We start from the raw sequence: 46,782 nt of genomic DNA on the forward strand, positions 1-46,782 counted from the left end.
TGGTTGCGGGGGCAGGATTTGAACCTGCGACCTTCAGGTTATGAGCCAAGCGAAAAGCCATTCCCGGCACACTCCGCCAACACTTCCCAACAATCAGTGCATTGAAATAACACGATTTTTACGTTGAGCCCTTCAGGCTCTTGTTGAGAGTTTTTGGTTTTCAGTGTGCCAAAAATGTGCCAAAGACGGTTTGGCACATTGCCCATTTCCCCGGCTCTCGAGGCTCACATGGCAACCATCCAGAAGCGCGAAGGCAAGAAAGGCCCGTCCTATCGGGTCATGGTCCGGATGAAAGGCTTTCCGATGCAGGTGAAGACCTTCAAGCGCCTGACGGACGCCAAGCAGTGGGCGCAGGACACGGAAAGCGGCATCCGCAAGGGAGAGGTCAAGAACGTCGTCCGCACAGCGGCGACCAAAACACTTCAGGACGTGATCGACCGCTTCCGCAAGGAAGTGTTCATCCACCGGGCAGAGAGCACCAAGCGGGCGGAAGGCTCCTTCCTGGCCTATTGGGAGAAGGCGTTGGGGAACTACGCCCTCGCCTACATCACCGCCGATATGGTGAGCGAGAAGATGGCGGAGCTGGCCGCCGCCGGCGACGGCCGCCGCAAGGCGGACGAGGATGCAGAGGCGGATAAGCCGAAGGCAGCGCCCAAGCCAAAGAGCCGCAAAACCCTGAAGCACTACCGCGACACGCTGGCTGTGCTGTTCAAATACGCGATCCAATGGGGCTGGACGGCCTCAAGCCCGCTGGACGGCGTGAACCGCATCACCAAGATCAGGAACGAACGCACCCGTTACCTGAGCGACGAGGAACGCAAGCGACTGCTCGAAGCCTGCAAGGCCAGCGACAACGAGCACCTCTACCCCGTGGTGGTGTTTGCGCTCTCGACCGGAGCGCGGAAGAGCGAAATCCTCGGTCTGACGCTCGATGATCTGGACCTCACCCGCGATACGGCCATCCTGCGCGACACCAAGAACGGGGACACGCGGGCGGTGCCCGTCGTCCACCACCTGCGCGACCTGCTGGAAGGACAGGTCGAGACGGTCAACAGGTTCTATGACGAGTTGGAGCCCCCGGCCGACACGCGATGGCTGTTCCCGCGCCGGGACGGTCGGGAGCCGATCGACATCCGCAAGGCATGGGAGAACGCCCGCGACGCGGCCAAGATCAAGGACTTCCGCTTCCACGACCTGCGGCATTCGACGGCCAGCTACCTAGCCATGAACGGGGCGAGCCTCGTCGAGATTGCCGAAATCCTGGGCCACAGGACGCTCCAGATGGTCCGGCGGTATGCCCACCTGTCTGAGAGCCACGTCAAGGGCGTGGTCAAGGAATTGAACGAAAAGATGTTCTGAGGCATATAGAGGGTTCCTGCTTCTTTTCTGGCCCCTCGAACCATGAGGTTGTCATGGTTGACTATCGGGACCTGGCGACCGTGAAGCAGGTAGCGGCGGAAGCGCCGTTCATCACGGAAGCCACGCTGCGCTGGTGGATATTCCATGCGGAGACGAATGGACTGAAACCCGCGCTGCTGAAGATCGGTGGCCGGGTCTATATCGACCGCGCCGAGTTCAACAAGTGGCTGGAGAGCCAGCGCATGGCTCCCAAGCCGTTGAAGCCCGCGGCCTGACCGGCCCCTTTCCTCGACCGAAGCCCCGCCGCAAGGCGGGGCTTCTTCTGTTTGTAGGGGCTGGCGGCAATGATTTACGGTCTCCGCGAGTACGACTTGAACTCCGGGATCGGTTCTATCCTATCGCCATGCCTATCGATCAATCCAAGGCGCCGAAGTCTAGCCTTGATACCCCCAACTTGTCTTTCCATAGCCTCCGCAATGTCATGCAAATCCGCGTCGGAAACGAAAAGGTCATACAGATATCGCTCCTCTTGCATGGTCCATGGCTTTCCATGATTTTGTGGCGGAGCATCGCTCCCAACAGAAGATTCGATTTCATCGAGAGGAACGCCGATTATCTCTTCAAGCTCAGCGCCGGCATCCAGGTCCTCGTTTTGGAGGACTGCCGTCGCGAGCTTAAACCACATCTGCTCGAATTCTCCCTTTGTTATTGGGTTAACATAGCCGTCACGCTCCCTCACCGGAATAACGGACTGGATGTATTGGCGTATTCCGGACTCAATTGCTGAATAGTCGATAATTCCGTCAAATCCATGAATTACATTCCGCTCAAATTGTAGAATGGCATCTGGAATAGCGAGAAGGTTATAAAAGGGAATGTCCCCACGCCTGCCGTCGAAGCGAACATCATTAAACAGTCGTGTTGAAATAGCTTTTTGGAAATTGATCTGACGATCTATTTCTGTATCTGCGCAATCGCCGTTTCGACGCCACACAGATCCGCCCCTCACAAGAGCGCCGCCTTTAAGTTCGATGAATATAACGCCCCGCGCTTCATCCACAATAACGAAGTCGATATCTCTTCTCTCGTTTCTTTCTGAAAACACAGGAGAGTAGAAAACTTGTGCAGTATCTACTTCAATATACTCTTTAGACAACTCGTTGTAGAAATCTAATTCCGATTTGTATTTTTTGTTATTTAAGCGCTTTGCCGGAAATGACGATGGAAATATTTTCATAGTAATGGCAGTATTTATTATTGTTTTCTGCATATAATATCACAAGCCATCCCATAGAACGCTACAAAAAATCCGAAAATGCAGCGCCGGTGCGCCTGTTCCGACACTTGTTATATTCAGACACTTTGTGGGGCTACTTCTGCAATCAAGCCGCCTTGCTTACGATATCCATCAGCTTGGCGTAGTCGGTGACAACGTCGTATTTCACACGGTCCTCGGCGACACGCTTGCTGATTTCGTCAAAGAACTTCCGGGCGCATTCAATCTTCGTCCGCTCTATCTCTCGGAGCTTCATGGATGACATGGAGCCCTTCGTTTCGGCGACGAAGTAGATGTGCTTGACGCTGCCTTCCTTGAAGGAAATAGCCCAATCCGGGTTGTAATCGCCGACTGGCGTCGGAATCAGGAAGCCGCGCGGCAGCTTGGCGTAGACGACAATCTCGCTGCTGGTGTCCAGCTCCCTGGCAAAGCGCGTCTCCACATCGGAGTCGGTGACCACATAGTCGTAGACATGGTTTTTCATGCGCATCGCGCGGGAGAAATCCTGCCCAGTCTGGTTCGCCGTGAAGATGTCCACACCGTAGCGCTCGGCGACAGCGTCATAGTCCAGACGCTCGATTATCATGGTCGCCTTCTGTTCGGCGATGATACGGGAAGCCTCTGCAATGAAGTGCTCGGGGTTCTTCTTGAACTGGTCGAACACGTTCGGCTCCATTCCGGTCAGGATTGCCGCTGTCGTGCCGCGCGTGAGTTGGGCGTTCTCGGCAATTTTGCCAAGCAGGTCATATTTGACGAGCGAATGGACGGAACCACCCTGCTCCGTCGTCGTGCTGGTCACCTGAAAGCCATCGCCGGCCTTCAGTTGGTCATCGGTAAGGCCGTCCTGTTGAAGGCCGACCTGCACGGTGTACTGCAACGGCGTCACGCGAAGCTGGCTATCGAGGGCGCTGATACACTTCCGCACCAGCTCGTCCGAGTCGAACTCAACCCGGTAGACGGCCTTCTGGTTGATCCGCGCCCATAGCTCCTGGAACTCCTTCTTCTCGAAGTTGGCGTTCAGCGGATTGGTTTTGGGCTTGCGGCCGTCTTCCACCTTCGGAAGTTGGGCCTCACTGAACACGCTGTCGATGAGCTGGAAAATCTGCGCCGCGTGAGGCTTCAGGTCATCAGGTAGGTCGGCCAACGTTCCGGCCGCCTTGGCGTCGTGATAGGCCGTGGCGATCTGGTCGGCGTCATCGGTGTAGTCGTTCTTGACCAGATAGCGGTAGATCTGTTTTGCCATCGCGGGCGTGATCTCGACGGTGCCGGTTTCGGTGACGATGGTCTTGCCTGTGAAATAGGCTTCGGTCGCCTGCCGCGGCCGGGACGAAAGCGTGTCCGAAATCTCTTTCTGCAAGCCGCTGACGAAATCCCGATAGCTCTCGCTCGCCACCACGGTCAGGACGTTGATGTCGTGAACGACGGCTGGATTGTCCATGCGATCGCCATGCCTATCGACGGATAGCCGAAGCCCGCGGCCCACCTCCTGCCGGCGCGAAATGGTGTTGTCGCTGTGCTTCAGCATGCACATGACGAAGACGTTCGGATTGTCCCAGCCTTCTCGAAGCGCCGAATGCGAGAAGATGAACCGGGTCGGTTCCTCGAACGACAACAGGCGCTCCTTGTCCTTCAGGATCAGGTCGTAGGCGTCCACGTCGTCGGAATCGACCGCCCGCGCGCCGACGGCCGGGTCCTTCAGGCGGTTCGTTTTCTTGTCGATGGAAAAGTACCCGTTGTGGGTCTTGTTCACGTCGATGCCGGCGAGATGCTTCCGATAGGCTTCGTTGTCGATCGCCAGCTCGGAGAGGTATTCCGCCTTCAGTAGCTCGTACTCTTCCTCGAAGACTCGCGCATATTCGCCTTTCTCATCGGCCTGGCCGTAGTCCCGGTATTTGACCACCTCGTCGATGAAGAAAAGCGAGAGAACCTTGATGCCCTGGGAAAAGAGCTGCTTCTCCTTGTCCAGGTGCGCCTTGATCGTCTCGCGTATCTGGATGCGCCGGATATCCCGCTCGGACACATCCCCCGTGGCCTCGCCGGCCTTGAGCACGATGCCGTTGGTGAACTCCACGGTGTCGTGGTTGTAGTCGATCTGCGAGATGGTGAAGCCGTCGCGGTATTGGTCAAGCTCTCCGGACTCCACGAAGAGGTCATCGCGGAACTCCAGCCGCCGGAGCTGTCGCTTGATCTCTCCGGACTTCAGCTTCACCTCCAGCTCGATCCGCGCCACGGGCGCCTTTTTCGAGATGTCGATGCCTTCGAGGTAAAGATAGGCGTTCGTCCCGGCCAGGCCGCGCGTATGAATACCCCGCACGGCGATCTTCTTCACCAGCTTCTGATTATAGGCGTCGAGCGCATCGAGCCGGTGGACCTTGTTGTGCTGCGTCTTATGGGTCGCCGAGTAGCGCAAGATCATCAGCGGCTTGAACTTCGGCAGGGCCTCCATCGTGGCCTTGCCTTCCATCTTCTGCGGCTCGTCCAGAATGAGGATGGGCCGGTTGCTGGCGATCACGTCGATGGGGCGGCGGGACTGGAAATCGTCCAGCTCGTCGTAGATTCGGCGATTGTCGGCGCCACGGGCGTTGAACGCCTGGATGTTGATGACCATGACGTTGATGCCGGCGTCCGACGAGAAGCTTTCCAGCTCATGCAGGCGCTTGGAATTGTAGATGAAGAAACGCGCCTTCTTGCCATAGCTCTCGGCGAAATGGTCGGCCGTGATCTGGAGCGATTTGTACACGCCTTCGCGAATGGCAATGCTGGGCACCATCACGATGAACTTCGACCAGCCGTACCGCTTGTTCATCTCGAACATGGTCTTGATGTAGCAGTAGGTCTTGCCGGTACCCGTCTCCATCTCGACATCGAGGTTGAACTTGCATCCAGCGCTGGAGACAAGCGTATCCGACATGGGCAGGTTCTGGCGGCGCTGCACGTCCTTGATGTTTGTCAGAACCTGAAAGTCCGGAAGCATGATATCGGCGTTCTTGAAGCCCTCATATTCGGCCTCCGGCCGGTAGTGTTCACCTTTCTTCACCTGCCCGGGATCGATGCGGTAGGTGATGCCCCCCACGTTCGGCTGACCGGCGAAGCAGTCCACGACGGAATCGACGGTGTTGGTCTGATAGGGCTGGACTTTGAACTTCAGCTTCATGCCCGCGCCCTCAGATCGACTTGACTTCGGTGGTGGGCGAAAGCTGGCGGAAAATCTGCTCAACGTTAATTTTCACAGCATCCGACACGAAGCCGTTGTCGCGGAAGACGACACGCAGCGGCTCGTGGCCCGCAAGCTCCTTCACCAGATCCTCGGTGATGCCGCGGTCGAAGCAGGCGACAAGGGCGTTGTCGTCGACGAAGAACACGGTCTTGCCCTGCACCGTCTCGCGGCGGATGGGCAGCGTCAGGTCCACGCCCCAATCGACCAGCACCTGGAACAGCAGATCCTCGGCCGTGCGGCCCTCCTTCACATTGTCCACCATGTCGAGCAGGTCGGACTGCTTCAGCTCGTCCGGGCGGTAGTAGACGTCCTTCATGTTCGAGGTGTCGACCTTCAGCACCCGGAAGCCAAGATTTTTTCCAACGAAGCTCTCATCGGATTTGGAACCAAGCTCCTTTATTACATTCGTTATTCTGGATCGCGCCAGATCAGCGATTGTCTTCACTTTTTCCTCGGGAGCCGGGAGCTGCTCGGGGATCTGCACAAGAATGAATTTCCGAGTCCCTCCATCCTCCGCATTGAGGCGCATCACTGCTTGCGCAGTTGGGCCGCTCCCGGCAAAGAAATCCATTACGATGTCGTCTGTGTCGCTTTTGGTTCCAATTCTGATCGCGTGCATCAGAAGCCGACTTGGCTTTACAGAGTTCAGAATGTTCTCAGAATTCTCAAATTCAACATACTTTATCAGCTCTTCTTTTGCTTCTTGTGTATGTCCAACGACTTCATATTTCCAAAGGGTCTGGGGAACTACTCCGTCTTTCACCTCGGACAGAAAGCGCTTCAAGCGGGGTACACCATCTCCAGCATCGCCCCACCAGATGCGGTTGTCTTTATCCAGCTCGTCAAAGCGTTCCTTTGAAAAACGCCAGTATGTACCCTTTGGGTTCGAAAGCTTCCTTCCAGAAGGGCTGACTACTTCATACGATCCTTTGCTGTAATAATTACGCGCCTGAATCGCACCGGATAGCCATGGGCCACGGGGATCGTTATCAGGATTTTTGTAACGAGCTACCGATTCATCCGAGCGTGGCAGCAATGTCGGCTGCCAGGAGTTCTTGTCCTTCGCGTACACCACTATGTAATCGTGGTCCTCGGAGAAGTATGACGCTGTGTTTTTCGGCGAGAAAACTTTCTGCCAAATTACAGTAGCGACGAAATTTGTCGATCCGAAAACCTCATCGCATACCTTTCGGAGATTGTCATATTCATTGTCATCAATTGAAATGAATACTGCGCCATCATCTCTGAGAAGGTTTCTGGCAAGTTTCAGGCGTGGGTAAATCATGGAGAGCCAGTCAGAGTGAAAGCGGCCGTTCGCTGAGGTATTTGCGACTAACTTGTTTCCCAATTCGTCCGACTGCTCGGTTCGCGCAAGATATTCGTCAATCGTTTCAGAAAAATCATCGTCATAGATGAAATCATTTCCCGTATTATAGGGCGGGTCAATATAGATCATTTTGACAGAACCAAGATAGGCTTCCTGAAGAAGTTTTAGCGCCTCCAAATTGTCGCCTTCGATGAACAAATTAGGGGTCGCATCAAATTCGATGCTGCTGTCGCGGCAGGGGCGCAGCGTCTTGGCGATGGGCGCGTTCGCCAGCGCTAACGCCTCGCGCTTCCCCGGCCAGTCCAGCCGATACCGCTCCTGCGGACCTTCCACGATGTGATCGCTCAACTCCTGACGCAGCTGATCGAAGTCCACCGCCAGACGCACCGCCCCCGTCGCCTCGTCCTGCGCTTCCGTCACGCAGCCAGGGAACAGCTCCCGGATTTTTGCGATGTTCTCCTGGCTCAGATCAGGGCTATGCATCTTCAGTTTTTCCATGGGCGTCCTCTCACTCATTCGTCACGGCACCGACGGATTTGGCCACGGTTAGCCGCTCCAGTTCATGTTTTGCCGCACGCAGCTCGGCGTTGATCGCCACGCGCTTGTTGTATTGCTTCTCACGGGTAAGCCGCGCCTTGATCCGCTCAACCTCACGCGTCTTGGCACGGATTGCCTCCAACCTGTCTACCCGAGTCTGGATGTCCTCAGCCGTCTGCGCTGCCTCGGGCATAATCGCGGTGAGCATCCGGTCGTAGAGCGCGCCCAGGTCAAGCGCGACCGGGAACGGCTCGCGCGGCGCATCCTCGGGCACCCAATCCGTGCCGAAATACTCGCTGATGACCCATTTGGCGCCATCCGCCTCGCTCGGCCGCTTGAACGCGGCGACGGCCTTGCGCTTGCCGCGCCAGGTCAGCTCGAAGATCAGCGGGAACGGAATCGCCTTGTCGATCGCGCGGAGGACGGCCTCATCCAGCTTCCCGGTCTTCAGCGATATTCCAAAGACCTGAATCTCCGCTACGGCCGGGGTGGCGCTGAGGTTCGTCGTTTCCGGCGCCAGCTTGAAGCGCCAGACAATCTGGTCAACCTCCCGGACGAACAGATCCTTGAGCGCCGTGTTGGCACCGGCATGCTCGTAAATCTTGGTCTTCGGCACGACACGGCCAAAGGCGGCGCTCTTGGGATAGTCGAAGAAAGCGCTCATGCCTCGCCCCCTTCCACCACCACGAAGGCGATCAGCTCGAAGTCGTTCAGGCCGGCGATGGTATGCACCAGCGCCGTGGTACGGCCCCCGCTGAACAGGCTGTCGATGTCCTTCTCTTCCTTCACCTCGATCATGGAGCGGATGGCGCTGCTCAGTAGCTCGGAATAGCGGTCCATCTTCCGACCGTCCTGGGTCCGCTCGTTGAAAATGCGGCAGACCTCCGGCAGCGGTTCCGCCCGCCCCTTGCAGCTCGTCCGGATCAGGTCGAGCAGGCGCTTCACCTCGGTATGGTCGGCAATGACCTCGCCGTCGTCGCTGATGTAGACGAGGTAATAGGGATGCAACCGGTTCTGCTGGTTGATGTTGACGCTCTCATGGATGTTCTTAAGCGCGAAGATCGCGCCGGGCTGAAGCCCAAGCTCCGGCTGGGCCGGGACGACGGCGTGCATCCCGTTCGGCAGGTGGTCCAGCTCGCCATGCTCCTTGACGTAGTTGAGCAGGTCCATGCGGAAGTCGTTGAGGCCAAGGTCGGTGATGGAGATGCCGGTCTTCACGTCCTCCAACTCGATCACCTCGTCCTGAAGCCGCTTGAGCTGTTCCTTGCGATAGGCAATGTCGCTGCTTTTTGCGGTGAGCACGTTGTCGTCGCCGGTCGCGCTCACGTCGGCGATCACCATGCGGTTCTCGACCCGCTCCTTGAGGTTGATGTACTCGTCGAGCGTGATATCAGGCCAATAATTGACCAACTGGATTCGGCTGTTCGGCGAGCCAATGCGGTCGATCCGGCCGAAGCGCTGGATGATACGCACCGGATTCCAATGGATGTCGTAGTTGATCAGGTAGTCGCAGTCCTGAAGGTTCTGGCCTTCGGAAATGCAGTCGGTCCCGATCAGGATATCCAGCTCGCCCGGCTCGTTTGGTAGAACAATCGCCTTTTCCTTGGAGCGCGGCGAAAAGAGCGTCAGCACCCCCTGGAAGTCATAGCTCTTCTTGAGCGTGGTCTTTGGTGCATCGGAGCCCGTGACTTTGCCCGCCTGCAAGCCCAACTGCTGGGCGAACGGCGCCAGATTGGCGTAGAGGTAGTTCGCCGTGTCGGCGAATGCCGTGAAAATCAGGACCTTGCGGTTGCCCGGATTGAGCGGCTCGCTCACCTTCCGCTGGAGCACCTGCTTGACGTGCTGGAGCTTGGCGTCATCGTCTGGCGTGACCTTCTCCATCGAGGCCACCAACTCTTGAATCAGCGCGAGATCGGCCTCCAGGTCGTGCTTCCATGACGGCAGGTCCATGTCGGCGAGACTGATTTGCACCTTCTTGCCGACGGTGAAATCCCCCAGCCCTTCCAGATCGTCGTCTTCGGCATCGAGCAGCTCCGGGTCGTCCATGAAGTCGGTGATGCTCTGCGCGCTGCCAGAACGCTCGAAGTCATTGATGGCGTCCAGCGCCCGCGTGATGTTTCCGCCGAGCGAGCGCAAGGTGATGCGGAACGCCTCAACCGAGCTCTCCAACCGCTTGAGCAGGTTGGTGGTCATCAGCGCTTGAAGGCTGCGTTCACGGTCGGCCTGACGGAACTTGCTCCGGCCGCCTTCGACCTGGGTGTCGTAAATCTCCTCGTATTTCCGCAAGCGGCTCGGGAGGATGTAGCTGATCGGGGCATACACCGCGAGCTTGAGTATGGAGAGCTGCGTAAAGATGTCATTCAACCCCATCACATCGGTTCGCTGCGTGATCGGGCAATGGAAGGATAGCGGTTTGCATCGCTCCGGGAACCGGCCGATATCCTTGGTGTCGTAGAACGTCTCGATGTGTTTGCGCGACCGGGCGATGGTCACGGCATCGAGTAGCTCAAAAAAGTCGAAGTCGAGTGCCTTCAGGATGGAGGCGGCCGTGCGTTCTTCCGGCGGCAGCGTTGACCAGGCGTTGAACGCCTTCTGGGCGCGCCGGAAGATCTCCTCGACGCTGGTCTCGGTCTTCAGATTGCGGCTGAGAGCCTCCGACTGGCCTTCGTAGGCGAGCGCCAACTGGTTGCGCAGGTCGGTGAAACGGTTGTTCACCGGGGTCGCCGACAGCATCAGAACCTTGGTCTTCACGCCCGCACGGATGACCTTGTTCATCAGCTTCTGGTAGCGGGTCTCCCGATCCTTGAAGACATCGTTGTTGCGGAAGTTATGGGACTCGTCGATGACGACGAGGTCATAGTTGCCCCAGTTCACCCGGTTAAGCGGGATGCCGAAGGATTCGCCCGAGGTACGCGACAGGTCGGTGTGGCACAGCACATCGTAATTGAAGCGGTCCTTGGCGAAGATGTTTGTCGTCAGGTTGGTGTTGTAGTTTCGCCAATTGTCCGCGAGCTTTTTCGGACACAGCACCAACACGGCTCGGTTCCGTAGCTCGTAGTATTTGATGACCGCTAGCGCGGTGAAAGTCTTGCCCAAACCGACGCTGTCGGCGAGGATGCAGCCATTGTAGGTTTCCAGCTTGTTGATGATGCCGGTGGCCGCGTCCCGCTGGTAGTTGAACAGCTTGTTCCAAACCACGCTGTCGCGGTAGCCGGTGAGATCGTTCGGCAGAACGTCTTCGTCAACATCCTCCAGGAAATCCTGAAAGATGTTGTACAGCATCATGAAATAGATGCGCTCCGGCGAGTTCTCCTGATAGACGGACTCGATGTGGTCGCAGATCGCTGCCGTGACATCCTTGAGCTTGTCCGGGTCCGACCAGATTTGGTCGAACAACTGAAGATACATCTGGGTATGGCTCGGGTCGTCGAAGCGCGTGACGAAGTTTGAGACGGCATCGCCCTTCTGGTAGCCGAGATCGACGGCCGTGAAGCCGCTGATAGGCATGTAGGCGATCCCGCCATTCTCCTGTCCGACATGCAGGAACTGCTGCATCGGAGCCTTGGTGGTATTCGACCGGAACCTTGCCTTCTTACGAATCCACTCTGCACATTCGCGCGCGACGGCGCGCTGGGTCAGCTTGTTACGGAGCTGGATCTCGAACTCGGTCCCGTAAAGACCGCTCTCCCGCCGCGCCTTCGGAATGAAGAACTCCCGCCGTTCCTTGCGCATACGGTCCGCAACTTCGTTCGGGACGAAGGTGGGCGCTGTAAAGATGAACTGAAGGCTTTCGACTTTCGACAACTCAGACTTCAGCGCCTCGAAGGCGTAGATCGAGAAGCAGGACGCGGCAATCTTCAACCGCGAACCGCGCTTGATCGTTACCTTGAGGTCGTCGCCAAGAAGCTGCGATGTGTTGTCAATTATCTTCATTGCGATTGCTCGCCTCGCCCCCAGTACTTTGGCGCTTCCGCACCTCAATCCATGCGTCGATGTCTCTCCTCCGAAACCGCCAGGCACCACCAACCTTGAAGCCGGGAAGCGTTCCGTCAGCCGCGAGCCGGTAAGCCGTCTTCTCGGTGAGCTTCAGGTACTCAGCCACCTCCCGGATCGTCATTACGTCGGTGTCCATGCGGGTCCCCGCAGAAATCGTATACTGCCTTGAGAAAATACGGGAAGAATCGGGAATCGCAAAGCACAACTTACTCTGCTCGTGCGTCCTCCCGAACAGCACCCCGCCCTCCGGGCAGCCGTCGGTAGAGGGTGGCCGGCGATACGCCCAAGCGACGAGCGACGTCGGCGACCCCAATGTCCTGGTTACGCAAGAGCGTTTTGGCGATGCGCAGGTCGGCCGTCGACATTTTCGGCGGTCGGCCGCCTTTGCGGCCGCGGGCACGAGCCGCTTCCAGCCCAGCCCCTGTCCGCTCACGAATGATGGCTCGCTCGAACTCGGCCAGGGCACCGAAGATGTGGAACACCAACATGCCGCCGGCGGTCGTGGTGTCGATTGCTTCGGTCAGGGAGCGAAAGCCCATGCCCTTCGACTGGAGAAGCTCCACGGTGTCGATTAGCTGGCGCATGGACCGGGCGAGACGGTCGAGTTTCCAGACAACAAGTGTGTCGCCCGGCCGCATGAAGTCGAGGGCTTGCTCAAGCCCTGGTCTTTCAGATTTGGCACCCGATGCGGTTTCATCGAAGATGCGTTCGCACCCGGCCGCCTTCAGGGCGTCGATTTGGAGGGTCGGTTTCTGTTCATCACTGGAAACTCGGGCATAACCAATATTCACTTTTCTCAAAATCCAATAATTAAAACACACCTAGTATATCAATTTTCGCGATGGGTTTTGAGAAATGATAAAAGGCGGAAACTGGTTCCGCCTTCCTCAAAACGACCATACCCTCAATAACAGTCGTTATTGCGAGGTAGCTCGACCGCCTCCAGCGCTTCCGCTGTTTCTTGGAAACCGCCACGTCGAGCCTCTTCCGCAAGGTAGCGGATGCACCATGCTAAGCGGTCGGCGGCAATTCTGTACTGTCCTTGCCGGCTTCCTGGCGAGGATGCCGGCCATTCTGTATCGAACGTCATGCGGCGACCCTTTCGTGAGGCAACTCGTCAAGGTTGGCGATTACAGGACCAGGAACCCCAGCGCGATCGCGGACACGCGCAAGGAAGGCAAGGGAGACTTCCAACCACTCGGCCGCTGCAGTGTCCGTACCAGTCTCGATGGTCCCGCCAAGCCGCTTCGGATTCCATCCCGCGCGGCGCATAATCGGCTCCATACGAATGTCCGATACCGACACATAAGCGCGGAGCCCTGTGAAGAGGCCGAACTCCAGCATGCCGGCCATGAGTACGGCCGCGATATTGGCCGGAGCCGAGTCCTGATCGGCACAGAAGCGCGTGCTCTCCCAAACGTCTGACGCGCTCGGCGGCGTACCCTCGACCAGATTGGGGAAGACGTCGGCCAGCAGGTAGGGACCCGTCGTCGGCAGAAGCCGGGTGCAGGCGTTCACGCGGCCGTCGGGCGCGTAGTGAACCAGATAGTGGGCGTCCGGCAGATCAAACTGGTCGAGCTCAAGTCCATTGACGACGCTCACATCCCAGCCAAGACGTTCGCTAAATACCCTCCGCCGCAGCTGGTGCATGGATGCCAGGGCATCCCAGTGCCGGTGCGCGTTCTCACGTGAAATAATATGCAGCATAGCTATCCTCCCAAAATTGCTTTGGAAGGATTGAGGCAGAGATTGGCTCCGCTGACATCCTGTCAACCTCCACAGGTTACCGGCGAGTAAAGCGCTTTCAGGGCGAGATGATGCCCTCCATGATCGCCTTCATCACGGCGTGATAGACGTTCACAACGCCCATCTTGGAGCGGACATTCGCCAGGTGGAAATAGACTGTCCTGTAGGAAATCCCGAGTATCTGAGCGGTCTGCCAAGCCGACTTCCCGGCAGCGGTCCAGAGCAGGCATTCGCGCTCGCGCGGGGTCAGGCTGACGGTGGTGCGCCCCATCCGGCCCAAGGCAAGCAACTCGCGGGCATGATTGTGGAAAGCGAGCGACAACAGGTGCACGTCCTGTCCTACGGTGGACATGAGCCGGTCGAGCCCCTCCACGCCATGATCGGAGACCATGGACGCCATCGCGAGCGCACCGCGGGCACCATGGATCGGGATGCCAACGCCTTCACCAACGCCAAACTCGGCCGCCTCTGCGAAAAGGCGTCGTTGTTCCGGCGAGGGATCGACGCCGAAGGACATTGCGCTCCAGGTGAAGGGCGCTACCTGGTTCGGGCCGTTCAGGATGACCGGATCGACGCGGTGATAGCCACTGTCGATATAGTGGTTGTACCAGGCATCGGAAAAGGTCGTGAGGATGAGCGGCTTCTCATCCGGCAGCGCGTCTGTGCGGATGACCTGATAAGCCCATTCACGGAAGCCGAGATCCCAGAGGGCTTTCGAGAAGGCCGCTTCGAGGGACGCCACGTCTTCCACGTGGCGTATCTGATCAAGAAAGGCGATGACAGTTGACCGGATACGCGACCCCTCCTCGCATGATGTCTACAGAATACTTATGAGCCGCGCCGAAAATTCGTGAAATAACGAATTGTATATGTCATTATTTATTGAATTCGTCCTTTCGTTAAAAACAACAACAAGAAAGATCGGACATGACTCTCTTCATTGGAACCGTCTCTCAAAAAGGTGGCGTCGGCAAAAGCACGCTGGCCAGGCTCATCGCACGCGAGTATGCGCTTGCCGGATGGAACGTGAAGATCGCCGACCTCGACATACAACAGGGCACCAGCTTCAGCTGGCAGGCGCGCCGCCTTCAGCGCGGCGTCGATCCGGTGGTCGCGGTAGAGCGCTTCGGCACAGTCGGTCAGGCCATCAAGGCGGCTGCCGGCTACGATCTGATGATCCTCGATGGCCCTCCGCACGCCACGATGGGCACCCTTCAGATTGCTGAAGCCAGCACGCTGGTGGTGTTGCCGACGGGGCTTGCCCTCGACGATCTCGAACCCACGGTCCTGCTCGCGCACGAGCTGACGAAAAAGGGCGTGCCGGCCGGGAGGATCGTCATCGCCTTCTGCCGTGTCGGCGACAGCGAGAGCGAGCTTGCCGAAGCCAGCACCTATGTGCGCCAGGCCGGATACCGGCATCTCGCGAATGTCCTGCCGGAGAAGACCGGCTTCCGACGCGCCAGCGACGAAGGCCGCGCACCCACGGAAACGCGCTTCCCGTCCCTCAACGAACGGGCGGGAGCCATCGCGCACGAGATTGCCGATATCATCCAGGCCAACACCGACAGGGAGGCTGCATAGGATGAGAAAGATTCCGCCACCTCAACGCACCGGCAAAGGTCTGCCGCCCGCACCGGCGCAGGTCGTCCACAATCTCGACCGCGCAGAGGCCGGCACCTTGACGGCGCTCAATTTCAAGGTCAGCCCCGAGTTCCACCGCGAGTTCAAAGCCTATGCGGCCGTCCACGGCGTCTCGATGGTGGATATCTTGAAGGAGGGTTTCGCGCTCGTGAAAGAGCGGCGCGGATAACGAAATGACGAAATAGAGAAATCGTCATATAGGTATTTATTTCCGAAAAACAAGCTGCGGAGGTTGACAGGTTACACCACGCACCGTCGATCCCAATAAATACATCAGGAAGGCGTTGCCGACTCCTGGGAAAAGTCAACGTCATAGGACATGCATGACTGGAGCCGGCAACACTTCCATTATTGTTTACGTCAATCGGATTTACCACACGTCAGTCAGATAAATTTGCAAACCGCCCATAAGCCCTTGGGAAAAGTCAACTGCCAAGGGAATGCAACATGGGACATTTGCGCCTGTTGTGGCGCCTGCTCAGGTTCGCCACGTTCGAGCTTCCGGTCTGTCTGCTGATCGCGACGCTCATCTGGACCATCATCGACAACCTCACCCTGACGACGGACCGGCTGTCGGTCCTGCTTGTGGCCGGCGGCCTCGCCCTTGCCTGCATGTGCTGGCTCGCTTGGCGCCTGGCAGGCCGCCGATCCGACGCGCATGGCTCGGCGTCGTTCGCCACCTCCGCCGACATCGCCCATGCGGGCCTGCGCGCACAGGGCTCCATCATCGGCAAGAAGGGTGGACGGCTGCTCCGCTTCAACCGACCGGGTCACCTGCTGACCTTCGCACCGACGCGCTCCGGCAAGGGCGTCGGCGTCGTCATCCCGAACCTGCTGGATCATCCAGGCTCGGTGGTGGTGACGGACATCAAGGGAGAGAACTACCGGATCACCGCCAAGCACCGGGGCACGCTCGGCCCGGTTCATGCCTTCGCGCCGTTCGATCCGGACATCGAAAGCGCCTGCTTCAACCCGGTCGAGTTCATCCGCGCGGGCACAATCAACGATGTGGACGATGCACGACTTATCGCCGAGATGATCGTGCCGCCCGAGGGGCACGACACCAACCACTGGGAACGGGAAGCGCGGGTCCTCGTGACCGGCCTGCTGCTCTACATCGCCAATGACCTCCCGCCACACCGGCAAAACCTCCGGGAGCTGCGGCTCCTGCTCATGCGCTCGCGCGACGGCTTCAATGCGGTGCTCGGCGGCATGGCGGCGAGTGAACACGCCGTCGTCCAGCGAATCGCCGAAGGCTTCGCGCAAAAGGAAGACAAGGAGCGCTCGGCCGTCGTCTCGACGGCGCAAAGCCGCACGGAAGTTTTCGACAGCCCCCAGCTCGCCGCGATCACCGGCCGCTCCACCTTCCGGCTCGAAGACCTCAAGAACGGCGTCATGTCGATCTTCCTCATCGTGCCACCTGAATACGTCTCGGTTTACCAGCCGTTCCTGCGCCTTATCGTCGGCCTCACCACGGCGGCGATGACCCGCAACAAGCGGGTGCCGCGACACCCGGTGCTGTTCCTGCTCGACGAGCTGCCGGCCCTCGGCCCCATGCGGCCGATCGAGGACGGCATCGGCTACCTCGCTGGATACGGCGCGCATCTCTGGCTCTTCGTGCAGGACCTCGACCAGCTGCAGAAGACCTATCGCAAATGGCGCTCCATGATCGCCAACTGTGCCGTGCGCCAAGCCTTCAACGTCCAGGACCCGGACACCGCTCAGCTGCTCTCGGCAATGCTGGGCCAACGCACGGTATCCGTTTCCAGCGGCGGCAAGAGCGGCCGGTTTCCGTGGCTCGGGCTGGCATCGAACTATAGCGCGCACCACAGCGAGATCGGCCGACCGCTGTTGGCTCCTGACGAGATCATGCTGCTGCCGGAGAGCTGCCAGCTTCTGTTCGTGCAGGGCTGCCGCCCGATCCTGGCGCAGAAGCTCCGGTATTTCGAGGAGCGTGCTTTCAAGGGCCGCTGGACGCCGTGGCGTATGGGCGATGTCCACGACGAAGCGCGCACCGACCTCCTGCACGAATTAACGAAATAGAGAAAGGACGAAATCATGAAGGAGATTTCCAAGAACTTCGAGGCTTATGCCTTCTTTGGCATCATGGTCCTCGGCCTCCTATACATACCGCTCGTCGTTGTGGTGGCTTCCAAGGCGCATGCCGCCAGCCCCGCACTTCCCCGCTGCGATGAGGCCCGGACGATTGACCAGGTGCGAGGTGCTTTGGAAGCACAGAGCGGCAAGGTCATTCTTGGGCTGCACAGTGCAGTCGAAACTCATGTCACCGATGGCACTGACTATCGCCGCTGCGTGGCAGCTGTCGTGACGGACGGCGACGAAGCGACGGTCAGCTATGCCATCGGCTGGTATGACCGGGAGAACGCCGTCCCCTTCTGGGCAGGCGACGGGTTGCCAGGATCACAGTAGGCCACCTCATTCATCGAACAGGTTGAGGTCGAGCCCGAAGGGCCGGCCTCGTTCGTGTTTGCGTTCCTGCTCCAGCCGGCGTTCGTTGGCCTGCCGCCACGCCCTGTGCATCTGCTTGCGGCGCTCGTCTGACAGATTGGCTTGCTGGATGGCCCGTTCGGTCACGTGCGAGAGGGCACGCGCTCGCGCCCTGATCTTATCCAGCACGGTGTCGCGTAAAACCTCCGGCGTGCCAGCAATCTCCCGCAAGAGTTCATAGTCCCGCACTGCCTGCGCGACGCGCCGCCGCGCCCGCTCGATCTCGGCGCGAGTATGCTCCAAACGGTTGATCGCGTCGCGCCACTTGCGCCGCCGTTCGGCCAGATAGCGGAAATACCTCTTTGCCTCCTTGCGTGCGGCGGAGCGGGTCTCGCCCATGCGGATGCCGCGCACGGCCCCGAGGATGAACGGGTTCTCCTCGATCATCCGCTCGGCATCGAGGATGCCATGCTTCTCTTCCAGGGCATCCCAGAGTGTCCGGGCTTTTCCTCCGTCGCGATAAACCTTGGCGAGGATGTCGTCGAGGCTGCGGCTGCGCTTGGCCAACCAGGTCTGGTCCCGCTCCTCCAGCTTCTCGTTGAAGGCTTGCTGGCGCTCCGCGTAACGGACCTTGCCGGCGGCCGACCGGTAGGACGCCTCGATCTGGCTCCAGTAGCGCACCTCCATGTCGGCATCGTCGAACTGACGGACGGCAACATCGGCCATGTCGGCGCGCGGCTCCTCGGCGATGAAGCCTTCAACGGTGCGCCGCTCGGCATCGTCCAGATCGCGGGTGTCGATCCGCTCGCCGGGTTGACGCTCGGCACGGGCGATCTCGGCGGCCCGCCGCGCCATGTAGTCGTCGAACTCCTCCCCGAAGCGTTCCTCCAGCACATGGAAGCGCACGCCCTTGCCCATGTCGGAGAGCTTGGCTTCCCGCTCGCCGTCGGTCAGCACCATCCCCTGCCCCTTGCGCTCCAGGGTGATGCCCCGGGCGGCCAACCGCTCGCCCAAGTCGTCCCAGCTCCGGGCGCCGCGGAAATCGTCATAGAGCGTTTCCCGCAGATATGTGACCTCCGCCTCGTCGAAGCGCGACCGGAACCTCCGGTCGTCGCGGCGGGCCTGCCAGTAGTCGGCGTCGGTGGGCAGCAGGCCAGGCCCTTCTCGGTCGCGGCCGAGCTGGCGTTCGTATTCCCGGTTGCGCAGGACGTTCAGGCCGAACTCCTTGGCCAGCTCCATCGTGATCCCAGTCAGGCGTCGTCCGTCCTGATGACGGTCATAGGCGACATGCCGGCTTGGATGGATGCGGTTAACCAGAAAGTGCATGTGGGGATGGTCGGTATCCTTGTGGGAATAGACCAGCACCTGATGTTCGGTCAGGCCCATCTGCTCGATGACCTTGTCGGCGACCTTGCGCTTCACCTCCTGGGTGACCTTGCCGGCGGCGGCGTCCTTCGGGTCGAAGGTGATGATGAAGTGGTAGGCGGGTTGTTTACAGCGGGCGGATTGCCGGGCGGTGGCGTCCATCACAGCCGCGGCGGCGCGCGGCTCGTCGGTGTGGAGGTTGCGGCGTTCGACGAACTCCACCCGGTCGGGGGACAGCCCCTTCACCAGCCCGGCGAGGTAGAGGGCCGATGCCCGGAAGCTCTCCGGCTGCTGCTTGGGAACCTTAAAGCGCATCCCGTCCGCCGCCCAGATCCGGCTCCCGATCCTGCGTGCCTCCGGAGCGCTTCACGGCCTTGTGGACTGGCTCCAGGACGCGACCAAGAATGGACAGGGTCTCCTCGATGTCGCGGGCGTCGAGCTCCTTGCCCATGTTCGCCCGCCGCGCCATGGCATTGACCATGTGGCCGACCCCGTTGATAGCCTCCAGGTTCTCCTCGATCAGCGGCGCCAGTTCGTGGCGGTCGGTCACCCGCTCGACCAGGTCCCCGCCGACATACCTGGCCCACTTGCCGAACGTCTCGTCGCCCGTGGCGTCCTGAAGCTGGGAGAGGTTCGTGGCGATCGACGACAACTCGTACAGCAGCGCCGTCATCACCCGGTCCTTGAGCGGTCGCGGCTTGGGCCGCCGCCCCGCCAAGGTGGCGCGGGCGTACTCCGCGAGCGTCACCCCAGCCTCGGCGGCAGCCCGCCGGAGGTCGTACATCTCCGTCGGTGAAAGGCGGAGGTTCAGGGTCTCGGAGCGCCTGCGCTGGGGATCGAGGGACGGTCTGGCCATGGGTCAAATGGCCCCCGTCCCGGTGGCCTCGCAGAGCAAGATGCCATGAGCTTGAGACCCCGTCAGGTGGTCGAATGCGGGGCCTGTTGGGTGGAAAAGACGGACGCTTGCCGGACCGGCGGAGCCGGGGCCGGTGTCGGGGCGGCAGCCTCGACACGTACGTTTTTGTAACACAACATCCATCTTGCCTCCCCCCTGTAACACGAAAACCCTCCCCCTCTTATGGGGTCGTATCACAGGGTGGAGTGGATTCGGACTGACAGATCAGACACTTAATGCCAATGAAACGCAATGAAATACTACCCGGAATCGCCCTGTACCGCAAGTCTCAACACCTGCCAACAGCCATCAACGACAACCGCTGCCGGAACCGGCTCTGCGCCGGCGGGCGGTCGGCGGCGCGTCAGCGCCGTTAAGACCGGCCGAAAGATGCCGGCGGTTCAGCAAAGGAAAGCCCCGCCGGAAACGGCGGGGCTTGCAGCGCGGTCGCTGCAGCGGCTCAGGCGGCCTGGCGCCAGTCGTCGTGACGGCTCGGGCGACGGCCTTCCATGACGGCGATCGCGCAACCCAGCGGCGTCATGCCGATGTCGTAGGCGGCGCAGATGTCCGGGAGCCGCTCCTCGTCGAGGTCGTCGCCGGTCTCGATCAGGTAGGCGTCTTCCACGGCAAGGACGTACTCGTCCCAGGTCAGGTCGAAGAGGCTGTCGGTGGTGTTCAGTCGGTTCATGATCTTTCCTCCTTCCGTTTGTCCCGGCCGCGACCGCGGCCTTCCATGGGCAACGAAAGGCGACGGCACAGGCGACCAACCGCACCCGCAGGGACGGAACGAAGTGGAGGACGGCGAGGACCGTCTTTCTTGGAGCGGAGCGTCCGCGAGGAATGGCCGGGATCGGGGTCCCCACGCGACCCGTCGTTTGGGGTGATCGGCCAGGGGAAGAAAGTCGGGCAGCGCCGTTGCGGTGGGCGCCGCCGGCGGCACGTTTGCCCAGTTCAGGAAGGCCCGCCGGTCACGGCCGGACGGAAGGATGGAAAGGCTTCGGCTGAACTGGCCGACGCTATCCGATGCTGCCCCGCTGGACTGTTAGCCATCTGGTTGAGGCATCCCTCATAAGAGAGAGTCGGCCGACGATGAGGCGGGTTCAGAAGAACAGCCGCGACCAATAGGAAAGGCATGACGGGGCGGGGCAAATTGCCCGGAGCGGGAGAGCGTGCCTGCGTAATCTCGACTGCCGAAGTGGCGCTTCTATCCGCACGCCGATCCCGTCCGACGTTTCAGCAGGGGCGAAGCCGCCAAGGACTGGCGGCTTCGCAACCGGCTAAAGCCTTACCACCACGAGCTATAGAAGACCGTATTGCCTTCAGCGATTGCCGCGCGGGCGCTGGCAACGAAGGCCAGGTCGTCTTCGACTTCGCTACCGTCGCTCTCGCCGAAGAAGAAGCCCTCGGTGAATGGCAGCGCGTCGGCCCTGATGTCGGCCTCCAACCGGTCGATGTCGTCGGCGGTCAGCGCCACATTGACGCAGTTGAAGCTCTCGGCCTCACCGCCCTTGGCCCGGTAGAGCCGTTCCATCCAGCCGTGCAGGTTGGGGTGCTTGCGCCAATAGGCGAGTTCCGTTGCCGTCTTCGGCGTGAAGTCCACTTCGGTCTCGACGGCCTCGGTGGTCGTGAAGGCGTACATATCCAATCCCATAAGAATATCCTTTCGTTCGTTAATGACTGTCCCGAAGGACCCGAACGAAAGGCCGGGCGGCACGAGCCGCAGCAGTCCTGACCAACACGGGCGGCGCAACGCGCCGCTGGCGCGGGCAGGTCATGGACGGCAAGGCGCCGTCCGGCACGTCGGGGACCATCCGAGGGACAGCAGCCCGAACGGAAGAGATGATCGAGTGGAGATGCTTGCCGAGCCGCGCTGTTGTCAGCATCGCCCGGACGCAACCCCTGCCGCCGGAACGACAGAGGCGGAACGTTTCAGCGGCTTCGCGTCGGATACAGTGATGCGTGTGGCGACAGTGCTGCGATTACCGGCATTGCTCCGAACAGCAGCGCCACGGGAAAGCCGCCCGTTGACGGACGGCTGCCGCTGGTTGTGGCCTTCAGCCGAACCGGTGTCCGGTTTCGGTGAATGTGTAGTCGTTGGCGATGATCGCCTCGTCAACGGCCTCGTCCGAAGCCAGGTACTCGTATTCCCGTTCGAGCTGGCGATAGAGCCAACGGGCGAGACCGCGCAGCGCCTCGGTCACGGCATCCTCAGCGTCGGCCGTCATGTCTTGCCTGTTCGGGCTATCCCGTTCGACTGAGATGCTCATGCTGTATTCGTGGCAGTAGCGACCGCGATGGGTGACTGCGGCGTGGAGCTGGTAGAAGTTCCGCCGCTGAACCGCCTGAAGCGCATCGGCGATGCGGTGAAGTTCGGCATCCTGGGGCGCGTAGTCACGGATACGATGGGGAGCACACTTCGCATGGCTGTAATGGCCCTCGAAGCACGCCCCGTCGCCCTGGCTCCAGAACCCGGAAAACCAGATGGCGGGCTTCTGCCGGGTGCCGCCGCCATACAGGCGAACATCACGCGTATCGAGATGGACACCGATGATGGCGCAGATGCGTTCGAAATCGTCATAGACGGACTCGAACCATTCGTATTCGAAGCCGCCCTCGCGATACCAGGCGCGAGCCCTTTCCTTCGCCGCGCCGGAAAGCTCGTCGAGGCGATAGACGGTGGTTTCAATGATCTCAGGCATAGACGTCGCCTCCATCGAGCACTTCGGCGAGCGGCGCGATGACGGCCTCGGCGACGGCGGAGTTGGATGTATCCAGTCCCATAAGAAGACCCTTTCGTTCGTTGGTGACTGTCCCGAAGGACCCGAACGAAAGGCCGGGCGGCATGAGCCGCAGCGGTCCTGACCAACACGGGCGGCGCATGGCGCCGCTGGCGCGGGCAGGTCATGGACAGCAAGGCGCCGTCCGGCACGGCAGGGACCATCCGAGGGACGGCTGCCCGAACGTAAGGTTTGGGATGGATGGCACGCTCCGCGGCCATAAGCCGAGAGTCAGAATGGCAAAAGCCTCCGCCGACGATGCGACGGAGGCTGAATGGCGGAAGCCTCAGTCGATGTGGATCTCCGCAGGCTCGCCGCCGACCCAAGGGCGCTCGGTGATGAAATGGCCAAGGCGGTTGGCGAAGTGGATGCCGCTCAGGATGACGAGGGTATCGTCATCGCCAGCAATCAGCGTCCAGGCGCAGGCGGGGTCGGCCGCACGGACGGCGTCCAGTTCGGCGCCGAAAGTCTCGAACATGGCGCCATCGAATGGCGCGTTGTCGATGAGGGTGTTGGCCATTGGCCGGTACTGCTCGCACCAATGGTCGTAGGTCAGTCGCGGCGCGGGCGGTGTCGGGTCGGGGTTGGTCGCCTCGCGAACCACGTCCTGCAGGGCGAGCTTGTAGCCGGTCGCGATGCCGTCGGCTTCTTTCCACGCATCCCAGTCGTCGGGATCGTCGGTGTCCTCGGCGGTGGCAAGGCGGCGGTCTACTTCCTCGGAAAGGCGCGTGGCCTCGGCGTGCAGGCGTTGCATATGGATGTCGGTCAAAGTGATCATGATGAAATCATCCTTTCCTCAATTCGTTAAGTTATCGGGGAGAGATGCCGCCCGCCGGAGCGGGCGGCTCGCGGTCGGTCAGCGGCTCCAGATGAGGGCGAAGCCCTTGTCCTGCTGCTCGACCAGGTTGGCGTAGATGGGGGCGACGAAGCTCGGGTCGTCCAGCTTGACCGAGATGTACTCGTTGCCGCCCTTGCTGGTGCGGTGCCAGGCCGCGCCGATCTCGACGGTGCCCGCCTTGACGCGGAAGTCGGGGGCGGAGTCGGCGGTCTTTTCGACGCTGGTGATTGCGACCTTGGTAGCCTTGAGGCCGAGGGTCTGGATGGTGCCGGCGAAGCCGCTGTCGGTTTTGGTGAAGGTGCCGATGGTTGCCATGATGTAGGTCTCCTCTGTTTGGTTCTGGCGGTCGCGCCCATCGCGACCTTTCCATGGCCCATGAGAGAGACCGTCGAAGCGCGGACCCGCACCCCAAGAGGCGCGGAGGGGCAAAGCCCCGACCGGGACACGAAGCGGGCGGAGCGAAGCGGCAGACGGCAAGCGGGCTGTTTCTTGCCTCGCGAGGAATGCGGCGCAGCCGCAGGGGAAGAAACTGACCGCGCGCCGTTGCGGGGCCGGGCGACGGGCTCAGATGTGGCCATGAGAGGAAAGGACGCGAATGGGTCGTTGACCGGCCCAAACAGAGGTCGAGACGTACCGTGGCAACTGCGGTGATGCCTTCGCCCGACAAGCGAGAGCCGGGGCCTTCAGCCCGCCGCCATCCGGCCCTGCGCCTTTCCTGCAAAAGAGGACCGCCCTGCCCGCAACCAACGGACAAGGTGGCTTTTGAGATTGTGGGGCGTGCCGCGCCGGCACGCGCTCGGCTTACGAGGGGAACGGTCACGCGACGATCGTCTTGAGCCTCGCGCTCGCCTCCACCCGAACTGGACGGCTGGCGCAAGGATCGACGCCGGCTTGCGTCCCGCCAGGTGCCAGGATGCCGGCGCGCAGATCACTGATGGGAAGCGGATAGGGGCGGACATGTTCCGCTGATCAAGTGCCACTGGCCGCCGCGACAGAGATAGTGAACCTCGACCTGCTCAGAAGCGCCAACACAACCACAGTCAGCGACCTGATCGTGCAATGTCGCCGGGCATCCGATGAGGCCAATGTGGATTGGCGGGCAATCGAGCGGCCCATCGGGCAAGCGCACATAGGCATCATTCGCGCCGCGCTGCTGCGCTTCCGCACACGCGACAAATACCAAGAGGCCGGCCAGGGAGAGAACTTTCTTCATTCGGCGCGATTCGGCCGAACCACATCGGGGTCGGGCAGTTCCTCGATGCCGCTAACGACAAAGCCCACCTCGGCCGGATAGTCCCGGGAGAGCAAACGAGCAGCACACTCCAAAGATTCGGCCTGAACCTCCACATAGCGCGTTTCTGCCCATGCATCGCTGAAGCCTGTTACGTTGCGCTCACCGGAGTCGAGCAACAGCCGAACCCATTGGTTATACAAACGCGCTTCGTAAGTCTTCAGCTTCACGTCGATGGGGGCCGTCCTGTTTTGGGCTCGCCAAGCACATGCACGCAATGCAATGCACGATAGCGGCTCACGGCATATCGAGTGCGCTCAAGCGGCCAGTTTTTCCGACAGTGAGGCTGACGGTCCCCCGCCAGCCTCTGAGGATATATCCATCACTGGATATTGAAGTATTGTGAAATACAATCGTCTATTCTGTCAATAAATCAAAGAGCATAGAAAATTGGATTACTTTCGGTGGAGTTATTGCACACTTGTTTGCCGGACCAGGACAGACAATTCTGTTTCAGGGCTGGCACGAATGCCAGACGGGAACACGCGCCGCGCCGACACAGGCGCGGCGCGCGCGAAGGGTCAGTCTTTGGACGGCCTGCGGAACAGCGCCCCGAACACCTTGGCCACGAGCCACAGGACGAACGCCCCGATGGGGATGACGAACGGCCCGCCGAGCATGAACCAGCCGAAGGTGTCGGCATCGCCCGTGACGTTGGCGGCGTAGGCCGCGACGGCGAAGATGATGAGACCGAGGATGATGGGCATGGGGAACCCTCCCGATAACGAATTGACGAAAGAGCGAAAGAACGCCCGCCCCGAAGGGCGGGCAGTCTCTGCGGTCAGGCGGCGGCTTCGGTGAGGCCGTCCACATCCTCGAAGGCGGACGGGTCAACATCGTCCGGCTCGATGTCCTCGACCTCCGCTTCCTCGCTCTCCGGCTCCGGGGTGTCGGCATCCGCCGTCACGGCGGGGAAGCGCATGGCATCCGGCAGCCACGCATTGGCGTGGTTGCGCATCTCCTCGGGGATGGCGGTGTCGCCTTCGGCGCAACGCTGGAAGTGACGGGCAAGGGCGGCGGCAAGCTGCGTTTTGCTGTAATCCTTCAAGCGACCGAGCCGGGCAATCGCCCCGCTCTCCTTGGCGATGGCTTCCAACTGGTCCTTGCGGCGGCGGGTCAGGAACGCCTCGTCCGGCACCCAGCCGTCCCGCATGGCGACATCGAGGTCGGCGGCCACGCGGTTGAACAGGCTGTCGCCCGTATCCAGCGCATCCATGTTGCCCTGACCGAAGGTCAGCGCCGTCAGGAACAGGTGCAACTGGTCGAGTTCGGCATCCGAAAAAGCCTGCACCACGTCATAGAGGGCGGTCGGGTTCTTGGTGTCGGTGAGAAGCTGCTCCCACGCCCCACGCACGGGACGGGCGTAGGCATGACGCTTCGCCTCGGCCAGCCCCAGCGTGTTCACCACGTCCTGCGCCTCCCGCTCGATGGCGAGATAAGCGGTCGGCTGACCATCGGCCTGCGCAAAATAGGCAAGTGCGGGATGAGCATCGAGGCGCACCCGCCCCGTCCAGTCATAGGCATTCAGCAGATTGACGACCGCCACTTCCTTCGCCTTGCGCGGGTTCGCCATGAGGGCCTCCATGACGGCGAGGCTCTTGTGGGCGCTCATCATGCGGATGACGGGACCGGAATATTCGGGCTGCGGCTTCGGCGCGCTCGGCGCTGCCGCCGTTTCCTCGGCCACGCTCGCACGCACGTTCTTCTTGACCAGCCCTTCCCGCACCTCGACACGGCCGGACGGCTTGAAGTGGATGACCACGCCGCCCTGCTCGCCGTCCTCGGCATCGGCTTCCCGATACTGCCACCACGCAACATAGCCGTCGGTCAGCACCTCCACGAACGCCGCCCCCGCCTCGCGGTGATGCGCGGCCAGCGCTTCGACCGCTTCCGACTGCAAGCGGTAGAACTGCTCGGCATCATCGAAGAACGTGTTGTCGTCGTCCACGAACAGGTCGGCGGTGACGGTGCCCGTGTATTGGGCCATCGGGAAGATGGCGAGCGACACGGCGGGCTTCTCGCCCGTCAGCATCTCCCGCAGGTCGTCTGCATCGTAAGAGTAGCCTTGCTCCAGCCGCTCGATGACGGCGCGTTGCTGGTCATGGGTGCCCAGCGTCAGGGCTTCGGCCACCGACAGGGAAAACGCCCCTTCCCGCACCAAGGCTTTTGCCTCGTCAGAGAGGGAGGCCAGCGCCACGCGGCGCTTGACGGTCAGCACCGACACGCCCGCCTTGGCGGCTACGTCCTCAAGGGATGCGCCGTCTCCCAACAGGGTGGCGAACGCCTCGGCCTCGTCCATCGGCGCAAGCTGCTCGCGCTGGATGTTCTCGACGGTGGCGAGGCGCAGCGCGTCCGTCTCCGACAGGTCGCCGCGCACCTCGACGGGGACGGGATGGGTCTTTTCGATGTCGCCGCGCTCCGCCAGTAGGGAGAGCGCCCGATAGCGCCGCTCGCCCGACACGATGCGGAACTTGCGGCCTGCTTTTCGTACCACGAGGTTCTGCAAGAGGCCGTCCGTCTTGATGGATTGCGCCAGCCCTTCAAGGGCGGCGGCGTCCATGCTGCGGCGGGGATTGCCGCCCTCGACGGCGGTGAGTTTGTTCAGGGGGATGGTCTGGATGGTCATGGCTCATTTCCTTTCAAGTGAATGAGCGCCCGCGCCGAAGCACGGGCGCGGGTTGGTCAGACGCAGATGCGCCCATGTTGGCGGGCCTCGTCGGCATAGGCCGACAGGCTCTTGGTGGCGGTGAAGTGCTGGTCGCGCTCGATGGTCAGGCCACCGGGGCCGCGCACGGCGGCAAGCTCGGACAGGCGCACACTGCCCAGTTCGGGGCATCCGAAGCCGAGGTCGCACAGGCCGAAGGCGATGTCCTCGTCCTCGGGGTCAAGCTCGGTGAGCAGCCACGTCGCCGCGCCCCACGGGCAGAACAGCTTCACCACGGGCCAGAAGTCGCGGGTGTTGCCGTCCTCGTCGATGCACTCTGTATTCTCGCGGCCGTTCTTCAACAGGCGGGCGCGTTGGTCGTCCGTCAGCAGCGCGGCTGCGCCCTTTAGGGTGTTGGTTGTTTCGTTCATTCGCTCAAATCCTCCGTTCAGTCGTTTCAGACGACACGGGGCACACACGCCCCGCGCCTGAACCTCTGCCCAGCGGCGAGCGACGCCTTGAACGGCCAGTGGACGAAGGAATCCGAGTGCATCGGGCGGCGTCGCGCCGACATCCGGCGGGCGCCAAGGGAGCCGCCCCGAAGGGGTGAAATCCGGCCAACACGGGACCCCCGGCTTGATCGGGGGGAACGGAGCGGGCGGGCCGGACGGCGACCTTGGCAAAGCCCGCCGGGGTCGGCACAAGCTGGCACCAGAGGTTTAAGCGCGAAGCGCGATTACCCAATCAACCGCGGCCCGACGGGCCGGCCGCTTGCCGCCGTGCAGGGTAGCGAAGCGCGGGTCCCGGTGCGGCGGCTACCGGGGCGTTGCGGGGCGGAGCCCAGCTCGAAGGGGTGACGGAAAACGCCGGAGGCGGTTGCAGGCAGGGGAAGGCTTTCCCCTAATCATCTTCCGTAAGCAGAACGCAAGGATCATTCTTCGGCGTGAGAATCGTCGTGTGCCGCTTTCCTCGCGTCACGCTCACGCGCATGTTCTGTCGTGCCTGGTCGTCGATATTGTCGCGCGCGTTGAACCGAACGATTCGGTCCGCATTGAACGGGGGTTGGCCCTTTCGTTTGATGGGCCACCCCTCGAAGATGATGACTTCGTCGAATTGTTTTCCCTTGGCCTTGTGCATATTCATCACAATGACGCCTGTCTCCGGTTTGGCGTTGGTCGAAAAATGCTCTTGGACGAACGCTTGGCGGACGATCGCGAGTGCATTGCGGTAAGCTCCGTTGTCGCGCCAGTCTTGAGAAAGCGCCTGACGGAGTTGGGTTCCCCGCTCCAGTACACGGATGTTACGCACCTCTTGAGCGATTTCCTTCAGTCGCGGACAGGCTCCCTCCTCTAGAAGTCCCCGCATGGCACGCCAGTCCTTGTCGGGGTCACCCGTCAGTCCGAGTTCTCGTGTCTGACCATAGAGGGTGAGTATGGCGACCAGGATGCTGTTCTTTCGCAGCGCTTTGCCGGCGGCGAGACCCGCAAGATACTCGTCGTAGGCTTTCTGGATGTTTGCTGCCTCGGTCAGAGCGCCCTTGGTCGGCGTATCGCCGCCTTTCCCATGGAAGTAGTTGCGTACCAGGGCGACGAACTGTTCGAAGTGACGGCCATCGACATCCGGCTGCATTAGCAGAGCGATGACTTCGGCGCCGAGGATGGCTGCCTCCAATTCGATGATGGCCGTATGGGGAATCTCGGTCATTCCTCCCGGCGGCGACCGAAAAGCGTCCGACACCAGCCGGGTCATCTTCTTCGTCGGCACGAGGATGGCCAGCGACCATTCTTTCACACCGGCATCAACAAGCCGCTTGCGCGCCCTATAGGTCGTAGTCACGAGAGCGGAGAACGCCTGATCGGTGTTGGGCGGATAACCATAGATTTGCACCCCCACATAGGGCTCCTGACGGATCTTGCCTTTGAGGATGTCATTGCCGAATAGCCCGATGTCAGTGCCTGCGCTACGATGGTTGTCCGTGCTCAGGTCCACTTCGGTTGGCGCAAACGCCCCTCTGAAGTGGTCGAGGCGCGCTGGGTCGGCGCCGATCCAGTCGTAGATGCGCTGCTCTGGGTCGGCGAGAGCGATGAGCGTCGTGAACTCTCCGAGCGCCTGGACGACACGCCACTGCTCTGCGTTGGTGTCCTGAAACTCATCGAGGATGATGACGGGGTACATGGTGGCAAGCAGCTTGCGTATGCGCGCGCTGCCATGAAGGATGTCTCCGACATAGGGAGCAAAAAGATCGAAGCAGACGCCGCCGTCCTCCCGTGCAAGACGTAGGCGCTCGGCCTCCTCAGCCGCAACCTTCTCGGCCTGCTCAGCTTCGCTCAGCTTCGATGCATATCCGCTACGGAGGCCCGACAGGGCGATTGCCTCGGCTGGGGGTGTCAGAATGTCTATCCGGCGCGGCAGCCCGATCAGATAGCCGTGTGCCTTGAGAATGCGCCAGAAAAAAGAGTGGTAGGTCTCGACATCGATCCGCCGCTTCTGCTCACGGGGGATCTGTTGTTCATACTCGATCGCCTCGACGACGCGGGAGACGGTTGCGCGGGCGAAACTGAGAAACAAGACCTTTTGCCCCGGCCCCAAATGCTGTTTGGCAATCTCCGCAGCCTTCAGGATGGAAACCGTCGTTTTGCCGGAGCCAGGTCCCCCAGTGACGAGGAGGTGTCCCTGGGCAGCCATGATCTCAAGCTGTTTCTCAGTGAGCTGCATCTGCACCGGCCCCCGGCTCGACCGGCGCTTCGCCGCCCCCGCCGGCGGGACCGGGCGCACAAGTGTCCTTGATCGCGACACATGCCTCACGAAGCCAGGCGGGTATCTCGGCCTCACTGCATTGGGCCAGAAAGTCGGCGATGCCCCAGTTGGCTTTCGTCCAGCCGAAGTAGTCCCTGAGGGCTTCGGTCGCCGACGCCTCCAGGTCCGGATACTTGGCCGTGAGATGCGGCGGCCAGTCGATGAGCTTGGCGAAGCGCTTCAGGGCTTCTTGGGTCGTGTTCTTCAACACGAGGTCCTCGAAGCCTTTCTCGTCGTGCATCAGCAGCAGTTCGACCTGGGCCTCGATGAGCGCTTTGTTCGCGGCTTCCTGCTTGTCACAGATGGCGAAGACGCGCCTACCGAGTTCACGGTAGAGCTTGGCCATGTCCGGGATGCTGTTCTGGCTGCCGGCATCGATCGTGCAGACACCCAGCGCCTCCAACGAGGAATAGGTATTAGGTTTGAGTTCCGACAACCGACGGCACACGACCGGAAACGCCGCAGCCTCGGTTGCCCCTTCGGCGACCAGAATCCGGCGCGCGAGCAAGCCTTCGCAGAAACGGGTACGGAACTCCTGCCGATAGCGCTTCGGCTTGACGCTATCGGGCAAAGCGATCACGCGCTTGGCGAGTACGCCGTTAGCATCCCGGCCAAGGACGACCGTTTCGTCGAGTGCGAATTCCTCCAGGACATAGGGCGAATGCGACGTGAAAATGGTTTGGGACGCGAGCTTGCGAATCTCGTGGACGATCCGCTTTTGGGCGTAGGGCGGGATGGCGGTCTCCGGCTCCTCCATCGCGAAGATGACGTTCTGCTTGTCCTCGGCGATCTGGGACAGCATGGCCAGCACGAGCATGTTGATGGTGCCCGTCCCCTGCCGGTAGAACGGCGCGGCATGACTGCCCTCGCCTGTGGCGATGAAGGCGGTGATAACCTTCCGCAGGTGTTCCCGAGTGAGGTTGGATACCTTCAGGTGGGGTTCGATGCCCCATTCTTTCGGGACGTACTTCTTCAGCGCGGTGTTGATGCTCTCCAGTACACCGGAGATGCCGAGTTCGGGGTCGCTGGCAACCGAATAGCCAGCCAGAGTGGCGAGGGTGTCCTCCCACATCTGCGGCCTGACCTCTTTCAGACGCAGGATGATGTCGAGCAAGCTGCCCCGTTCCAGGCTCAGGGCGCGGGAACCGGTACGCAGCGAGCGCAGATACAGGAAGCCGCATACCTGCTTGTCTTTCTTCGAGAACGGGACGGGGTTGTCGCTCTCGGCGAGGCTGCGCGTGAAGTAGGTTCTGCCTTCGAAGTCGTCTTCCTCCGGGTCGTACCAGCCGTGAAAGGTGACGCGGAGCGCCTCGGTGATATGGGCCGCATCGACGCCTGCCGGGTTGGCCTCTTCGTAGAAGGTGTCCGTCGCAGCATCCCAAAACTCGGTGTAGTCCCCGAACCTGGCCTTCTGCTCCTCGGTCAGGTCAGCGATCGCGACTTCTATCTCGATCCGCGGCGCCTCTTCGCCGACGGCAGCCACCACACCATCCGCGCCATCCGCACCGCCATCACCGGGCGCCTCCGGTTGGGCAGCGTTGGCTTCCGCGCCCGCGCCTTCTGCACCTGCATCGGCTGGCTCAGTGCCTGCACCGAGGTATTTCCCCCGGAAGAAGTCGTGCTCATCGATGGGCGGCTGGCGGTTCAGACGATCAGGCCCGAGTACGAGGTCGAGAGCTTCGAGGAGCGTCGTCTTGCCAGTGTTGTTATCGCCGATGAGAACCGCATGCTTTGGAAGCAGTATCGTTGCAGCCTTCACCCCCCGAAAGTTGGCGACACTCAGCCGACATACCCTCATATCCCGTCCTCCCATCCGTGATCATGATCGCTTTTTCGGTAGTATGTATTACATTACCCTCCACCAATAGAAGAAATCGTGCTCGGCGCGGTCAATACCTGCACATGTTCTTCCACGCGGCGGCAGTCTTTGGCGGGTGCGTACGCATTCACAAAGATCACTGCGACCACGTCGTCAACCTCATTGGGCCGAGCCGGGCGCTCGAATGCCGCAGCCTGCCCGGATACAAGCTCCGACGGCTGGGATGGCAAGCAGGAACTCTCTCCAAATAACAATGCAGTCGCTGCCCAGAACGGTGGGCGAGCCAGCCAGGGCCGAAGGGGCGACAAAAAAGCGCCAACGGCGGTCGCAGAACTTGGAAGGCTCTCTCCGGCAAAACAAAGCCCCGCCGAAGCGGGGCTTTGCCTTGACCGATATTCTTTCGATCAGTCCGTAATCGCCGCGATATTCACGACATTGGCGTTGCTTGTCACGTCGACAAGCTGGTTGGTCGGTGCGATATCAACGTCGCAACCCGCGCCAGCTGCCTGACACAGCTTGGTCGGAGTCGATTCATCAACCGACGTTTTCACGTTTGCACCGAACGCCACGCGGAATGCCCCGGCGATCGCGGTGTTATCACCAAGGGTGGTGATGCTCAGGTAGGGTGCCTTGAAGGTCAGCACGCTGCCATCGTAGGAAAAATCAGACGGCAATGTCGCATCCTTCAAGCCCACATAAGCGGTCTCGGTGTCTTCCAGCAACGTGTTGTCGTTCTGGTCGTCCGCACCGAACGCGGCAGTCAAAACAACCGTGCGGCTGACGGAAGCGGATGTCGCATTCTGAGCGCCGCTCAACTGAACAACGATGGACAGGCTTCCGTCCGCGGCCGCATTGGCGGTAGCGGTGGCAGCACCTGCGCCATCGACCGCGAGCGTACCAGTCAATCCGCTCAGCAACTCAATCCCCTTGTTGTCCCAATCCGTACCGGTGCTGCTCACTTCATTAGTGATAGAAACGGCAATTGAGACGCCGCGAGCCGGCATGCTGAAGGCGGTCATGTCGCCCACGAAGCCATCCGACAAGTCGGTCGCGATAGCGGCGCCCGCCGGGAATACGGACGCGGAAACGTCATTGTCCACCGTGGTCGATACGCCGGAGACGTATGTCATGGAGATGGTCTTGGCGACATTGTTGACAACCAGATCACCAACGACGCCATCCGTCGCACCGTAGTCCACTGTGAAGGTCAGGTCGGATACGGTACCGCCGGCAATGGCTGTTACCTCGTCCTGATCCCACAACTGGTTGCCGTCAGCGTCAATCCAGGCCACGGGGAAGAAAGTGCCTTCAGGCACGTCGAGGAAGGTGACTTCCTTGACGCCGATTTCAGCGTTGTCCGTCTTGGAAACGAAGGCCACGGCACGAGAAACGACTGGGCGTTTGTCGAGTGCGGACCGGAACAAGCCGACGCGGTAGGTGAAGTTACCCGCATTCGCTTTGTCGGTGTTAATGAAACCGGTTTCGTTCACGCCGATAACGACGTTCGGAATATCCGCACGGTCGATGTTTTGCGACATGGACGGAATGAACGTCGGCGTCGCGATCAGATCGCCCGTCGATTCGTCGACGCCGGTGCCATCCGATGGCAAGAAGAAGTTCAGGCTCGGAAGCGTCACCACGCCGTCCGAAACGGTCATGGGCTGGACGGGTGCGGCGGCGCCGATGCCGATCAGGTCAGCAATGTCTGCCGTACCGCCGACGCCGTCACCATCGTCACCGAGGATCAGAACGGAACGGCCGAGCTCGTTCCCGAGAACGCCGAGACTCTCAAGATTGGTGTTCAGTGTCTTCGAGACGTTGCCGGCATCGTCACCGATTGTGATGTTGCCGAAGGTAACCAGCATGGTCTTGTAGAGGCCGGCGGGCGGGTTCTTGATTGTCAGCGCTGTGCCAACCTTCTGCGTTGCGTTGAACAGGTCGATCGAACGGGTCGCGGCCTCACCGATACCGGCGGAAGGCTGATACACGACAAAGCGGTCTGCGGAACCGCCGTCCTTCATCAGTTCGATCTTTTCAACCACCACATTGAATTGTGTGGCGTGCGCGGACACCGCCCCAAACATCGCAGCCGCACCGAAGACGGCAGCGTAAAGGCTCTTTGTAAACTTAGTCATCTTTAATGAACTCCCAAAATACTTCAGCCGTCGTTACCGATGGAAAAACTGGACGTCGAGCTACTGTTGTTGTTGTCGTCACAGGCGGAAAGCCCAACGGCAACAGTGCAAAGCGCCATTCCGACTACAAATTGGTATATTAATCGTGCCATTATTTGCTGTCCTTTCAATTGTATTGCAATACAAATGAAACAATATTGCATAATAATTTAAGCCTCTCAAAGCGTTCATTTTATGAACTAAATAAATGGCAAGAAGTATTTTTAGAAATGTTTTGATTATAAAACGGTCTGAGATCCTAAAAGACCGCGCCGTCTTCGATGAGATAGAGAAAGAGCGCATAAAGATAGGCGCGACGGTCGCTGACCTTTGCGCCGAAGCAGGCATGTCGCGACAGAACTACTATCGCTGGCGCCGGGGCACTGGAGGTATCATGCAAGAAACGAGGGAGGCTCTTACCTCGGCACTCAAGCGATTGCGCCGGGACAAAAAATCGGGCAACTGACCAGCGCATCGGAGAAAAACTCACTCCGATGAATCACCGAACACTCCGATCACACTGGGGCCGCCCAAGCGTAGCAAGAACAAAACAGGCCGGATTGCTCCAGCCCTCCGATAACGCGAAGCGACGGAATGCTCTACTCGGTCACCCGGATCGTAATCGGATCGTCGTAGAGGGTGAATCGTTCCTGGCCCGGATGCGTTGCCGTGAACACCACGGCTCGCGCAGGCGTGCCGCCGCTGCAAGCGCGGCTGACGCGGATGCCGACGCCGCCGTCCGACCAAAAGCCATTAGAAAGCTGGGGTAATCCTTGGAGGACCTCTTCCCAGCCAGGCGGCTGCTCGCCGCACCGCCCGCGACTGCCGTGCACGACAACGGACTGGCCGACTTTGGCGATGACTAATTCATGTGCCTCGATACGCTGGCCGGTCATGTCGATGACCTGAGGACCTGCCTTCGAAAAAGCCGCGGCGTGTGTCTGGGGGCGGTCGAAGGTGCCCAACGCAAGAACGGACCCGCCCGCCCCCAAAAGCAGGAAAACGGCAGCGGCGAACAACCGTCGGCTGGTGCGGCCGCCGGATGCGGCGGTAGGGGCTGGGTCGGTCTCGGGTGTTGTCGCGGGCTGGCTCGCATCGCCATTGCCGTCGGCGGGCTTACGCCGCTGAGCTTCTTCATAGAGCCGGTTCCAGTGAGGCAACACCTCCGGCGCGTCTTCAATCCGAAGCATTAAGGTCAGTATTCGGAAGTTGCGGCGGCTGGGCGTGTGCAGTCCCTGCCGCCAGTTGTTCAGGCTCTTCAGGGAACTCTCGTAAGCGGTAGATGCCTTGTTCTTGGTGAGCGCGCAGTAGTCGCTGGCAAGCGTCGCATTATCGAGGTGGCCGCGCTCGATGCAAAGGGCATCGAACAGCCTGTGCCATTCTCCAAAACTGTCGAACGCGCCTGCCATACCGCCCCCGGCCAATCCCTTCTTTCTTCAACTTCTACCCATCCTGTCGGAATCCGTCAACTTGTTGATAACGATCATGGATTCCGCCTGTTTTCCGGATTTTCCAACCCTTCCAACTTTGGACGTGACGCCACACGACCAGCCCTCTTAGGAAGGAAATCGGGGGGCTTGTCTAACAAGCCGCTTGTCGCGCGCGTGCCAGCACCGCACGCGCCTTGGATCATCCGTTCAAGGTGAGGAGTTGCCATGAACACCACAGACAAAGTCGTTGTGCGGCCGGCAAGCCGTCGCGACGTTCTCCGGGCGCTCGGCGTGGCTGGGCTGGCCACGGTCGGCGGCACCATTGTCAGTCAACCTGCAATGGCGGACGTCAACATTCCCGCTACAGCGACGCAGAAGTGCGGAACCTGCCGTTTCTGGGGCGGCACCCGCTCGGTGTCCGAAGACCGCAAGACCGTCATCGCTTCCGGCAAGGGCACCTGCAACAACCCCAAGAGCCCGGCTTACCAGAAGCAGACCCGGCCGGACCAAGGCGCTCCGGTTTGGGAACGCTGGGAAGCCCTTGGCTGAGGCGATCCGGATGCGGAACTCTAATTCGTCCAAGGGTTGGCTGACCGCCGTTGCCTCTTCGGTTTCGCGGCCTGCCAGACGACGGCGGATCCTGCTGACCACCTCACGGCGGACCAAGTTCGCGCCACGTTCATCGGTCACGAATGGAAAGGAAGCAGCGCACATTCTTTTTCGCGGAGGACGGCACATGGCGTTACCGCGACGCGCAGACCGACGTGCATGGCACATACCGGATTGCAGACGATGGCGTCGTCTGCGCCACGAACGCGCCGGACAGCCCACGCGCCGGTCTGAAGACATGCTACACGTTCTATCGGGACGGCAGCGGGTACCGCTACTGGCACGACCGCTCGGGCCGGTTCTTGCCCGCCTATCTCAGGTGAACGGGACCAGGAGACAACCCGATGAACACAATCATGCGTAACGCACTTTCTGCTGCCGCATTTCGTTCCTTGAATTCGGTCGCGCTTCATGTTGATGCGTCATCGCTGTATTCTCCTGATATCTTACGATTGAAAGGACAACGAAAGCGCCGACACACCAAATTGATTACCAGTCGCCGAAATCATCGTCGCCGCCGGAGCATCTGTAACAATTGCAATTGTAACAGTCGAGAGGAGTTCCTCCGCAAGCGCATAGCGTATTGCAGTTGGAACACGCCGGAGCCGACGACGGTGGGCTGGATGTACAGTTGACGCTCGACCCGTTAGACGTACACCACTTGCCATTCTGCAAAGTTCCCACTTGGGGATCACTCTCTGATGTCAGGCCCTGGTCGGCAATGCAGGTCCAGGCACTGCCATTCCAATACAGCTTCTGGCTGCCCGGACAGGCCGGCGGGTTGGAATAAGCTGACGAGGCTGGCACCGTTGCATCGCAAATCACCTGCGAACCGTTGGAACGGCAAAGCTTACCGTTGATCAGAGTGCCCACCTGCGGGTCGGTCTCAGTGGTGGCGGCGGTGGCACCCAGCGCGTCGTTGACGCAGGTCCACGCGGTGCCGTTCCACTGGATTTTGTTGTCACCGGTACAGGTGGGGATGTTGCCCACGTTGCCGCTGCCCACATACAGTTGGCCCGCGGTCACGCGGTTGGTCACGTCCACGTTGCCCGATGGGACGCTCAGACCGTTATTGACAGTCGCGCCGTTGTTCAGCGTCGTCGCACCGTTGACCGTGGCACCGCCGCTGTTGACGGTCAGGCCATTATTGACTGTGGCACCGTTGCCGACGGTCAGTTGCTGGTCGACACCCAGATTGCCGGTGAAGGTGAAGTTGGCGACACAGCCCTGCGCGTTGGCACCCGCATGGGTAGGGGCATAAATCATGCCCGCCGCCGTACACGCGTTCATTCGGTCGTTTTCGCTCTGGAGGGAAGTAATCTGCGCGTTCTGCTTGGCGCCCTCAGCGCCACCGCGGCTTGAAGTTGAAAAGAACTTCGATTGCGCATATGCAGCATTTTGAAGCAGCAACATACATAAACCAATAACGATAAATCTCATAATAAGATCCTCTACGTCACACTAGACCATGTTTTGTAAATTGTACGACTTATTGTAACGTTATTTTTATGGTCAAATGCTAAAATTATAAATGAAAACAAAACTGACTAATATCACTCATTATTTTACATGAGTGTTGAATAATAATTCACAAAACCGTTAGTCTACAGAAATTAAATTGCAAAACATGTTTCATTCAAATAATGTGATTATTATGGAAATTTTCCCGAGTTTTATTCATGGCTAATATTATATATTTCATATATGCCGTGATTTTATATTTCTGCTGTACGCCTGGCATGGCCATGGCACAGACTTTTGGTGCGACCGGCTCTGTTCAGCAATGCCAGCAGAGCGTCGCTGCGATCGAACGCGAGCTAACCACCGTTCGCAACTTGCAGAATGCTCTACGAGAAAAGCGAGCCGAGATTGCGGTCAGGCTGGCACCGTTCGAGAAATGTCAGGAACAGACGAAGCTATACGTTCCTGGACACGCGCTTGCGGACGGGAATGGCTGTCTCGACCCGCAGTCCTTGACGGGGTTAAAAGGCGCAACAGGACCGAAGGGACAGAGTGGGAGGGACATCGTATGCTTCCAATAAGGCTAGCTTTTGCAGTCCTATCGACTCTCTACATGGTAGAATGGGCACGCGCCCAAGTCGGCTTGACGCTGACGGGGCGGAATGGCGTGTGTGCGTCAGAGGCACAACAGTCGGCCAACTTGGCTCGACAAGAGGTCGTGTTGCTACGCGCGCAAAGCGACCAGGCCGAACAACTTCTCGATGACATTGCGAGTATGGAGAAATGTGCGGCGCGCCAGATGGTTTGGGTTGCAGGAGATCCCAGGCACGACCCAGACGGTTGCATTTCAGTCGAGGCATTTCGCGGAGACCCGGGCGATTCTGGCCCGCAAGGACAACAAGGGAAGGATGCGACCTGCCCATGAAAATCACCCGGTACCTAACCTCAAATATTCTTCTTGCTTCTAGTTTCCTTTTCAGCGTTCCGGCGCTGGCGCAGAAGCTCAACCGGACAGGCGGAAACGCCGGTGGCAGCGCATGCCTGTGCCTGAAGGCGGTGCGGGAGAGTGTAACGACGAGTTGGGGGCAAACGCAGGCAGAAATCGACGCATTGAAAGATACCCACGCGGCAGACATGAGCACGTGCAGCCGTAGTGGTGGCGTATTCGTGGGCGGTACAACATGTCAAACGGTCGCCTCACTACGCGGGCCGAAGGGACCCGTCGGCGACAAGGGGCCATCTGGTGCGGACGGACAGATAAGCTGGTTCTCACTGCTTAGTGGCGGCGGCGGCGGTGGCGACGGCGGACATGGCGTAGACGTGAACGGTGATGGCATCGGCGACTTTCCGTCCCAAGCTCAGGCGCAGGCCGCAGGCTATAGTAAAGGATCCGATGTAGGTAACTGCGACAGCTGCGGCAGTTTTGGCGGCAGTTTTGGTGGATTTGGTGGTCTGTTTGGCGGTGGGGGCGGTGACGGTGGTGGAGGGCGTGTGGTTTGCGGCGAGCTATACCGTCAGGGCTACCTCTCGCGTGAAATTTACGCAGCCAACCTGTGCCACTACAAGCTCCATGCAAGACCCGAGGCGGCGCGGGCCTACCATGCCTGGGCCAAACCGTATGTACGCTTGATGCGTCGGTCACAGCTGGCGACGGCGCTGATACGCCCGCTGGCCACGGTCTGGTCCTATCAAATGGCTTATGAAATGGGGGTTGCTGTCCGCGCACCTCGTTTTGGCTGGACTATTACTCGCGTGCTGATAGCGCTGCACACCTTGGTCGGCAGGTATCTCATATCACCGAAAAGCACACCAGCAACAGCCTCTGGGCGGCCTTTGTCTGGTGCAATAAGCCTGGTGCCGTCGGACTTCTTCAAAGTATCTTAAAAGGGGTGCCCAGTGGTGCAAATACTGAAGAAGATTCTTATCATCAACATTACGTTTTGGGTATTCGCGCCCAGTGACCTCTACGCTCAAGGAATCAACGCGCAGGCAACCGCTGCAGCCTTTAACGCGCTGACGAACCGCATGAAGTCCCTCGAGGACCGAATGGAGTCTCTTGAAGACGGCTGGAACAAACTGCTAAATGTGGCGGTTGTCGGGTTTCGCGGCCAGCAGTGCCCGGCCGGATGGAACCCGATTTCAAACGGCGAAGCTTTGCTTATGACGGATGCGAGAGGTGGCGGCGCTGCCGTTCGTCTCACCGGCGCCAAGTATGAAGCGTTGACCGCCCAATCAGTCGCAGATGGCCTAGCGGTTAAGAAGATCCTCTTTTGCGTCCGCTCGACAACACGATAAGCGGGTTAGGCCGCCTAAGCGGCGGCCGCGGTGAGGTCGGCGGGCTGAAGCCGAGTGAGAAAGTCGGTAGCCTTTGCCGCTTGTGAGGCGGCGGTGAAGATGGCCTTCTTGTCAACCTTGAGCACCTTCAGCCAGTTGTCGATGTAGGCGGCGTGGTCGGGACGCGGTATGAGCGTCACGCCGAGGTCGGCGCAGAGGAAGGCCGCGCCCAGCTCGGCCACGAGTTCTTCCATCGCATAGGCATCGTCGCCGAAGCGCTTGCCGAACTGCCGGTCGCAGCGGCGATCGTGACCGGTCCAGTGGGTCAGCTCGTGCAGGAGCGTGGCGTAGTAGCTCTCGGTCGCCGTGCTGGTCTCGCTGCCGAGGAAGCGCTCGCGCTCGGGCATCTGGATGATGTCGTCGGACGGGCGATAGAAGGCGCGGCTGCCTCCGTGGCGCACCACGGCGCCGGTACCGGCGATGAAGCGCTCGGCCTTGTCGAGGACCTGCACGGGGTCGGTGGGCTCGGGCAGCGAGGGTGCCGCGTAGCCGTCCACCTGGTCGGCGTTGAAGACCCAGCTCGCACGGGCCATGAGGCGCTTGCCCTGTTCGGTTTCGCTGTCGTCCGTGGCCTCTTCCACGTCGAACTCCTTGTAGAACACCACCAGGCTCGCCTTCTCGCCCTTGCGGACTTGCGCCCCGTTGTTCTGCCACTGGCGATAGGTGCCCCACGTGCCGGTGCCGAAGCCGCGTGCCTGTGCGGCGGCCCAGAGGCTGACGACGTTGATGCCGCGATAGGCATTGTTGGTGTCGATGTTGACGGGACGGTTGAGGCCCTCGCCGCTGCGGTGCCAGGGCATCTGCCAGTCGCCCGCTCCCGCCTCGATGGCGGCGATGATGTTGTTGGTGACCTGGGTGTAAACGTCGATGCGTTGCGCGGTCATTGTTCCTCTCCTTGTCTTGCGGGGCCGCGCCCATCGCGGCCGTCCGATGGCGACCGGAAAGGCAGGGGCAAGACGGGCGGCGCATCCGAAGGACCGGAGAGGATCGGAGGACGGCGGGCAGGCTGTTTCTTGGAGCGCAGCGCACGCGAGGAAGGTCGAAGACCGGGGAAGAAACTGACGGACCGCCGTTGCGCCGCACGGCGGCCCTGCCAGGTCAGCCACCCCATGAGGACGGCCCGTGGACAGCGGTCCCGGACAAGGACCCGAGGAACACCGCGCCGACGCCGGCGGCTGTCACCCAGGAAACAGAGCAGCCCCGCGAAGGTGGCGGCGAGGCTGTCTGATGTGAGTGGACCGCTTGCCAGCGGACAATGGCTTATGCGCCCCGGAACAAGCCGACACCTGACAAAGCCGGAGAGATTGAATCGTTGGCCGCAAGGTGCTGAACAGGGTGGGTAATTCGGCCGATCGGGAGTAAAAGATTCGGGCAGGCAAACAAGGGAGATGTGCAGGGCGGGAGGTGGCGAATGGTGCTTGGGAGGCTGTTCGGGGGCAAAGGTAAGGGCGACAAGCCGAAGCCGCTGACGCAGGCGCAGGAGACGCGCGCGGCGTTCCTGAAATCCCTCGATCCGATGTGGCGCGAGGCGCTCCTGCTGATCAACCGCGACCCGGACGTGGACAAAGCCTTCAAGGACGAGATCTACGTCAACCTGCAGAAGGGCGAGCTGGACGCGGCGCGCAAGACGATCCGCTTCGTCCTGCGCGACATGAGCCCGGAGCAACAGGACCGGGTCAAACACGCAGGCCAGCACGAAGCATGGGCAAGCATCGACACGTTGCTTGATGCAGGAATCATCGTGCCGAACAGCGAGACCGTACCGGTGGACGGCGTCGTCATCGGCACGGCCCGCCATGAGAAAGACGGCGGCGCCTCTGACCTCGTTTTCCACGGCGAAGGACACCTGCTGACCGTCGCCCCCACGGGCGCGGGCAAGGGGCAACGCTTCGTCATTCCGACGCTGCTGGACTTCGAGGGGCCGGTGGTGGTGCTCGACCCCAAGGGCGAGAACTATGAACAGACCGCGTGGCGGCGGAACCTGTACGGCCAGGTCTACAAGTGGGCGCCAGGTGAACCCGATTCCGACTGTTACAACCCGCTCGACGCGGTACGGGGCTGGGACGATGCGCGCCTTCTGGCCGAATTGCTGATCATCCCGCAGAGCAGGGAACCCTTTTGGGATAACGCCGCAAAGGACCTGCTGACGGGGCTCATCTTCTACGTCATCCGCAGCCGCCCGCCGGAGCGGCGCAACATGCGTGAAGTCTGCCGCTGTCTGACCGCGAGCAAGACGGACTACGAAGCGATGGTGAAAAGCCTGCAAGGCTCCGAAGAGGAACGGCTCCGGGAGTTGGGCAATACCCTGGAGAGCCAGTCGGAGAACCTGCATGCGTCGATCGCCACGACGTTGCGTACCCAGCTGGAAGCGTGGCGAGCCGACGAGATCGTGGCCACAACATCGAGCACGACACTGGGGTGGACAGTCGAGACCATCCTCGTAAAGGACAACATCGGCGTCACCCTGGCTGCCCAACAGGGAAGAGTGCCGGGCTGGCACTCACCCGCATCAGGGCGTTACGAGCGCGGGATGGCGGCGTCGGTCTACCTGATCGTGCCGCCTGACAAGATCGGCGCCTACCGTTCGGTATTGCGCGTGATGCTTGGGCAGCATTTGGCGGAAGCGATCAAGTGGCGCGCGGATATCGAGAAGAACAACAGGTTGGACGAAGACCTGCCGGAGAGCTTCCCAGACTGGCCGATGATGTTCTACCTCGATGAGCTGCCGCAGCTTGGCTATATGCGCATCGTCGAGGAAGCCGTCGCCATTACGCGAAGCTACCGGGTGCGGCTGTGGCTCTTCACCCAGGACATGGCCCAGCTGAAGGAGGTCTACCCCAAATGGGAGAGCCTGCTGGCCAACTGCCGCTGCCAGATCTTCTTCAGGCCGAACGAAATGAGCACGGCGACCGAAATCGCCAACCGGCTCGGCATGCGGAAGGATATCTGGGGAGGCGAGGATTGGGTGGCGTCGCCGCAGAAGCTCATGGGACCGGCGTTCCGCGAGGATGCCGTTATCTTCCTCGACGGCCTGATGATCCGATCGCGGATGGTGCCTCCGGTATACGCAAATCCAGCCCTTCAAGCGTGGATCGCCGAACAGAAGCAGGAGTTCGGCGAGGACATAATCCGTGCGGCACGAGCGACACCCCCGCCGTCTGCTCCCGATGACGAACCGGATGCATCGCCATCCGGCGGCGCGGGATCAGCGGCGCCGACCAAGAGTGAAAGCTCTCAAAGAGAAGACGCCGACCTAGCAGACAATCAGGAATATCAGCGTCGCCTCGCCGCCCTCCAGGCAGAGATGCGTGTCCGCAAAGCCGAAACATCGACCCTTGGCCCCGAGAGGAGCACCAAGCCGCCTGAGCGCCCCGTAGAATCATCCGAGCCGCCCAAGCGCCCTCCTATGCCGCCAAAGTTCGACGAATGACCTGAGAGGGCTCCCGGCGCGCCAGACACCCTTTCAAAACCACAAGCCAAAGGACCAGCACATCAGGAGTTTCAGGAATGATGGAAAATATCATCACTATCGCCGTCGTGGTCGTCGTCGGCATCGTCGTTCTCAATCTGCTCTTCTGGAACAAGAACAAGAAAACGTTCAGCGACGCGAAAAAACAGAAGATTTCCGAACGGCAGGCGCAGCGAGACCAAGCGAAAGAATATCGGCAGAAATAGACCTGACGGCGCTGCAAATGCTTATCCACAAGAGAAGCGGCAACTACAGGATTTAATAATACAGGTACATATAGGTATATGCGGTACCGTTTATGCGTAATGCCGGTACCGTTTATGCGTGCCGAGAAAGTCGCTGGCGAGAAAAGCCGCCACTGTCAGGGCGGTACCGTTTATGCGTGGATAACTCGGCCCCAACCCGTTTTATGCACAGACCGGTTAGACGTCGTTCAGGCGAGGGTTTGCCGCCGGACATGGGACAGACTAGGCAACAGAATGAGCGCCTCCGGCGTCTCGTCGAGGCGCAAGGCCGGATAGATCAGCCGAACCTTGGCAAGTGCGTGAAGGAACGCCTTCTTGAAATTACGCCGCCCCTGCGCCGTCGTCGGGTAGTCCGAACCGAACTGCAGTTGCAGCGCACCCCATGGGATCGCCGTACGGTCTTTCAGATAGGACATCCGGTAGGTCAGCCACAGATAAACATCGAGCGCGAGTGGCGAGCGCTTGAGTGCCGTCAATGCCCGCAGGTCGATGGGTACCGGGTTCTCGGTGATTTCCGTGAAGAACTTCTCGGAGAGCACTACGGTGCTTTCCCATAAAGAACCCTGATCAGGCTGCCGAGGCTCCCACCACAGGTTGGCTTCGTCGGCAATGGTTACGTTGCGAATGCCGATGCCGCTTCCGGCTGTGTAGGTGCAGGAGATCGAGCAGGAGACCAACCGGGTCATCTGGTCCTTCAAGCGAGGTATCGACCCCCAGCGACCACCAGTCGGCGCCAAGCCCAACTCGGTCATGAAACGGCTGAGGCTGCCTCCGAGTACGACATGCCGGTCCTTCGTCCGCACAGCCTCGGTGGTCAGGAAACCGATGACGAGACGCGGGATACTTCCGTAGGGCAAGCCGATCTTCGATGGCGCGACCATGGTCATGGTGAACGCCCCGTTGGTGCGCTCGAACTCGTTGGCCGCAACAGCCTTGTGGGGCATTGTGGCCTGCACGAGCGCCCGCGCCATGAAGCCGAGGGCGCCGGCTTCCTTGGCCGCCTCCAGCTCGATTTCCATCGCGGCGCTGAACAGATTCTCCATCTGCCGCGTCAGCGGACGGTTGTCATTTGCAGGCTGGCCGACCTGCGCCTTGGGGGAAACCCTCAAACTGTCGATGGGCTCGATTTGAAAGAGGTCGTCTTGCGGTTTGCGTTTGTGGTTCATTCATCGATATTCTTATTTTGTTCTTTTCAGCATATCATAGGCCGCAGTTCGTTCAGCCATGATTTGCAGTTGAGACGACGGCAAGCCGACTAGCGGTTTGCCTTCCCGGCAATCTGTCGACAGATCTCCATCAGATCCTCGAAGCGGTCCGGATCGTTCAGCAGCAAGCCGTCCTCGACCATGCGGGCATAGTCCTTGGCAAGCGCCTCGAACGCCGCGCCTTCGGGGACCAGGACAAGTCCGCCGCGAACTGCGGCCCCATAGTCGATGAGCGCGCCTTCGGCATCCTTCTCGGCAAAGAACATGCTCTTATGCCGCGCGACCGCGAGGGCCAGGTCGTGGTCCTTCAGCGCCGCGTCGGCATGACCGGCCTCGTCCAGGCGGACGAGATCGTACCAGTGACGTGCGAAGCGGTCCCCACGGGCGCGGCCTTGCAGGCAATAGACATGCACGGCCGTCGCCTTTTCCCAAAAGGTGCGCTCGACACGCATCGTGCGCGGCGTGGCCTCGGGGAACGCGAGCGTTGCCAGATGTTCAGCGGCATCGCAGACGATGCGGCGCGGCTCCGCCGGCTCGCCCGTCGAACGCGCCCCGAACTCCAGCATGACCGAAGGGCTGACATAGCCGGAGCCTGTCGCGAGGGGCTCGTAGTCGATGAAGAGCTTGTCGCCGTCGGTGCGGAGCTTGGCGGATAGACCGTCCCGCTTGAGCGCCGCCTCGATCACGGGAGCAACGGTCTCGGTGACCCATTCGGGCAGGCGCGCCCGGACCGCACTCGACCACTTCTTCTCCTGACTGCGGTTGGGCGGCAGAGCCTCCGCATTGTCGCCGACCAGCTCGGGGACGAGCGCGCGGATGTCGTAGGTCAGGTCGATATCTTCGGAGAACCGATGGATAGCACCGTACCCCTTGGAGAGGGACGTCCCTCCCTTGAAGACCAGATGCGCCGCGAAGGGCGCATCGAACAGCGTGGCAAGCGACCAGACGACCCAGACATCCTTCTCCAGGAGGTGGACGGGTCGGCCGCTCGCGGACGCGGCAACCTCAAGGGCTTCCCTTTGTTCGTCGGCAGAAAGCTGGAGGAACGCCTCAGCCATTCACGACGACTTCACTGACCTGTTTGGCAAGCCAGGCCGGCAGCACGGAGCGCGCGGCGGCGATCGCCTGAAGCTCGGACGCGGAGAGCTTCCGCTTGAGCGCACGGAGGGCGGCGCCGGCCTGTTCGGGACCGAGCCAGGCCACGGCCCGAAGCACTTCGCCGGACGGCTGGTTGCCGACGGCGAACTGCCAGCGGGGTGCATGGCGCAGTTCCACGACCTGTGACCCAAGCTTCAGTTTCCGGTTCCGACCGGACGTAAGATAGACGGAACGGACCGGAACCTGCGTCGTCAGGCCGAGCTTGTTGGCAACGGCCGCGCCGTGCGGCGCGATGGCTTCTCCGGTGATATGCGCGATTTGCTCGACCACCTGCGCAGCCGACGGCGCACGCTTGCCGAAGCGACTCTCGACGGGGCGCACATAGGCGCCGCGGCTGATGCGCATGAGCTGACCGCGCTTGACCAGACGGGACAGCGCCTGATCCACAGCCGCGCGGCTGCCGAGATGCAGCAGTTCCTTGGCGCAGAAGGGTGCGCCCTCGGGCAAACCCTCGGTGTGCTCCAGTATGGTCTTGGCCAGCGTGTTCATGGTTTTCACTCCTTGTCAGAAAGATAATCGAGTTTCTGACACTTTTCAAGCAACCAGTCTCGCACCCGCAGCAGGGTCCGGCAGCGGATGACCCGATGACATGTGTGGAGATTCGTTGGCACAGATTGGCTCTCAGTGTGCCAAATGTGTGCCAAAACGCAAGAAAGCCCCGTCCGTGAGGATCGGGGCTTTCTGTAATATCGTGTCTTTTCAGATAGATATTTGGTTGCGGGGGC

Annotated in this window: 42 protein-coding genes; 13 read left to right on the forward strand and 29 right to left on the reverse strand. The window is 60.6% G+C overall.

Annotation, left to right across the window (positions count from 1 at the left end):
* Positions 1 to 228 precede the first annotated feature (228 nt).
* Entirely contained in the window at positions 229 to 1,359 is a 1,131-nt protein-coding gene (locus H2509_RS00595) for a tyrosine-type recombinase/integrase (protein ID WP_182161253.1), read from the forward strand.
* Between the two features lie 53 nt (positions 1,360 to 1,412).
* Complete coding sequence (locus H2509_RS00600; RefSeq protein WP_013651418.1) at positions 1,413 to 1,634, forward strand: helix-turn-helix domain-containing protein; 222 nt, start codon at positions 1,413 to 1,415, stop codon at positions 1,632 to 1,634.
* A gap of 74 nt (positions 1,635 to 1,708) precedes the next feature.
* Here H2509_RS00600 and H2509_RS00605 read toward each other — a convergent pair whose 3' ends face one another.
* The 9 genes from H2509_RS00605 to H2509_RS21125 all read right to left on the reverse strand — a co-directional run bounded on the left by H2509_RS00605 (position 1,709) and on the right by H2509_RS21125 (position 14,209).
* Positions 1,709 to 2,629 carry a hypothetical protein gene (locus H2509_RS00605; protein WP_182161255.1) on the reverse strand — a complete coding sequence of 307 codons (921 nt, stop codon included), beginning with the start codon at positions 2,627 to 2,629 and terminating at the stop codon, positions 1,709 to 1,711.
* A 112-nt stretch (positions 2,630 to 2,741) separates the two neighbouring features.
* Complete coding sequence (locus H2509_RS00610; RefSeq protein WP_182161257.1) at positions 2,742 to 5,789, reverse strand: type III restriction-modification system endonuclease; 3,048 nt, start codon at positions 5,787 to 5,789, stop codon at positions 2,742 to 2,744.
* A gap of 10 nt (positions 5,790 to 5,799) precedes the next feature.
* Entirely contained in the window at positions 5,800 to 7,677 is a 1,878-nt protein-coding gene (locus H2509_RS00615) for a site-specific DNA-methyltransferase (protein ID WP_182161259.1), read from the reverse strand.
* Between the two features lie 10 nt (positions 7,678 to 7,687).
* Positions 7,688 to 8,380, reverse strand: a complete 693-nt coding sequence (locus tag H2509_RS00620; protein ID WP_182161261.1) for a DUF4391 domain-containing protein — start codon at positions 8,378 to 8,380, stop codon at positions 7,688 to 7,690.
* The gene (locus tag H2509_RS00625) at positions 8,377 to 11,649 is read right to left on the reverse strand and encodes a helicase-related protein (RefSeq protein ID WP_182161263.1); all 3,273 of its coding nucleotides are present in this window, start codon (positions 11,647 to 11,649) and stop codon (positions 8,377 to 8,379) included. The genes H2509_RS00620 and H2509_RS00625 overlap by 4 nt, the downstream gene beginning before the upstream one ends.
* Positions 11,636 to 11,848, reverse strand: a complete 213-nt coding sequence (mads1, locus tag H2509_RS00630) for a methylation-associated defense system helix-turn-helix domain-containing protein MAD1 (protein ID WP_182161265.1) — start codon at positions 11,846 to 11,848, stop codon at positions 11,636 to 11,638. The genes H2509_RS00625 and mads1 overlap by 14 nt, the downstream gene beginning before the upstream one ends.
* 70 nt (positions 11,849 to 11,918) lie before the next feature.
* Positions 11,919 to 12,503, reverse strand: a complete 585-nt coding sequence (locus H2509_RS00635) for a recombinase family protein (protein ID WP_182161267.1) — start codon at positions 12,501 to 12,503, stop codon at positions 11,919 to 11,921.
* Positions 12,504 to 12,798: 295 nt separating this feature from the next.
* Positions 12,799 to 13,419: an acyl-homoserine-lactone synthase gene (locus tag H2509_RS00640; RefSeq protein ID WP_209001715.1), complete on the reverse strand. Its 621-nt coding sequence runs from the start codon at positions 13,417 to 13,419 to the stop codon at positions 12,799 to 12,801.
* A gap of 97 nt (positions 13,420 to 13,516) precedes the next feature.
* A complete protein-coding gene (locus H2509_RS21125) occupies positions 13,517 to 14,209 on the reverse strand; it encodes a helix-turn-helix transcriptional regulator (RefSeq protein WP_182161269.1) in 693 nt (230 codons plus the stop codon).
* A 176-nt stretch (positions 14,210 to 14,385) separates the two neighbouring features.
* On the opposite strand from H2509_RS21125, the gene H2509_RS00650 reads away from it, so the two are divergent.
* From H2509_RS00650 to H2509_RS00665, 4 genes are all read left to right on the forward strand, one after another.
* Positions 14,386 to 15,039: a ParA family protein gene (locus tag H2509_RS00650; protein ID WP_182161271.1), complete on the forward strand. Its 654-nt coding sequence runs from the start codon at positions 14,386 to 14,388 to the stop codon at positions 15,037 to 15,039.
* 1 nt (position 15,040) lies between these two features.
* Positions 15,041 to 15,268: a hypothetical protein gene (locus H2509_RS00655; protein ID WP_182161273.1), complete on the forward strand. Its 228-nt coding sequence runs from the start codon at positions 15,041 to 15,043 to the stop codon at positions 15,266 to 15,268.
* A 278-nt stretch (positions 15,269 to 15,546) separates the two neighbouring features.
* Positions 15,547 to 17,142 (forward strand): type IV secretory system conjugative DNA transfer family protein, encoded by a 1,596-nt coding sequence (locus H2509_RS00660; protein WP_182161275.1) that lies wholly within the window; start codon positions 15,547 to 15,549, stop codon positions 17,140 to 17,142.
* Between the two features lie 15 nt (positions 17,143 to 17,157).
* A complete protein-coding gene (locus H2509_RS00665; protein WP_182161277.1) occupies positions 17,158 to 17,529 on the forward strand; it encodes a hypothetical protein in 372 nt (123 codons plus the stop codon).
* 6 nt (positions 17,530 to 17,535) lie between these two features.
* On the opposite strand, the gene H2509_RS00670 is transcribed toward H2509_RS00665, so the two are convergent.
* From H2509_RS00670 to H2509_RS00735, 14 genes are all read right to left on the reverse strand, one after another.
* Positions 17,536 to 19,227: a relaxase/mobilization nuclease domain-containing protein gene (locus H2509_RS00670; protein ID WP_182161279.1), complete on the reverse strand. Its 1,692-nt coding sequence runs from the start codon at positions 19,225 to 19,227 to the stop codon at positions 17,536 to 17,538.
* Positions 19,217 to 19,768, reverse strand: a complete 552-nt coding sequence (locus H2509_RS00675) for a plasmid mobilization protein (protein ID WP_408022654.1) — start codon at positions 19,766 to 19,768, stop codon at positions 19,217 to 19,219. Before H2509_RS00675 ends, H2509_RS00670 begins: the two co-directional genes overlap by 11 nt.
* 499 nt (positions 19,769 to 20,267) lie before the next feature.
* Positions 20,268 to 20,495 carry a hypothetical protein gene (locus H2509_RS00680; protein WP_209001717.1) on the reverse strand — a complete coding sequence of 76 codons (228 nt, stop codon included), beginning with the start codon at positions 20,493 to 20,495 and terminating at the stop codon, positions 20,268 to 20,270.
* A 597-nt stretch (positions 20,496 to 21,092) separates the two neighbouring features.
* Positions 21,093 to 21,458 (reverse strand): phosphoglycerate kinase, encoded by a 366-nt coding sequence (locus tag H2509_RS00685; RefSeq protein WP_182161281.1) that lies wholly within the window; start codon positions 21,456 to 21,458, stop codon positions 21,093 to 21,095.
* Positions 21,459 to 21,861: 403 nt separating this feature from the next.
* Entirely contained in the window at positions 21,862 to 22,506 is a 645-nt protein-coding gene (locus H2509_RS00690; RefSeq protein ID WP_182161283.1) for an antitoxin of toxin-antitoxin stability system, read from the reverse strand.
* 364 nt (positions 22,507 to 22,870) lie between these two features.
* Positions 22,871 to 23,362 (reverse strand): hypothetical protein, encoded by a 492-nt coding sequence (locus H2509_RS00695; RefSeq protein ID WP_182161285.1) that lies wholly within the window; start codon positions 23,360 to 23,362, stop codon positions 22,871 to 22,873.
* A gap of 78 nt (positions 23,363 to 23,440) precedes the next feature.
* Entirely contained in the window at positions 23,441 to 23,737 is a 297-nt protein-coding gene (locus tag H2509_RS00700; protein ID WP_182161287.1) for a DUF736 domain-containing protein, read from the reverse strand.
* 894 nt (positions 23,738 to 24,631) lie between these two features.
* Positions 24,632 to 24,883, reverse strand: coding sequence for a hypothetical protein (locus H2509_RS00705; RefSeq protein ID WP_182161289.1), 252 nt, complete (start codon positions 24,881 to 24,883; stop codon positions 24,632 to 24,634).
* A gap of 351 nt (positions 24,884 to 25,234) precedes the next feature.
* Entirely contained in the window at positions 25,235 to 25,420 is a 186-nt protein-coding gene (locus H2509_RS00710) for a hypothetical protein (RefSeq protein ID WP_182161290.1), read from the reverse strand.
* Between the two features lie 74 nt (positions 25,421 to 25,494).
* On the reverse strand, positions 25,495 to 27,339 hold the full coding sequence (locus H2509_RS00715; protein WP_182161292.1) for a ParB/RepB/Spo0J family partition protein: 1,845 nt from the start codon (positions 27,337 to 27,339) through the stop codon (positions 25,495 to 25,497).
* A 56-nt stretch (positions 27,340 to 27,395) separates the two neighbouring features.
* A complete protein-coding gene (locus tag H2509_RS00720; RefSeq protein ID WP_182161294.1) occupies positions 27,396 to 27,788 on the reverse strand; it encodes a DUF2958 domain-containing protein in 393 nt (130 codons plus the stop codon).
* 469 nt (positions 27,789 to 28,257) lie between these two features.
* A complete protein-coding gene (locus H2509_RS00725; protein ID WP_182161295.1) occupies positions 28,258 to 30,072 on the reverse strand; it encodes a UvrD-helicase domain-containing protein in 1,815 nt (604 codons plus the stop codon).
* Complete coding sequence (locus tag H2509_RS00730) at positions 30,059 to 31,951, reverse strand: ATP-dependent nuclease (protein ID WP_182161297.1); 1,893 nt, start codon at positions 31,949 to 31,951, stop codon at positions 30,059 to 30,061. Before H2509_RS00730 ends, H2509_RS00725 begins: the two co-directional genes overlap by 14 nt.
* A gap of 425 nt (positions 31,952 to 32,376) precedes the next feature.
* Positions 32,377 to 34,107, reverse strand: a complete 1,731-nt coding sequence (locus H2509_RS00735; RefSeq protein WP_182161299.1) for a hypothetical protein — start codon at positions 34,105 to 34,107, stop codon at positions 32,377 to 32,379.
* Between the two features lie 247 nt (positions 34,108 to 34,354).
* Between H2509_RS00735 and H2509_RS00740 the strand changes: the two genes are divergently transcribed.
* A complete protein-coding gene (locus tag H2509_RS00740; RefSeq protein ID WP_182161301.1) occupies positions 34,355 to 34,612 on the forward strand; it encodes a transposase in 258 nt (85 codons plus the stop codon).
* 133 nt (positions 34,613 to 34,745) lie between these two features.
* Here H2509_RS00740 and H2509_RS00745 read toward each other — a convergent pair whose 3' ends face one another.
* Positions 34,746 to 35,555, reverse strand: a complete 810-nt coding sequence (locus H2509_RS00745; RefSeq protein ID WP_182161303.1) for a hypothetical protein — start codon at positions 35,553 to 35,555, stop codon at positions 34,746 to 34,748.
* 246 nt (positions 35,556 to 35,801) lie between these two features.
* Between H2509_RS00745 and H2509_RS00750 the strand changes: the two genes are divergently transcribed.
* Both H2509_RS00750 and H2509_RS00755 read left to right on the forward strand, forming a co-directional pair.
* On the forward strand, positions 35,802 to 36,125 hold the full coding sequence (locus tag H2509_RS00750) for a twin-arginine translocation signal domain-containing protein (RefSeq protein ID WP_182161305.1): 324 nt from the start codon (positions 35,802 to 35,804) through the stop codon (positions 36,123 to 36,125).
* Between the two features lie 143 nt (positions 36,126 to 36,268).
* A complete protein-coding gene (locus H2509_RS00755) occupies positions 36,269 to 36,508 on the forward strand; it encodes a hypothetical protein (protein ID WP_182161307.1) in 240 nt (79 codons plus the stop codon).
* 166 nt (positions 36,509 to 36,674) lie between these two features.
* Here H2509_RS00755 and H2509_RS00760 read toward each other — a convergent pair whose 3' ends face one another.
* Entirely contained in the window at positions 36,675 to 37,625 is a 951-nt protein-coding gene (locus H2509_RS00760; protein ID WP_182161309.1) for a hypothetical protein, read from the reverse strand.
* Between the two features lie 942 nt (positions 37,626 to 38,567).
* Here H2509_RS00760 and H2509_RS21045 point away from each other — a divergent pair.
* Together H2509_RS21045 and H2509_RS00770 are read left to right on the forward strand one after the other, a co-directional pair.
* Positions 38,568 to 39,530: a hypothetical protein gene (locus tag H2509_RS21045; RefSeq protein WP_182161311.1), complete on the forward strand. Its 963-nt coding sequence runs from the start codon at positions 38,568 to 38,570 to the stop codon at positions 39,528 to 39,530.
* Between the two features lie 12 nt (positions 39,531 to 39,542).
* Positions 39,543 to 39,941, forward strand: coding sequence for a hypothetical protein (locus H2509_RS00770; protein ID WP_182161313.1), 399 nt, complete (start codon positions 39,543 to 39,545; stop codon positions 39,939 to 39,941).
* Positions 39,942 to 39,955: 14 nt separating this feature from the next.
* On the opposite strand, the gene H2509_RS00775 is transcribed toward H2509_RS00770, so the two are convergent.
* Positions 39,956 to 40,864, reverse strand: coding sequence for an ArdC family protein (locus H2509_RS00775; RefSeq protein WP_182161315.1), 909 nt, complete (start codon positions 40,862 to 40,864; stop codon positions 39,956 to 39,958).
* A 527-nt stretch (positions 40,865 to 41,391) separates the two neighbouring features.
* Here H2509_RS00775 and H2509_RS00780 point away from each other — a divergent pair.
* Together H2509_RS00780 and H2509_RS00785 are read left to right on the forward strand one after the other, a co-directional pair.
* Complete coding sequence (locus tag H2509_RS00780) at positions 41,392 to 43,410, forward strand: type IV secretory system conjugative DNA transfer family protein (protein ID WP_182161317.1); 2,019 nt, start codon at positions 41,392 to 41,394, stop codon at positions 43,408 to 43,410.
* A 77-nt stretch (positions 43,411 to 43,487) separates the two neighbouring features.
* Positions 43,488 to 43,655, forward strand: a complete 168-nt coding sequence (locus tag H2509_RS00785; RefSeq protein ID WP_182161319.1) for a hypothetical protein — start codon at positions 43,488 to 43,490, stop codon at positions 43,653 to 43,655.
* A gap of 227 nt (positions 43,656 to 43,882) precedes the next feature.
* Here H2509_RS00785 and H2509_RS00790 read toward each other — a convergent pair whose 3' ends face one another.
* The 3 genes from H2509_RS00790 to H2509_RS00800 all read right to left on the reverse strand — a co-directional run bounded on the left by H2509_RS00790 (position 43,883) and on the right by H2509_RS00800 (position 46,546).
* Positions 43,883 to 44,860: a replication protein RepA gene (locus tag H2509_RS00790; RefSeq protein ID WP_209001718.1), complete on the reverse strand. Its 978-nt coding sequence runs from the start codon at positions 44,858 to 44,860 to the stop codon at positions 43,883 to 43,885.
* An 89-nt stretch (positions 44,861 to 44,949) separates the two neighbouring features.
* Complete coding sequence (locus tag H2509_RS00795) at positions 44,950 to 45,957, reverse strand: nucleotidyl transferase AbiEii/AbiGii toxin family protein (protein ID WP_182161321.1); 1,008 nt, start codon at positions 45,955 to 45,957, stop codon at positions 44,950 to 44,952.
* Complete coding sequence (locus H2509_RS00800; protein ID WP_182161323.1) at positions 45,950 to 46,546, reverse strand: DUF6088 family protein; 597 nt, start codon at positions 46,544 to 46,546, stop codon at positions 45,950 to 45,952. Before H2509_RS00800 ends, H2509_RS00795 begins: the two co-directional genes overlap by 8 nt.
* Positions 46,547 to 46,782: the final 236 nt, after the last annotated feature.

Origin of the sequence: Stappia albiluteola, from assembly GCF_014050225.1 — a bacterium.
Lineage (GTDB): Bacteria > Pseudomonadota > Alphaproteobacteria > Rhizobiales > Stappiaceae > Hongsoonwoonella > Hongsoonwoonella albiluteola.

Bases quoted from the DNA above. Each gene is read 5' to 3' on its own strand.
- H2509_RS00595 (WP_182161253.1), top strand. From the start codon at position 229: ATGGCAACCATCCAGAAGCGCGAAGGCAAGAAAGGCCCGTCCTATCGG.
- H2509_RS00600 (WP_013651418.1), top strand. From the start codon at position 1,413: ATGGTTGACTATCGGGACCTGGCGACCGTGAAGCAGGTAGCGGCGGAA.
- H2509_RS00605 (WP_182161255.1), bottom strand. From the start codon at position 2,629: ATGCAGAAAACAATAATAAATACTGCCATTACTATGAAAATATTTCCA.
- H2509_RS00610 (WP_182161257.1), bottom strand. From the start codon at position 5,789: ATGAAGCTGAAGTTCAAAGTCCAGCCCTATCAGACCAACACCGTCGAT.
- H2509_RS00615 (WP_182161259.1), bottom strand. From the start codon at position 7,677: ATGGAAAAACTGAAGATGCATAGCCCTGATCTGAGCCAGGAGAACATC.
- H2509_RS00620 (WP_182161261.1), bottom strand. From the start codon at position 8,380: ATGAGCGCTTTCTTCGACTATCCCAAGAGCGCCGCCTTTGGCCGTGTC.
- H2509_RS00625 (WP_182161263.1), bottom strand. From the start codon at position 11,649: ATGAAGATAATTGACAACACATCGCAGCTTCTTGGCGACGACCTCAAG.
- mads1 (WP_182161265.1), bottom strand. From the start codon at position 11,848: ATGGACACCGACGTAATGACGATCCGGGAGGTGGCTGAGTACCTGAAG.
- H2509_RS00640 (WP_209001715.1), bottom strand. From the start codon at position 13,419: ATGCTGCATATTATTTCACGTGAGAACGCGCACCGGCACTGGGATGCC.
- H2509_RS00650 (WP_182161271.1), top strand. From the start codon at position 14,386: ATGACTCTCTTCATTGGAACCGTCTCTCAAAAAGGTGGCGTCGGCAAA.
- H2509_RS00655 (WP_182161273.1), top strand. From the start codon at position 15,041: ATGAGAAAGATTCCGCCACCTCAACGCACCGGCAAAGGTCTGCCGCCC.
- H2509_RS00660 (WP_182161275.1), top strand. From the start codon at position 15,547: ATGGGACATTTGCGCCTGTTGTGGCGCCTGCTCAGGTTCGCCACGTTC.
- H2509_RS00665 (WP_182161277.1), top strand. From the start codon at position 17,158: ATGAAGGAGATTTCCAAGAACTTCGAGGCTTATGCCTTCTTTGGCATC.
- H2509_RS00670 (WP_182161279.1), bottom strand. From the start codon at position 19,227: ATGCGCTTTAAGGTTCCCAAGCAGCAGCCGGAGAGCTTCCGGGCATCG.
- H2509_RS00675 (WP_408022654.1), bottom strand. From the start codon at position 19,768: ATGGCCAGACCGTCCCTCGATCCCCAGCGCAGGCGCTCCGAGACCCTG.
- H2509_RS00680 (WP_209001717.1), bottom strand. From the start codon at position 20,495: ATGAACCGACTGAACACCACCGACAGCCTCTTCGACCTGACCTGGGAC.
- H2509_RS00685 (WP_182161281.1), bottom strand. From the start codon at position 21,458: ATGGGATTGGATATGTACGCCTTCACGACCACCGAGGCCGTCGAGACC.
- H2509_RS00690 (WP_182161283.1), bottom strand. From the start codon at position 22,506: ATGCCTGAGATCATTGAAACCACCGTCTATCGCCTCGACGAGCTTTCC.
- H2509_RS00695 (WP_182161285.1), bottom strand. From the start codon at position 23,362: ATGATCACTTTGACCGACATCCATATGCAACGCCTGCACGCCGAGGCC.
- H2509_RS00700 (WP_182161287.1), bottom strand. From the start codon at position 23,737: ATGGCAACCATCGGCACCTTCACCAAAACCGACAGCGGCTTCGCCGGC.
- H2509_RS00710 (WP_182161290.1), bottom strand. From the start codon at position 25,420: ATGCCCATCATCCTCGGTCTCATCATCTTCGCCGTCGCGGCCTACGCC.
- H2509_RS00715 (WP_182161292.1), bottom strand. From the start codon at position 27,339: ATGACCATCCAGACCATCCCCCTGAACAAACTCACCGCCGTCGAGGGC.
- H2509_RS00720 (WP_182161294.1), bottom strand. From the start codon at position 27,788: ATGAACGAAACAACCAACACCCTAAAGGGCGCAGCCGCGCTGCTGACG.
- H2509_RS00725 (WP_182161295.1), bottom strand. From the start codon at position 30,072: ATGCAGCTCACTGAGAAACAGCTTGAGATCATGGCTGCCCAGGGACAC.
- H2509_RS00730 (WP_182161297.1), bottom strand. From the start codon at position 31,951: ATGAGGGTATGTCGGCTGAGTGTCGCCAACTTTCGGGGGGTGAAGGCT.
- H2509_RS00735 (WP_182161299.1), bottom strand. From the start codon at position 34,107: ATGACTAAGTTTACAAAGAGCCTTTACGCTGCCGTCTTCGGTGCGGCT.
- H2509_RS00740 (WP_182161301.1), top strand. From the start codon at position 34,355: ATGGCAAGAAGTATTTTTAGAAATGTTTTGATTATAAAACGGTCTGAG.
- H2509_RS00745 (WP_182161303.1), bottom strand. From the start codon at position 35,555: ATGGCAGGCGCGTTCGACAGTTTTGGAGAATGGCACAGGCTGTTCGAT.
- H2509_RS00750 (WP_182161305.1), top strand. From the start codon at position 35,802: ATGAACACCACAGACAAAGTCGTTGTGCGGCCGGCAAGCCGTCGCGAC.
- H2509_RS00755 (WP_182161307.1), top strand. From the start codon at position 36,269: ATGGAAAGGAAGCAGCGCACATTCTTTTTCGCGGAGGACGGCACATGG.
- H2509_RS00760 (WP_182161309.1), bottom strand. From the start codon at position 37,625: ATGAGATTTATCGTTATTGGTTTATGTATGTTGCTGCTTCAAAATGCT.
- H2509_RS21045 (WP_182161311.1), top strand. From the start codon at position 38,568: ATGAAAATCACCCGGTACCTAACCTCAAATATTCTTCTTGCTTCTAGT.
- H2509_RS00775 (WP_182161315.1), bottom strand. From the start codon at position 40,864: ATGACCGCGCAACGCATCGACGTTTACACCCAGGTCACCAACAACATC.
- H2509_RS00780 (WP_182161317.1), top strand. From the start codon at position 41,392: ATGGTGCTTGGGAGGCTGTTCGGGGGCAAAGGTAAGGGCGACAAGCCG.
- H2509_RS00785 (WP_182161319.1), top strand. From the start codon at position 43,488: ATGATGGAAAATATCATCACTATCGCCGTCGTGGTCGTCGTCGGCATC.
- H2509_RS00790 (WP_209001718.1), bottom strand. From the start codon at position 44,860: ATGAACCACAAACGCAAACCGCAAGACGACCTCTTTCAAATCGAGCCC.
- H2509_RS00795 (WP_182161321.1), bottom strand. From the start codon at position 45,957: ATGGCTGAGGCGTTCCTCCAGCTTTCTGCCGACGAACAAAGGGAAGCC.
- H2509_RS00800 (WP_182161323.1), bottom strand. From the start codon at position 46,546: ATGAACACGCTGGCCAAGACCATACTGGAGCACACCGAGGGTTTGCCC.